General features: G+C 39.5%; 50 protein-coding genes and 3 tRNA genes (1 of these 53 cut by a window edge). 30 read left to right on the top strand and 23 right to left on the bottom strand.

The genetic code is table 11. The features are described from left to right. Positions 1-329: 329 nt before the first annotated feature. Both AABS66_RS04365 and rsuA read right to left on the bottom strand, forming a co-directional pair. Positions 330-1,514, bottom strand: coding sequence for a Bcr/CflA family multidrug efflux MFS transporter (locus AABS66_RS04365; RefSeq protein WP_206082287.1), 1,185 nt, complete (start codon positions 1,512-1,514; stop codon positions 330-332). Between the two features lie 17 nt (positions 1,515-1,531). Further along, positions 1,532-2,239 (bottom strand): 16S rRNA pseudouridine(516) synthase RsuA, encoded by a 708-nt coding sequence (gene rsuA / locus AABS66_RS04360; RefSeq protein WP_206082288.1) that lies wholly within the window; start codon positions 2,237-2,239, stop codon positions 1,532-1,534. A 222-nt stretch (positions 2,240-2,461) separates the two neighbouring features. Between rsuA and AABS66_RS04355 the strand changes: the two genes are divergently transcribed. Then, on the top strand, positions 2,462-4,219 hold the full coding sequence (locus AABS66_RS04355) for a DEAD/DEAH box helicase (protein ID WP_353167205.1): 1,758 nt from the start codon (positions 2,462-2,464) through the stop codon (positions 4,217-4,219). A 167-nt stretch (positions 4,220-4,386) separates the two neighbouring features. Continuing rightward, a complete protein-coding gene (rplY, locus tag AABS66_RS04350) occupies positions 4,387-4,668 on the top strand; it encodes a 50S ribosomal protein L25 (protein ID WP_206082290.1) in 282 nt (93 codons plus the stop codon). Positions 4,669-4,797: 129 nt separating this feature from the next. Here rplY and yejK read toward each other — a convergent pair whose 3' ends face one another. Beyond that, positions 4,798-5,799 carry a nucleoid-associated protein YejK gene (gene yejK / locus AABS66_RS04345; protein WP_206082291.1) on the bottom strand — a complete coding sequence of 334 codons (1,002 nt, stop codon included), beginning with the start codon at positions 5,797-5,799 and terminating at the stop codon, positions 4,798-4,800. A gap of 241 nt (positions 5,800-6,040) precedes the next feature. Here yejK and AABS66_RS04340 point away from each other — a divergent pair, with 241 nt between their 5' ends. The 4 genes from AABS66_RS04340 (at position 6,041) to AABS66_RS04325 (ending at position 8,743) form a co-directional block, all read left to right on the top strand. Next, positions 6,041-6,268, top strand: coding sequence for a YejL family protein (locus tag AABS66_RS04340; protein ID WP_047755730.1), 228 nt, complete (start codon positions 6,041-6,043; stop codon positions 6,266-6,268). A 21-nt stretch (positions 6,269-6,289) separates the two neighbouring features. Beyond that, positions 6,290-8,005 carry an LPS biosynthesis-modulating metalloenzyme YejM gene (yejM, locus tag AABS66_RS04335; protein ID WP_206082292.1) on the top strand — a complete coding sequence of 572 codons (1,716 nt, stop codon included), beginning with the start codon at positions 6,290-6,292 and terminating at the stop codon, positions 8,003-8,005. A 73-nt stretch (positions 8,006-8,078) separates the two neighbouring features. Further along, positions 8,079-8,155: transfer RNA gene (locus AABS66_RS04330), tRNA-Pro, on the top strand. Between the two features lie 459 nt (positions 8,156-8,614). Continuing rightward, the gene (locus AABS66_RS04325) at positions 8,615-8,743 is read left to right on the top strand and encodes a hypothetical protein (RefSeq protein WP_263974613.1); all 129 of its coding nucleotides are present in this window, start codon (positions 8,615-8,617) and stop codon (positions 8,741-8,743) included. A gap of 60 nt (positions 8,744-8,803) precedes the next feature. Here AABS66_RS04325 and AABS66_RS04320 read toward each other — a convergent pair whose 3' ends face one another. Next, complete coding sequence (locus AABS66_RS04320; RefSeq protein ID WP_241016767.1) at positions 8,804-9,400, bottom strand: pentapeptide repeat-containing protein; 597 nt, start codon at positions 9,398-9,400, stop codon at positions 8,804-8,806. A gap of 206 nt (positions 9,401-9,606) precedes the next feature. Here AABS66_RS04320 and AABS66_RS04315 point away from each other — a divergent pair, with 206 nt between their 5' ends. Next, positions 9,607-10,020, top strand: a complete 414-nt coding sequence (locus tag AABS66_RS04315; RefSeq protein WP_272539622.1) for a GNAT family N-acetyltransferase — start codon at positions 9,607-9,609, stop codon at positions 10,018-10,020. A gap of 19 nt (positions 10,021-10,039) precedes the next feature. Here AABS66_RS04315 and AABS66_RS04310 read toward each other — a convergent pair whose 3' ends face one another. Then, positions 10,040-10,573 carry a GNAT family N-acetyltransferase gene (locus AABS66_RS04310; protein WP_206082298.1) on the bottom strand — a complete coding sequence of 178 codons (534 nt, stop codon included), beginning with the start codon at positions 10,571-10,573 and terminating at the stop codon, positions 10,040-10,042. A gap of 260 nt (positions 10,574-10,833) precedes the next feature. On the opposite strand from AABS66_RS04310, the gene AABS66_RS04305 reads away from it, so the two are divergent. After that, positions 10,834-11,094, top strand: coding sequence for a DinI-like family protein (locus tag AABS66_RS04305; protein WP_206082299.1), 261 nt, complete (start codon positions 10,834-10,836; stop codon positions 11,092-11,094). 54 nt (positions 11,095-11,148) lie between these two features. Here the strand turns inward: AABS66_RS04305 and AABS66_RS04300 are convergent, their stop codons facing one another. Together AABS66_RS04300 and AABS66_RS04295 are read right to left on the bottom strand one after the other, a co-directional pair. Continuing rightward, positions 11,149-11,940: a MipA/OmpV family protein gene (locus AABS66_RS04300; protein ID WP_206082300.1), complete on the bottom strand. Its 792-nt coding sequence runs from the start codon at positions 11,938-11,940 to the stop codon at positions 11,149-11,151. Positions 11,941-11,962: 22 nt separating this feature from the next. Beyond that, entirely contained in the window at positions 11,963-12,208 is a 246-nt protein-coding gene (locus AABS66_RS04295; RefSeq protein ID WP_206082301.1) for a hypothetical protein, read from the bottom strand. A 171-nt stretch (positions 12,209-12,379) separates the two neighbouring features. Between AABS66_RS04295 and AABS66_RS04290 the strand changes: the two genes are divergently transcribed. The 3 genes from AABS66_RS04290 (at position 12,380) to AABS66_RS04280 (ending at position 15,076) form a co-directional block, all read left to right on the top strand. Continuing rightward, positions 12,380-13,054: a response regulator gene (locus tag AABS66_RS04290; protein WP_430224606.1), complete on the top strand. Its 675-nt coding sequence runs from the start codon at positions 12,380-12,382 to the stop codon at positions 13,052-13,054. Next, positions 13,044-14,405, top strand: coding sequence for a sensor histidine kinase (locus tag AABS66_RS04285; protein ID WP_272574078.1), 1,362 nt, complete (start codon positions 13,044-13,046; stop codon positions 14,403-14,405). Before AABS66_RS04290 ends, AABS66_RS04285 begins: the two co-directional genes overlap by 11 nt. A 95-nt stretch (positions 14,406-14,500) precedes the next feature. Then, positions 14,501-15,076 (top strand): cysteine hydrolase family protein, encoded by a 576-nt coding sequence (locus AABS66_RS04280; RefSeq protein ID WP_430224605.1) that lies wholly within the window; start codon positions 14,501-14,503, stop codon positions 15,074-15,076. Between the two features lie 14 nt (positions 15,077-15,090). Here AABS66_RS04280 and AABS66_RS04275 read toward each other — a convergent pair whose 3' ends face one another. Next, positions 15,091-15,939: a D-amino-acid transaminase gene (locus AABS66_RS04275; RefSeq protein WP_430224685.1), complete on the bottom strand. Its 849-nt coding sequence runs from the start codon at positions 15,937-15,939 to the stop codon at positions 15,091-15,093. 423 nt (positions 15,940-16,362) lie between these two features. Next, positions 16,363-16,869: an anti-virulence regulator CigR family protein gene (locus tag AABS66_RS04270; protein WP_241016769.1), complete on the bottom strand. Its 507-nt coding sequence runs from the start codon at positions 16,867-16,869 to the stop codon at positions 16,363-16,365. 333 nt (positions 16,870-17,202) lie between these two features. Between AABS66_RS04270 and AABS66_RS04265 the strand changes: the two genes are divergently transcribed. The 5 genes from AABS66_RS04265 (at position 17,203) to AABS66_RS04245 (ending at position 23,335) form a co-directional block, all read left to right on the top strand. After that, a complete protein-coding gene (locus AABS66_RS04265) occupies positions 17,203-18,471 on the top strand; it encodes a mechanosensitive ion channel family protein (RefSeq protein ID WP_206082305.1) in 1,269 nt (422 codons plus the stop codon). A gap of 283 nt (positions 18,472-18,754) precedes the next feature. After that, complete coding sequence (locus AABS66_RS04260; protein WP_206082306.1) at positions 18,755-21,184, top strand: DMSO/selenate family reductase complex A subunit; 2,430 nt, start codon at positions 18,755-18,757, stop codon at positions 21,182-21,184. Between the two features lie 11 nt (positions 21,185-21,195). Next, positions 21,196-21,813 carry a DMSO/selenate family reductase complex B subunit gene (locus AABS66_RS04255; protein WP_206082307.1) on the top strand — a complete coding sequence of 206 codons (618 nt, stop codon included), beginning with the start codon at positions 21,196-21,198 and terminating at the stop codon, positions 21,811-21,813. A 1-nt stretch (position 21,814) separates the two neighbouring features. After that, positions 21,815-22,591, top strand: coding sequence for a dimethyl sulfoxide reductase anchor subunit family protein (locus tag AABS66_RS04250; RefSeq protein ID WP_349422379.1), 777 nt, complete (start codon positions 21,815-21,817; stop codon positions 22,589-22,591). Positions 22,592-22,741: 150 nt separating this feature from the next. Further along, positions 22,742-23,335 (top strand): TorD/DmsD family molecular chaperone, encoded by a 594-nt coding sequence (locus AABS66_RS04245; protein WP_206082309.1) that lies wholly within the window; start codon positions 22,742-22,744, stop codon positions 23,333-23,335. 54 nt (positions 23,336-23,389) lie between these two features. On the opposite strand, the gene AABS66_RS04240 is transcribed toward AABS66_RS04245, so the two are convergent. Beyond that, on the bottom strand, positions 23,390-23,932 hold the full coding sequence (locus tag AABS66_RS04240; protein WP_206082310.1) for a DUF924 family protein: 543 nt from the start codon (positions 23,930-23,932) through the stop codon (positions 23,390-23,392). A 418-nt stretch (positions 23,933-24,350) separates the two neighbouring features. Between AABS66_RS04240 and AABS66_RS04235 the strand changes: the two genes are divergently transcribed. Beyond that, a complete protein-coding gene (locus tag AABS66_RS04235) occupies positions 24,351-24,620 on the top strand; it encodes a hypothetical protein (RefSeq protein ID WP_206082311.1) in 270 nt (89 codons plus the stop codon). Between the two features lie 40 nt (positions 24,621-24,660). Here the strand turns inward: AABS66_RS04235 and AABS66_RS04230 are convergent, their stop codons facing one another. From AABS66_RS04230 to AABS66_RS04210, 5 genes are read right to left on the bottom strand one after another with little or no spacing between them, the layout of a single operon-like run. After that, positions 24,661-26,403, bottom strand: a complete 1,743-nt coding sequence (locus AABS66_RS04230) for an acetyl/propionyl/methylcrotonyl-CoA carboxylase subunit alpha (protein ID WP_375084246.1) — start codon at positions 26,401-26,403, stop codon at positions 24,661-24,663. A 4-nt stretch (positions 26,404-26,407) separates the two neighbouring features. Next, entirely contained in the window at positions 26,408-27,994 is a 1,587-nt protein-coding gene (locus AABS66_RS04225) for a 5-oxoprolinase/urea amidolyase family protein (protein ID WP_272539628.1), read from the bottom strand. Positions 27,995-28,003: 9 nt separating this feature from the next. Next, entirely contained in the window at positions 28,004-28,810 is an 807-nt protein-coding gene (locus AABS66_RS04220; RefSeq protein ID WP_206082314.1) for a putative hydro-lyase, read from the bottom strand. Beyond that, positions 28,807-29,586 (bottom strand): LamB/YcsF family protein, encoded by a 780-nt coding sequence (locus AABS66_RS04215; RefSeq protein WP_349414942.1) that lies wholly within the window; start codon positions 29,584-29,586, stop codon positions 28,807-28,809. Before AABS66_RS04215 ends, AABS66_RS04220 begins: the two co-directional genes overlap by 4 nt. Positions 29,587-29,600: 14 nt before the next feature. Beyond that, positions 29,601-30,842 carry an NRAMP family divalent metal transporter gene (locus AABS66_RS04210; RefSeq protein WP_206082316.1) on the bottom strand — a complete coding sequence of 414 codons (1,242 nt, stop codon included), beginning with the start codon at positions 30,840-30,842 and terminating at the stop codon, positions 29,601-29,603. A gap of 413 nt (positions 30,843-31,255) precedes the next feature. Between AABS66_RS04210 and AABS66_RS04205 the strand changes: the two genes are divergently transcribed. Both AABS66_RS04205 and gltP read left to right on the top strand, forming a co-directional pair. Continuing rightward, positions 31,256-31,918 carry a GntR family transcriptional regulator gene (locus tag AABS66_RS04205; RefSeq protein ID WP_206082317.1) on the top strand — a complete coding sequence of 221 codons (663 nt, stop codon included), beginning with the start codon at positions 31,256-31,258 and terminating at the stop codon, positions 31,916-31,918. A gap of 573 nt (positions 31,919-32,491) precedes the next feature. Then, positions 32,492-33,799, top strand: coding sequence for a glutamate/aspartate:proton symporter GltP (gene gltP, locus AABS66_RS04200; RefSeq protein WP_206082318.1), 1,308 nt, complete (start codon positions 32,492-32,494; stop codon positions 33,797-33,799). Positions 33,800-34,628: 829 nt separating this feature from the next. Here the strand turns inward: gltP and AABS66_RS04195 are convergent. Continuing rightward, positions 34,629-35,132, bottom strand: coding sequence for an AAA family ATPase (locus AABS66_RS04195; RefSeq protein WP_272574085.1), 504 nt, complete (start codon positions 35,130-35,132; stop codon positions 34,629-34,631). Between the two features lie 79 nt (positions 35,133-35,211). Between AABS66_RS04195 and AABS66_RS04190 the strand changes: the two genes are divergently transcribed. Then, entirely contained in the window at positions 35,212-35,562 is a 351-nt protein-coding gene (locus AABS66_RS04190; protein ID WP_272539631.1) for an SH3 domain-containing protein, read from the top strand. A gap of 264 nt (positions 35,563-35,826) precedes the next feature. Here AABS66_RS04190 and AABS66_RS04185 read toward each other — a convergent pair. Together AABS66_RS04185 and AABS66_RS04180 are read right to left on the bottom strand one after the other, a co-directional pair. Then, a tRNA-Thr gene (locus AABS66_RS04185) sits at positions 35,827-35,902 on the bottom strand. Positions 35,903-35,907: 5 nt separating this feature from the next. Continuing rightward, positions 35,908-35,995 (bottom strand) — tRNA-Ser (locus tag AABS66_RS04180). 213 nt (positions 35,996-36,208) lie between these two features. On the opposite strand from AABS66_RS04180, the gene rcsD reads away from it, so the two are divergent. Together rcsD and rcsB are read left to right on the top strand one after the other, a co-directional pair. After that, entirely contained in the window at positions 36,209-38,884 is a 2,676-nt protein-coding gene (gene rcsD, locus AABS66_RS04175) for a phosphotransferase RcsD (protein WP_272539632.1), read from the top strand. A gap of 1 nt (position 38,885) precedes the next feature. Further along, the gene (rcsB, locus tag AABS66_RS04170) at positions 38,886-39,536 is read left to right on the top strand and encodes a response regulator transcription factor RcsB (protein ID WP_206082322.1); all 651 of its coding nucleotides are present in this window, start codon (positions 38,886-38,888) and stop codon (positions 39,534-39,536) included. Between the two features lie 63 nt (positions 39,537-39,599). Here the strand turns inward: rcsB and rcsC are convergent, their stop codons facing one another. Together rcsC and gyrA are read right to left on the bottom strand one after the other, a co-directional pair. Next, on the bottom strand, positions 39,600-42,443 hold the full coding sequence (rcsC, locus tag AABS66_RS04165) for a two-component system sensor histidine kinase RcsC (protein ID WP_272539633.1): 2,844 nt from the start codon (positions 42,441-42,443) through the stop codon (positions 39,600-39,602). A 160-nt stretch (positions 42,444-42,603) separates the two neighbouring features. After that, positions 42,604-45,204 (bottom strand): DNA topoisomerase (ATP-hydrolyzing) subunit A, encoded by a 2,601-nt coding sequence (gene gyrA / locus AABS66_RS04160; protein ID WP_272539634.1) that lies wholly within the window; start codon positions 45,202-45,204, stop codon positions 42,604-42,606. A gap of 286 nt (positions 45,205-45,490) precedes the next feature. Between gyrA and ubiG the strand changes: the two genes are divergently transcribed. The 4 genes from ubiG to yfaE all read left to right on the top strand — a co-directional run bounded on the left by ubiG (position 45,491) and on the right by yfaE (position 50,277). Continuing rightward, the gene (ubiG, locus tag AABS66_RS04155) at positions 45,491-46,213 is read left to right on the top strand and encodes a bifunctional 2-polyprenyl-6-hydroxyphenol methylase/3-demethylubiquinol 3-O-methyltransferase UbiG (RefSeq protein ID WP_206082325.1); all 723 of its coding nucleotides are present in this window, start codon (positions 45,491-45,493) and stop codon (positions 46,211-46,213) included. 358 nt (positions 46,214-46,571) lie between these two features. Further along, positions 46,572-48,863: a class 1a ribonucleoside-diphosphate reductase subunit alpha gene (gene nrdA / locus AABS66_RS04150; RefSeq protein WP_206082326.1), complete on the top strand. Its 2,292-nt coding sequence runs from the start codon at positions 46,572-46,574 to the stop codon at positions 48,861-48,863. An 11-nt stretch (positions 48,864-48,874) separates the two neighbouring features. Continuing rightward, complete coding sequence (gene nrdB, locus AABS66_RS04145) at positions 48,875-50,011, top strand: class Ia ribonucleoside-diphosphate reductase subunit beta (RefSeq protein ID WP_206082327.1); 1,137 nt, start codon at positions 48,875-48,877, stop codon at positions 50,009-50,011. A gap of 2 nt (positions 50,012-50,013) precedes the next feature. Further along, a complete protein-coding gene (gene yfaE, locus AABS66_RS04140) occupies positions 50,014-50,277 on the top strand; it encodes a class I ribonucleotide reductase maintenance protein YfaE (protein ID WP_206082328.1) in 264 nt (87 codons plus the stop codon). Positions 50,278-50,352: 75 nt separating this feature from the next. On the opposite strand, the gene AABS66_RS04135 is transcribed toward yfaE, so the two are convergent. Further along, on the bottom strand, positions 50,353-51,693 hold the full coding sequence (locus tag AABS66_RS04135) for an anaerobic C4-dicarboxylate transporter (protein ID WP_206082329.1): 1,341 nt from the start codon (positions 51,691-51,693) through the stop codon (positions 50,353-50,355). A gap of 481 nt (positions 51,694-52,174) precedes the next feature. Between AABS66_RS04135 and tyrP the strand changes: the two genes are divergently transcribed. Together tyrP and AABS66_RS04125 are read left to right on the top strand one after the other, a co-directional pair. Further along, complete coding sequence (gene tyrP, locus AABS66_RS04130; protein ID WP_272539635.1) at positions 52,175-53,323, top strand: tyrosine transporter TyrP; 1,149 nt, start codon at positions 52,175-52,177, stop codon at positions 53,321-53,323. 342 nt (positions 53,324-53,665) lie between these two features. After that, positions 53,666-53,872 carry a hypothetical protein gene (locus AABS66_RS04125; RefSeq protein WP_349422365.1) on the top strand — a complete coding sequence of 69 codons (207 nt, stop codon included), beginning with the start codon at positions 53,666-53,668 and terminating at the stop codon, positions 53,870-53,872. A gap of 151 nt (positions 53,873-54,023) precedes the next feature. Here AABS66_RS04125 and AABS66_RS04120 read toward each other — a convergent pair whose 3' ends face one another. Then, complete coding sequence (locus tag AABS66_RS04120) at positions 54,024-54,566, bottom strand: YfaZ family outer membrane protein (RefSeq protein WP_206082332.1); 543 nt, start codon at positions 54,564-54,566, stop codon at positions 54,024-54,026. A 327-nt stretch (positions 54,567-54,893) separates the two neighbouring features. On the opposite strand from AABS66_RS04120, the gene AABS66_RS04115 reads away from it, so the two are divergent. Both AABS66_RS04115 and AABS66_RS04110 read left to right on the top strand, forming a co-directional pair. Then, entirely contained in the window at positions 54,894-56,336 is a 1,443-nt protein-coding gene (locus AABS66_RS04115; RefSeq protein ID WP_206082333.1) for a catalase, read from the top strand. A 122-nt stretch (positions 56,337-56,458) separates the two neighbouring features. Then, complete coding sequence (locus tag AABS66_RS04110; protein ID WP_430224604.1) at positions 56,459-56,839, top strand: DUF805 domain-containing protein; 381 nt, start codon at positions 56,459-56,461, stop codon at positions 56,837-56,839. Between the two features lie 85 nt (positions 56,840-56,924). Here AABS66_RS04110 and menE read toward each other — a convergent pair whose 3' ends face one another. Continuing rightward, on the bottom strand, positions 56,925-57,671 hold the 3' portion of the coding sequence (menE, locus tag AABS66_RS04105; protein ID WP_430224603.1) for an o-succinylbenzoate--CoA ligase. 657 nt of this gene lie beyond the right edge of the window; the window shows 747 of its 1,404 coding nt (coding positions 658-1,404); the start codon falls outside the window, past its right edge; the stop codon is at positions 56,925-56,927.

Below are 57,671 nucleotides of genomic sequence, written 5' to 3'. Positions count from 1 at the left end.
TTTTTTACATTTACCAAATAAAAATAGCAACAACCATTCAAATTTTTGATGAATAGTTATTTTTCAATTAGCTCAGTCAATCCCATTTTGGGTGTCATTAAAAACATAAATTTAACAAAAAGCACACTAATGATAATTGATTTAGATCATTTTTCATCACGTAATTTAATACCGATGATAAACTAATCGAAATTACCGAACAGTAACACTGAAAAAACTCAATATAATGTGAATGATAAGAGATTACTTAAGGGAAAATAAGAATATTCGGGGAAATAAAAGGTGAGAACAAATTATCAGTTTCATCCATGAAGCTGATAACTCAGAGATTATTTCGCTTTTTTAGCTAACAAAACAAAAAGCATCGATAAAGCGACACAAGCCACCATCGAACCTACCATCGGCCACGCATTTTTAGCGGGGATCAGTGATAATAACGTTCCTACTAGTGCACCAATTGAAAAACGAATCGTTCCTGCTAAGGAAGAGACCGTTCCTGCAATATGTGGGTAATTATCAAGGATCACAGCCATCGCATTAGATGTAATCATTGCAATTCCACTGACATAAATGGCGACGCCAATAACTAACGTCCAAAAATCAAGACTAAATGCGGTTGTGCCTAATAACCAAATCCCCATAATAAACTGGATAATAATACCAAAATACAGCATCTTCTCTGCGCCAAAGCGCCTAACATAGCGACTGTTAATAGTGGTCATAATAAAGAGAAAAATTATGTTAATACCAAAATAGTAACCGAAATGTTGAGGAGAAACGCCATTTAGGTCGATATAAACAAATGCACCTGCATTTAAGAATGAAAACATCCCTGCAAACGAAAATGAACTCGCGAGTATATAGAACAAAACTTGCTTTGCCCTAAATAAGGTCGCAAACTGGCGTAATGTTGTGCCAATGTGGAATTTTTGCCTTTTCGTAACGGGTAATGTTTCACGCACAAAAAAGCTCACTAAAATCACTGCAATAACTGCCGCAATGGCAATGCTCCAGAAAATCGCATGCCATGAGAACCAACGCATCAATTCGCCACCTAAAATAGGAGCCAATAAAGGTGCGATCGTCATCACCAATACCACAAATGACATACTTCTAGAAAATTCGTCGCGCGTAAACATATCACGCATCAATGCGTTAATTACCACACTGGCGGCTGCGGCGGCAAAACCATGCAAAAAACGTAACCAAATAAGTGAATCAATTGATTCGGTGATTGCACAAGCAGCCGATGCTATAGCAAAAACAATTACTCCACCCAAAATCACGGGTTTACGACCGATGCTGTCCGCCATTGGTCCATAAAAAAGTTGCCCAATCGCAAAACCAAAAATGTAGCTGTTGAGCGTCATTTGAATCCGCCCCTCATCAACATTAAAATATTGCATCATCGTAGGAAAGCTAGGTAGGTACATGTCAATAGCCAACGGCATTAGCATAGACAATAAACCTAATATTAAAATCAGCCCCAAATAGGATGAACGCTGCTGTTGCACGCTATAGACTCCTGCTTTTATTTACGTGGTACATTAATGCTATTAATTTCTTCATCTGTCAGTGGGCGATACTCGCCTTGCTCAAGGGTCTCATCCAAGTAAATGTCCCCTACTCGCTCACGGTGCAGTCCACAAACATGATTTCCTACCGCGGCAAACATTCGTTTAACTTGGTGATAACGGCCTTCACTGATAGTTAAGCGAACATCACGAGGACTGATAATTTCGAGTTGTGCGGGTTTTGTTGGGTACTTTTCACCATTTAACATGATGCCTTGCTCGAATTGTTTGGCAACATCGGAGGCAATATCTTCACTTAATTGAACACGGTACGTTTTCTCACAATGGTGTTTAGGCGATGTAATGCGATGTGACCACTGTCCATCATCGGTGAGCAACACTAACCCTGTCGTATCAATATCTAATCGCCCCGCAGAATGAAGCTTTTGTGCAAGCGGCTCATCAATAAAATAAAGAATGGTAGGATGTGTTGGGTCATCGGTAGAACAGATGTACCCCTGAGGCTTATGTAACATAAAATAACGCGGCCCCGTGACTTGTACTAACACATTTCCATCATAAGCGACTTCATGGTCAAGCGTGACTTGGAATGCTCCTGATTTGACCACTTCATCGTCAATCGTAACAAGACCTGCACGCAATTCACGTGCTACCAAACTCCGGCTTATCCCTAATTGCTGGGACAAAAATTTATCCAGTCGCATAGATTCTCTTAACTTGATGGATTGCCAGCGAAGCGTACAATAACGCTTAACTGTCAGAATAAAGAATGAAAGGTTGCTGTGATTACTATCACATAATTCATTATAACAATAACCCTAGTTAAGGGATAGTTTCCATGAAACAACATACATCTTTAGACAGAGTCATTGTTTTAAATTAAATTTAACCTCATTCACCTGTTTTTTTAACCAATACTGAGCAATATGTCTTTTTCCTTACGCCCATACCAACAAGAAGCCGTCGACGCGACGATCCACTACTTTCGCAAACACACTCAGCCCGCCGTTATTGTGCTACCTACCGGTGCAGGGAAAAGTTTGGTGATTGCTGAATTGGCACGTCTTGCCCGTGGACGAGTACTGGTCTTGGCCCATGTTAAAGAATTGGTCGAGCAAAATCACAGTAAATACCTCGCCTATGGCCTCGAGGCGGATATTTTTGCTGCAGGGCTGAACCGAAAAGAATCACAAAATAAAGTGGTTTTTGGCAGCGTACAGTCTGTCGCTCGTAATCTTGCTGCTTTCAATGGACAGTTTTCATTAGTGATTATTGATGAATGCCATCGCATCAGTTTGAATGATAAAAGCCAATACCAGCAAATCATTCAGCATCTACAAAAAAGCAATTCAGCCTTACGGATTCTGGGCTTAACCGCTACCCCTTACCGTTTAGGTAGCGGGTGGATTTACCAATATCATTATCATGGCATAGTTCGGGGTGATGAAAACTGTTTTTTCCGAGATTGTATTTATGAGCTGCCACTGCATTACATGATTAAAAATAAGTTTTTAGTTCCCCCCGAACGCTTAGATATGCCTGTTTTGCAATATGATTTTAGCCAAGTTTCGTTGACATCTGCAGGTATTTTTAATGAGCAAGAATTAAACCTTTCACTGCAAAAACAACAACGTATTACACCTAAAATTGTTGCACAAATCATTGAATATGCAGCACCACTGCAAGGCTGTATGATTTTTGCGGCTACCGTCGAGCACGCAAAAGAAATTTTGGGTTATTTACCAGTAAAGTCTGCCGCATTAGTCACCGCCGAAACACCTGCGTCTGATAGACAAGCTATTATTAATCAATTTAAAAACAGAGAATTACATTATCTTGTCAACGTTTCTGTTCTAACCACTGGCTTTGATGCCCCCCATGTTGATGTGATTGCAATTTTGCGCCCAACTGAATCAGTTAGTTTATATCAGCAAATTGTTGGTCGTGGGTTACGTCTTTGCCAGGGGAAAACCCAATGCTTGATTTTAGATTATGCGGGTAATCCTCATGATTTATATCGCCCTGAAGTCGGTTGCAGTAAACCAAACTCTGCCAGTGTCCCTGTTCAAGTTTTTTGCCCTCTTTGCCAATTTGCCAATGTGTTTTGGGGAAAATGTACTACTGATGGGCAAATTATTGAGCACTATGGCCGTCGTTGCCAAGGCTGGGAAGAAGATGATAATGGTCAAAAACAACAATGTGAGTTCCGATTTCGTTTTAAGCAATGCCCCCACTGTGGTGCTGAAAATGATATCGCAGCTCGCCGTTGCCAAAAGTGCCAAGAAGTCCTTACTGATCCTGATGACATGCTCAAAGCAGCATTAAAATTAAAAGATGCACTGATTATTCGTTGTGGTGGTATGCAATTTATCTCTGGTAATGATGCAAAAGGTGAATGGATAAAAATAAACTATTATGATGAAGATGGCACTAGCGTCTCAGAACGTTATCGCTTAACAACGCCCTCTCAGCGTCGTGTATTTGAATACCGTTTTTTGCGTGAGCACCAACGAGCGCCAGGCATTCCATTTAAATGGAATAATGCAAATGACATTATTTTGCAGCAATCATTATTACGTTACCCACAATTTATCGTGGCACGGAAAAAAGACCGCTATTGGGAAATTAGAGAGAAAATTTTTGATTATCAAGGGCGGTTTCGCATCGCAAACTCCCTTTCCTGACGCAATAAACGATCTTAAAGATTGCTGGATGGCGGTTTTTTCGATAAAATGCCGCCGCCTTCCAATTTCTCATTTTCCAAAATGCGTTATTCCTAGGCCAAATCTCGAACCTGCTGCTGGGTCGCCTGTAGCAGGAATTTATATTTTCTTTTTATAGAGAAATAGTAATGTTAACTATCAATGCAATTGAACGTAAAGAGCAGGGTAAGGGTGCGAGCCGCCGCCTGCGCAGAGATAATCAGCTTCCAGCTATCGTTTACGGTGGTAACCAAGAGCCTATCTCTATCACTCTGAGCCACGATGAAGTTATTAACCAAGAAAGCAAAGCAGAATTTTACGAAGTTCTGACTCTGGTTATCGATGGTAAAGAAACAAAAGTAAAAGTTCAGGCTGTTCAACGTCACCCATTTAAGCCAAAAGTGACGCACATTGACTTCCTGCGCGCTTAATTAAAGCCCACAGCCGAGCTTTAGAAATTTCGGGACGCCGAGTAAATAACGCCGCAATTGCGGCGTTATTTATTTCTAAAACTTTATTTTTTGCATCAATCAATATTACCAATACGCAAACAAAATATTTTATTTGCTGCCACGACGCTGTAATTGGTCGCGTAAGTTTGGCGGCGTACCACGAATGGTTAGTGTATCTGTCACTGGGTCCCAAAAAATACGTTCGCCCATCAACATAGCATCAAAGCTAATCGTTATACCTCCACCACTACCTGAAAATTTAGTCAATTGTTTAAGTGTTCCCCTATCTGCTGGGAAGCTTTCCTCCAATTGGTAATCATTTTGACGAGCAAAATCATCAAAGCTTTGTTCTTCTACCAGTGGCAACTCTTTCGCCAATTCCTGTAATTCAATTTCTTCGCCAGATTGCAGCTGTTCAGTGCAGTAACTATGCACTTGTTGACGATATGCTTGGCGAGTGTTTTTATCCATCTGAGCATTATCACAAAAATCATCCAACGCTTGGACTAAACCTTTGTTCTGCACTTTCGCATTCAAACCTTCAGATGCAGCTAAAAAATCCATAAAAAAATCAGATACTTTACGCCCTACTCGACCTTTTAAGAATGTTAAGTAGCGTTTCGAGTCTGGATTAGTTTCCCACTCGGTTAAATCAATGCGTGCAACGATATCTGCGTGTGGAATATCTAAATAATGTGTCGTCCCTAAATCTAATGTATCTGTGACAAACATGCTATCGCAGCTATTAAGAACAGAAATCAATAAATATTCAACGGCAAGGTAACGGTATTGGCAGAAAAGAACAATTCCCCCCTCAGCAAATGGGTATTTCGCGAGTTCATCCTTTAAACGAACCGTCATAGCACGGCTAAAACCTAAAAATTCTTCTTCACCCTTGCGTAAGAGCTTTAATGCATCAGCTAATTCACTTTCTTCATTGAATTCACCAAAGGCTTTACTTTTTGCGCTGTAAACACGGTGCAATTCTGCCATCATGTCTTGCACGACATCATCAGCCGTCAATAAAGAATCCCGTAACATCACCTCTAAGGTTTGTTCATCTCGCTTAATCAACTGATGTAAGGCTATCTGGGTAATTTCCAGACTCATTGTTAGCTCCTTCTTCTAGCAGAAATATTATCGCGCGTATTCAAACATTGATATCTATACGCTGCAATAGAAACTATCATTTGCGTCATTTTTCATCAGCAAATGCTGAACTAATACACACTTTTTGAATCTGAATAAGCATTATTATCACTTAAACAAAAATTTGTTGCGAAGAAAGAAGAAAAACATGCGGCTATACGCTATGATATGGAGCTTTCATTAATTTAGGATGTCTCAATTTATGCCACAATCATCTCGCTATAGTGATGAAAAAGTTGAAGGTTTACTCTCTGACCTCGTGAGTGTGTTAGAAAAAAACCATACCCCTGTTGACCTTTCCCTAATGGTGTTAGGTAACATGGTAACGAACCTGCTCAATACGTCAGTTGCCCCCGCACAACGTAAAATGATTGCAGAATCCTTTGCCAATGCGTTACTTTCTTCTGTAAAAGAAGATAAATCACACTAACAGATTAATGAAATAAACAGTATGGTCACCCATCAGCGCTACCGTGACAAAGTCTCTAACATGATTGGTTGGGGACACTGGTTTGCACTATTTAATATACTGCTTAGCCTCGTGTTAAGTAGTAGCTATCTGTTTATTTTTGATTGGCCAGACACCTTAGCTGGCCGTATATACGCCTTCGTCAGTTGGTTAGGTCATTTTAGTTTTGTGGTCTTTGCCGCTTACCTACTCATTATTTTTCCACTGACCTTTATTGTGATGTCTCAGCGGCTGCTGAGGCTAATTTTTGTTGCACTTGCCACTGCAGGTATTACACTCCTAATCTTTGATATCCGTGTTTTTAGCCAATTTGGCCTTCATCTAACACCACAAGTTTGGGATTTAGTCATCAATCCAATCAAAGGAGAAATGGCTCGTGAGTGGCAACTGATGTTTATCAGTATCCCCATTATTTTCTTGGTAGAAATGCTGTTTGCAACTTGGAGTTGGCAAAAACTACGAAGTTTAAACCGCCAAACGTTTGGTAAGCCCCTAGCAGGCATTTTCATTGTGACATTCATTATGTCGCATTTGATGTATGCGTGGGCCGATGCGAATTTTTATCGTCCAATCACGATGCAGCGTTATAACTACCCATTATCACAACCGATGACGGCCCGTAAATTATTAGACCGATATGGTTTATTGGATCTTACCGAGCACCAAAATCGGGTATTCCAACATGGTAGTCCTACCGCTCTGAAGCTTAATTACCCTCTTAAACCTTTGAGTTACTACGACCAAGGTACAGGGTATAATTTACTCTTACTGGTCGTGGACGATCTCGGTAATGAAGCTCAACAAACAACAATGAGCTCCCTTAACAGCTTTAGAGAGATGAGTACGCAGTTTACGAATCACTATACTGCAGGTTTACGCGATGACACTGCCTTGTTTGGTCTCTTCTATGGCATCTCATCTACTTATCTTGATAACATTCTTAATGGTCGTCACCCTTCTGTCTTGGTTGAAGCGCTACAACACCAAGGTTATCAGTTTGGTCTGTTTTCAACAGATGGATTTAACTCACCACTGTTCCGTCAAGCCATTTTATCCGATTACTCATTACCTGCTAAAACAGCAGATAATGATAGCCTAACTATTAATCAATGGATTAGCTGGTTAGATAACCTTAAACATGATGCACCTTGGTTCTCTTTCTTGAATATCAAAGGCGTACCAGGCAGCCCACAAACTAACAAGCAAATTGACCAAGTTATCGCAACATTGAAACGTGATAACCGCCTTGAAAATACCATCGTCATTATTACTGCTAACTATAATAAGCAAGGTAAACAAGAAGAGGATTGGCTAAGCGATAAGAACTTTAATCGCGATCAAATGCGCGTCCCTTTATTTATTTATTGGCCAAATACACCTGCTCAACAAATAGGCAAGTTAACTAGCCATCAAGACATTATGACGACATTGATGCAACGGTTATTGCATGTGAATAATCAAACAGATGATTACAGCCAAGGTGAAGATTTATTCAGTAACCAACGCACATACCCGTGGGTGATTACTGGTGATGACAATGATGTGGTCATTACCACTGACAATGCCACTTTATATATGGATCATAATGGGCAATTTAATATTTATGATAAACAAGGTGTTATTGAAAAAGAAGCAAAACCTAACTTGGCTGAGCTTCTGAAAATTTTCACAGAATTAAAACGATTTAATGAAAATTAGTGCTTAATTATCAATCAGTCTCAACATGAGCCTCTTGATTTTAAGACCAAATTGGGTAGTATAAATCACAGTTCGGCATGTAGCGCAGCTTGGTAGCGCACCGTCATGGGGTGTCGGGGGTCGTAGGTTCAAATCCTATCATGCCGACCAAAATTCCCTAAGAAAACCAACCTATTACGGTTGGTTTTTTTATAGAGTCTTTGATTTTAATGTAGAAAGGTTATTAGGAACCGAAAAATTATGGTCTATGCTCTATTTTTCAGCTCATGGTCTTTCTTTTATTGATAATCAAAAAGATTTGACTCATGGCGATAAACGTAAACAAAATTTTGAACCACCGCTTTTTATTACCTCTTCAGACTAGCAAATGCGAGAATTCATATCAGCTCGAAGGAATGGCCTTAATTTCTTTAACTTAATCGCTGATTGGATGGGCATTAAAGAAGTTTACTCAGATAAAATACCTGATAAATATAAGTAGTTTTAACAATAAACTTTTTAAAAAATGTCCCTTCTCTATTCCCAAATTTAAAAAACTCATTTATTCTTAAATTGAGCGAACATGCTTACGTGCAGTACTGTCACCGCCAAGCATTACGGGAGGTTTTTATGTTTCTCGTATATACCATCATTGTCATTGCTTTTTTCATCTCTTTGGCGACTATTGAAATGCCTGATAGCGACAAAATTAGTATTGAGGTTGAAGATAAGCAAATAGGACTTATGTATGCAATGTAATATTAAATAATCGCCCTTTCAGGCCCCCCTGCAAAGGGCATTTTTATGACTTGTTATATCTCAATCAATAAGTTGAATATCTAGCCCATATAACAACTCTAACGCTTCAAAACGCGAAAATTTAGCCTGTTTTAAGGTATTTTGTCGAATATCAATCGTAAAAGAATGAGTACCTGTAAGATCAGCCGAAGTTAAATTAGTTTGCATAAACAGACTGTTTGATAAGTCACAATCTGTTATCACAGACTTATTGAGTTCCACATTTCTAAAATCAATATCGTGTAAACGACAATCATCAAAATGAGTTTCATGAAGTTTAAGCGCAAAAAAATTGCTACCGCTTAAAATACAACTTTTAAAACTCAGCTGTGAATAAAAATCAAAACGAGGCCAATGCGCTTTTGTCCAATCTACCCCCACTAATTTACACCCATTAAATTCACAAATAGAAAAACGGGAATTAGGGATGGAGATTAGGCTCAAATTGCATTTTAGAAATGTACATTCGACAAATCGGCAATCTGTAAAACAGCTTCCAGTAAAGTTACAATTGATGAATTCACACTGCTCAAAAAGTACATGCTCTAGTCTTTCGTTTTCAAGCTCTAAGTTACAAAATTTTTGTTCTAAATATTCACCATGGTTCTCTATTTCCACTTTCCACCTCATAATGCATGTCATCACACACCTAAAAGCTGACATTTACTGTATATAATACCATGTATTTTTTATAGTAACCTGGCCCTTTGCACATAAATACCTATTTTATGTTCTGCTTACCAACAAACACATCTAATCTATTGAAAATAAAGATTATTTAGCTCCATACCACTACCCCCTAATAAATTAGAAGATACCTTCACATGAATTGCCGTTTAGCAACAATTGATGACATAGACAATATCTACAAAATAGACACTGTAGCGACAGATGTTCGATTAAACGAAATCACACATTGGGTAAAACAGAATGACTGTTTTATATTGGAAAAAAATCAAGAAATATTAGCGTACGGTGTTATAAACACACATTTTTTTGGCTATGGGTTTATTGAACTATTAATGGTCAATAACCAATATCGTCGGCAAGGTCTTGGGCTTATACTAATCAATCAATTGATAAAGAAAAGCCCGACAGCCAAAGTTTTCACGTCAACTAATAAATCAAATACAGCCACTCAACAGCTATTGATAAAAACTGGCTTTATTCCTAGTGGCTGTATTGAAAACATAGATGATAATGATCCAGAGCTTATTTACTGCTACATCGCTAGGTAAAATGACCTAATAATCAGGTCTATAGTAGTGATTTTTCCATCACAACAGTTTGTAGCATCTGGTTAAATTGCTGATACGTTTCTTTATCTATTGTCTGTGGAAAACTTAATACTTCTAACTTATGGGGCTTATTTTCAGGATAATAACTTGGGTGAGCATGGTTGTATTCGTTTTGTTGAAAACCACAGTGCTGATAAAACGAAAGCCGCTTTTGACTGATTTCATCAATTACAGGATCAATTTCAAGGATAACTAGCCCTACATCGTGGCAGAATTGCTTTAGTACTTTCTGACCATACCCTTGCCCCCGGAGAGAATCTGAAATGGCGAGATGTTCAATGTAAAAGTATTCATTAATTTTCCAGCAACCAATAAAACCAACAAATACGTTATTATCTGTAAAATAATAGAGATAATAGTCGTCATGACTCAAAATTGACTTACGACCTTGATAACTTCTCTGCTCATAAAGCGGAAATGCCTGATCATATAGCTGATTAACAACATTATTCTCGTTTATGTTTTCCCTAGAAATTCTGATTGAATGTAGCATTTGATTTTAGACTCATCGTTATATGAACATAATTACACTTTTAGAATACGTTTTTTTTAAAATCTGACAATCATTTTATCCACTGCAAACCTATTTTTATAAAAAAATAACTATTTGTTTTAATTGTTTATTATTTTCTAATATAAAAATATTGGTTTTTAACTCAGATTAATTTAAAAAATATTTTTGTGATCATATTGACTTTTTTCTATATACGCCCAAAATACTGTATATTAACACAGTAATTGGCCGAGGCTATTATGTTAAGAATTGAAGTTTTATTTGATAAAAATGCACCACAAAAACCAAGCACAAACGTTTTACACGCGCTTGAATCTGAGATTTTACGTAAATTGCAAAATCAATACCCTGATATGGTAACCCGTGTTGGTTTTAGCTCGCAGCAGCGCGTAAACATTTCAGGAACCAAAATGTCTGAAGATAAAATCCGCATTGAAGAAATATTGGAAGAAATTTGGTTAGATGACGGGTGGATCCCCGAAGAAAATACTGCTGAATAGACTTCATTAACGAAAGGAATGTTAGTAATCAATAAGCATTCCTTTTTTGGATACTTAAAATTTGTAGCGGAAGCCAGTTAACCCCACAAAACCTAATTTTTGTTCTGTTAATGAACTCTTTCCTGCGTCACCAATTAAATAATACGCAGCGATACCAGTATATAGCGTGAAATTATCATCCATATTGTAATTTAATATGGCTGAGCCATGTATATCTTTAAAACCACTACTTGCATCATATTCTGCGAATTTAGTTTTGCTGGCTTGTTGTTTGGAAACACCAAAATAAGCTTGGTTATAGGCTTTATTTCCCCAAACCGCCGCTAAATTATATTCCATTTCCCATGAGCTATTAATGTCATAGTCTGTATTCATACCTAATTCTATAGTAACAGTTCGACCTATATGGCGACCGCCATAGCGTCTATCTTTTGTTGCTATATCACCCATGATGTAAAACTCATAATTATTTAGTGTATAAGACAGATCAGCGCCAACTAACAAGGAGCCATCTAAGTCCCCCATTCCTTTTAGGTCTTTATTTTTATTACCCAAAAATCCAACTTTTTCATCACGCCCATAGTCATAGCCCAATGAACTGACAAAAGTGAGATTGTCAGTTAAGCCTATTCCCCATGCTGCACCTTCAATACCTAAGCTAAATACGCCATAATCATCAGAAAGATATGCATACGTTGCTTCTAAGCTTGGTCCAAGCTGGTACTTTTTTGAACCTTCATAAACGGGTGCTATATTGATCCCCGCCCCTGCAATAAATGTACTTTCCCCTGCAAACACATAGCTACAAGGTAAAATGCCAACCATTAATGCTACAATTTTTTTCATGTTCAAATTACGCTCATCGTAGTTAATAAATCTTTTGTCTTAAAAACGTTTTAATTTCTTTTAATAGGTTTGATTTGTTTTTTCTTTCATCAGAAAGATGCGACTGCGAAATACATTTATTAACATCAATACATGTTGATATTTCATTGATTGTTATGCTAGAAGGATAAATGCCTGATGTCTTATTGAAATCTTTTCCCATGATGATCAAAGCGATGAGAATAACTGCAATAAACATTGGTACTTCATAGAAAGCTTGTTTCATCATCAATGCTCTTATTCTTAGGAGGGTGTAAGAATAATAATCTGTCTATATTTTTGTACCTTAAAACTGGGTTAAACCAACCTTAAGATAAACTTAAATCTAAGCTGAACTTGAGACGGCGAGATATTGTCTGGTTTCCATTGACTACTTATACTGACGGTCAGAGGTGATAATATGAATATCCTATTAGTAGAAGATGATCTCCAGTTGGGAAAAGCACTTTGTCGTGGACTTGAATTAGCTGGTTTTAACCCCTGTTGGGTACGGTTGCTTACAGATGCAAAGTCACAGCTCGCTTCTCGTAATTTTGATTTAATGCTATTAGATTTAGGACTACCTGATGGTGATGGTCAGGAAGAATTAATTGCATGGCGTCAATCTGGGGAGTCAATTCCAATCATTATATTAACAGCTCGAAATCAGATGGATAATTTGGTTTCTAGCTTAGACTCAGGTGCAGATGATTTTTTGACTAAGCCCTTTGCTATGCCAGAACTTATATCTCGCGTCAAAGCTGTAAGCCGTAGAATAGCGGGGTTTTCTTCTGAGATTTGGCAATTAGATAATCTGCAATTAAACCCGTTAAATCATCAAGTCACACTTAATGAGCAACTGCTTCTGCTTTCTGGAAAAGAATATTTATTACTGTATGAATTAATTAAGAATGCCGATAATGTTGTTCGAAAAACAGACTTAGAACAACGTCTCTTTGGTATTGATGATGTAGAAAGTAACTCTTTAGAGGTTCATATCCATAATTTGCGCCGCAAGATAGGTAAAGAACGCATTATTACTATCCGTGGTATCGGTTATTTATTAAAAAAAGAAGCTCAACCAAGTGAAAGTTAAGTCCTTTTTTATTTATATCTTCGGATTACAAATTAGCTCTGTAATTTTTCTCTGGCTAATATTAGTTGGCTGGCTACAGTTTTTCTATTGGCCTTCAATTCATGAAGAGCTTGATAAACAGCAAGAGATTATTACTCAAGGATTTGCTAAAACATTAAGTGTGGTTTCAAATAACCCTGAATATTTCAAAGAAATTGCAGATAACCTACAAAATCTATATGCAGACGCAATGGAGAGTGGTGATGAAATAACCTATCGTCCTTTTATGGTTGTCAGGGACCAACAAGGCAATGTTTTTTACCGCAATAATGAAAAATTAAAGGTTCCTTCACTAAAATCTGTTTCTGAATTAGCTAACCTACATAAAGATTGGCATTTCACCTCTGCTTGGGATAAAACAAACACATTCGAAATTGTTATTGCAGAGTCCTATAGTGATAGAAAATCATTATTAGGAAACCCTGCTGAAGGCACTGCAATTCCTCTCGCCTTTATTTTAGGAATAATGTTACTTGCTATTTTAATTACCGCCTATTTTAGTCTAAGACCATTAAGACAAGCGGCAAAAATTATCTCCAGCCGCCAACCTGGAAACTTAACGCCTATCGAAGTTAAGGAACAATATAAAGAGATTCGGCCGATTATTGCCGCAATCAATAATTTAATGGCTCGTGTTGATGCGGCTAATCAGCGTGAAAAGCGTTTTATGGCAGATGCCGCACATGAGCTTCGCACCCCGATTGCTGCCGTTATCGCCCAACTACACTTATTAATGCAAATCGATAATCCAAAAGAAAAAGAAGAAATTATTAATGACATGCAGGAGACACTAAACCGTGCAGCTTCTTTATCTCATCAGCTTATTGATTTAGCCCGTTTAGAAGCCGAGGATTTCGTCTTAAATAAAGAGCAAGTCGATATACCCACTTTAATCAGCACCATTATTTCATCCCATGTTCCTTATGCAATTAATAAGAATATTGATGTTGAACTGCAAAGCCCAGAATCATTCTATGTGCTCACAGATAAACTAGCTCTGACAAATATCTTTACCAACTTAATTGAAAATGCGATCAAATATTGCCCTGAAAAAGGAAATATCAAAGTTTCAATTAAAGATTTAACCCCCTTTGGTGCCACTATTTCATTACAAGATAATGGGCGAGGCATTCCTGAACAAAGTCGCCAACTCATTTTCTCTCGCTTTTACCGTGTTCCTGGCACAATGGAAACAGGGAGTGGATTAGGTTTATCCATCGCCCATAATTTAGCAATGAAAATTAATGCGTCAATTAGAGTTACTGATGGGTTAGATAATAGAGGGATTGGTTTCATTATTGATTTGCCATAAATCTAATTCTGTAATTGAGTTAACAACACAGTCCCTATTTTAGGGTTAAAATAGCCGCCTTTAAGTTAATTTACTTACAGCAAAAAGAGGCAATAATGTCCAAGGCATTAGTAATTATTGATCTCATTGAAGAGATAATTGGTAAAAATGGCTTATCAAATTCCAGCTACCAACAAACTTATGAGCGCAAAATTATTGAAACAACGAATCAAGCAGCCAATCACGCGAGGAACCTTCATATTCCTGTTATTTGGGTAAAAGTCGGTTTTTCTGATAATTACCATGATGTTCCCGCTGGCTCCCCCATGTTTCAACATGCCAAAGAAATCGGCGCATTAAAGTTAAGTGATAATGGCTGCAATTGGGTAAATGACCTTGATGTGGGTTTTCGTGACCCAATCATGATTAAAAAAGGTGTCTCTGCATTTGCAGGAAACCATTTTAATAAATGGCTGACTAATAATGGAATTACGCAATTATTTATCGGTGGTGTAAGCACCGTAAAAGCCATTCAGAGCACAGCACGGGAAGCGCATGATTTAGGCTATTTTGTCACCATTTTAGATGACTTATGCGCCGCGCCAACACTTGAACTTCATGAACAAAGTCTCCAAGCATTAGAGGGTATGGTCACCGTTTCTTCCGTTAAGGAATTTCTGCAATTAAAATAGCAAAGCCTAATTTATTATTTTGTATTTTCTAGGTAAATCTCACGTAGCCGGATGGCAATATTCCCCGGCTTACCTTCTCCAATCTTCTGATGGTTAATCTTGATCACAGGGCAAACTAATGTTGTAGCTGATGTCATAAAGACCTCGTTCGCCGTTAGCATTTCTTCAAGACTAAACGCTTTTTCGATAATTGCGATACCCTGCTCTTTAGCCAGTGAAAGAACGGCTTTTCGTGTAATGCCCGGTAATATTTCATGACTCAATCCTCGGGTTTGTAATTGACCATGTTGATTCACAATAAAACAATTACTGGAGCTCCCTTCTGTTACAATTCCATCTTTGACGAAAATTGCATCATCAGCACCTTGTTGTTTAGCATACTCTTTCGCTAAAGAAGCCGCTAATAAAGCCACTGTCTTAATATCACACCGCGCCCATCGAATATCGTCTACTGTGACAGCCCTAATGCCATTTTTTACTTTTAGGTTATCAACAATGTTCGTCTTTTGTGCAAACAAGACTAATGTTGGCTGAATATCTTTATCAGGGAATAAAAAGTTACGCTGCTTTGCATTTCCTCGAGTGAATTGAAGATAAATAAGTCCTTCATTGATATTGTTACGCTCAATTAATTGCGTATGAATTTGTTTAATTTCTTCTGAGCTATAAGGTAAAGCAAGTTGCAATTCATGACATGAGCGTTGTAAGCGTGCAATATGATGTTCAAAATCGACCAATTTACCGTTAATAATGGCTGTCACTTCATACACCGCATCGGCAAACAAAAAACCCCGGTCAAAAACGGAGACTGTTGCCTGTTCTTCAGGTAGGTATTGACCATTCACGTAACTTATCATTGAGATACATCCCTTTAATCTGCCATTTTATTCTCTTTTATATCATTAACCATACACCATATTTATCTATCTGCGTTTAAATTCATCTCTTTTTTCTTATAAAGCGTCTAGAGGATGCACCAATAACCGTGATGAATATCCACATTAAAATTATGTTTAATTTTTAAAATATATTTTAGGATTAACTTGACATTAACAATCCAAAGATTAAAATGCTCTCACGTGATCAAGATCACACTTTAATAATCGGAGTTAACCATGAGCAGCATTAAAGAATTTATCAGTAGTGTTCAAGAAGTCGTTGAATTACTGTCAAAACGTTTTATGTAAGTTAGTTGTTTTCTAGTCAATCAAACCTTTCATTTACCTTATCATTAGCGTTAATTTGCAAACATTTTGCACAGCGGCTTTGAATTCAAAGCCGCTTTTTTATTCAAAAACATTTTCAATAATCTCTGCAATAATCGCAGTTCCAACTGCAACAAGCAGTAAATCCCGCCCACTTACCTGCCATTCATAACCAACATACACTGGAAGTTGCGATACAAATTCCCTAGGGAGTACCTTTTTGGCAATACCAGGTGGTAATGGTTTACCTCGACCAATTTGTTTCGCTATACCTGGTGGTAAGCCTTTATACCCAGTTAAGCCATATTCGATAGCGAGTGGACGAGCATAACCAAAACTGACATTAAAATTTGCCAGCGTATGTTTCTGCTTATTCGTATCTTGATGCCATTTAGCATTACTTCTTTCGTTTCGCTGAGTTTGCTTATCCTTTCCATTATGAACTTGGTGATGCCCTTTACCCTTTCCTTGCTCATTATTTTCATATGGTGAAGACATTGATGATAGTGGCATTACCATCGCAAAGAAAAATAGTAGATGACGAGAACGTACCCCCCTCCCAACATTACTTAACTTAAATATATTCATGATTACCCCCTGAATACGCAGATCTGTGAGAAAACTCGCTTTTAATATTCAGTAAACATTATTCTGCGCCATATTCATTCGCAATCGGAAAATACTTATCATCTGTCATGTTATGTAAATGTTATTTCTCTACTGGGCTGTGTCTTTTGAAATCTGCTATTTTAATGATAGTCTTAGTCGTCATTAATGTGATGAAATTATTAACTAATTAAAACATTTAAGGCAGTGTTTAATATCACCCTTAATGAGTTTTTATCGCATATATGATATGCTATTCAGGCTTTGCTCACTTTTTTGAGATTTTCTACAAAACCTTTGATAGAAGGAGAACACATGCAGCAGCAACTGCTCGACTGGGTACACCAGTTTAATCAAGACTATGCCAACCTCGCCTCTTTGCTCATTGTGCTTGGGCTCATACTGATTGTCGCCCTTGTCTTACACCTTTTTTTACACAAAATATTGCTACCCTCATTAGAGAAACGGGGGCAAAAATCAGTAGGTAGCTGGCCGCATTTGCTTACCCAACATAATCTTTTCAACCGAATTGCATTTGTAATTCAAGGTATTGTTGTTAACATTCAAGCATCACTTTGGCTATCTACTGGGTCAACAGCCCAGATAGTGCTTAAAGTCGGTTCACAAGCATGGTGCCTGTTATTTGGCTTATTAACGATTTACTCCATACTCGATATCGTGTTAGGCATCTTACAACGTGCTGCTAAAACCGCTCACCTTCCTTTGCGAGGAATTTTCCAAAGTATTAAGCTCATCGCATCCATACTGATTGCAATCATGATCATTGCGCTACTAATTGGTAAGTCTCCACTGATTATTTTAAGTGGACTCGGTGCCATGACAGCAGTGATGATGTTGGTATTCAAAGACCCAATAATGGGCTTAGTTGCTGGTATACAATTATCTGCCAATAATATGGTCAATATTGGCGATTGGTTAGAAATGCCTAAATACGGTGCGGACGGTGCTGTTATTGATATCGGTTTAACCACCGTTAAAGTCCGTAATTGGGATAATACTGTTACAACTATTCCAACTTATGCATTAATTTCAGATTCTTTTAAAAACTGGAAAGGCATGACCGAATCTGGCGGGCGCCGGATAAAACGTAGCTTTCGTATTGATGCCACCAGCGTACATTTTTTGACACCAGAAGAAATTTCGCATTGCGAAAAAGCAAATTTACTTGAGCCATATATCGGCCAAAAAGTGTCTGAAATCCAAGTTTTTAATTCCGCAATACCTGATGATAAAGCAATCCCATTAAATCAGCGACGTTTGACTAATATTGGGACATTTCGCGCATATATTGATGCCTATTTAAAAGCACACCCCAATATTCATAAAAAAATGACGATTATGGTGAGGCAATTGGAATCTGACTCAAATGGTATTCCAATTGAGATTTACGCCTTCACTAACACAACGGTTTGGGTTGAATATGAGAGGATTCAATCGGATATCTTTGACCATATTTTCTCCATTTTGCCACAGTTTAATTTAATGCCGCATCAATCACCTACCGGAAATGACGTTAGGTTAATTAACCAATCGGCAGTAAAACCGTTAACCCAAAGTAATTAGTTAAAGTTTCTTATTTTTCTACATCTAAAGTAGTATTTTAAAAGAGGGTTTACCCCCTCTTTTTCCTCGCTTCATACCCCACCATTATATAAAAAAAAACATAACGATTGTTAATAAAAATCGGATTAAAATCAGTTCTAGTTCAAAAAAAAACCTTATAAATTATATGAATACATCTAATTTATCCGCAGTAACATTGATGTACGTCATGTCACTTAACAGAGACTTTTTTTAACATATAAAACAAGAAAGTCGTGTTGTTATTTACATATAGGCAATGTCAATGCATAAAATTAAAAATAATACTCAATTTGGAGAACTGAGCAGGAGGGAGTTTATACAAACCTCCGCAACTGTTGCGGGTGTCGCCGCAGTAGCAGGCTCAATCACTCTCCCCTTTTCTGCTCAAGCAAAAGCACCAGCAATCATGCCTGACGAAGTCAGCGAAAAAATCAGTTATAGCGCATGCTTAGTTAACTGTGGAAGTCGTTGCCCTCTGAAGGTTCACGTTAAAGACGGTGTTATCAGCCGTATTTCTAACGAAACAATGTACGATGACTCCACATTAGGCGAGCACCAAATCCGTCCATGTTTGCGTGGACGTTCTGTACGTTGGAAAACCTACAACCCAGACCGCTTAAAATACCCAATGGTGCGTGTGGGTAAACGAGGCGAAGGTAAATTCAAGAAAATCACTTGGGATGAAGCCACCACCATCATCGCTGAAAAACTGAAATATACCATTGATAAATATGGCAGTGATGCTATTTACTACCAATACGGTTCAGGTTCTACAGGCGCCAATTTGCATGGTCGCGCAGCGTGTAAACGCTTACTTAGCTTAACGGGTGGTTTTTTAGGTGACTACGGTACTTATTCGTACGCTCAATTAATGGAAATTACACCATACGTATATGGTAGCGTTGAAGAGTCTTATTTATCTGAAATCCAAAATTCTGATTTAGTCGTCATGTTTGGGCATAACCTCGCCGAAACACGGATGTCTGGTGGTGGCCAATTCTATGAAACACTCAATGCCTTAGACAAAAGTAAAGCGAAAGTCATTATTATTGACCCTCGCCGCACGGATAGCGTCACAACTTTGGGCGCTGAATGGATCCCTATTTACCCAGGCACGGATGCTGCATTAGTCGCTGCATTGGGTTATGTGATGATCCAAGAAGAGTTAACTGACGAAGAATTCCTGAAAAATTATTGCATCGGTTGGGATGAGTCTACACTTCCTGCTTCTGCACCGCGTAATGGATCATACAAAGATTATATCTTAGGTAATGGTCCTGATGGTATTGTTAAAACCCCTGAATGGGCAAGTAAACTGACAGGCATCTCTGTTGCACGTATTACCCAATTAGCACGTGAAATTGGCAATGCAAACCGCGCTTGGATCTCACAGGGCTGGGGCTTACAACGCACTGAAAATGGCGAACAAGCATGTCGTTCTATCATGATGCTGCCATTGATGTCAGGTAACATTGGCCGAGCAGGAACTAACACTGGTTTATGGGGTAATAGCTACGCTTATCCCGTTGCAGGTTTTGCACTACCTAACCCTGTGAAAGCGTTGATCCCAACCTACATGTGGTCTGAAGCCATTGTACGAGGTAAAGAACTGACTGCAGAAAATGCTGGTATTAAAGGCGTCGATAAACTGGAAAATGACATCAAATTTATGTGGTGCTATTCCAGTAACGTCATTGGCAACCAGCACGGTGATTTGAATAAAACGCATGAAATTCTCTCGGATGAGTCTAAGTGTGAGTTTATTTTGGTGTGGGATAACCATGATACCCCATCCGCTAAATATGCTGATCTGCTGTTACCTGATGTCACTACGGTTGAAACTAACGACCTGATTAATAACTCCTATGCAAGCGGTGCGTATCATTATCTTGTACGCTTACAAAACGCGATTGAGCCGTTATGGGAAAACCGTCCTAACTATGATGTGTTAGCCGAAATCGCTGAAAAAATGGGTGTTAAAGAACAGTTCACGGAAGGCCGTACTTACGCTGAGTGGATTGAGTTCTGTTACAACAAGACTCGTGAAAAAATGCCACATCTACCTGAATTTAGTGAAACAGACGGTGCGGGTATCATTGACCGTAAGTTCCTAAATAGTAGCGAAAATATTGCACTGAAAAAATTCCGTGATGACCCGATTAACAATCCGTTAAAAACACCATCTGGAAAAATTGAAATTTACTCGGAAAAATTAGCTGAAAGAGTCAAAAACTGGGAGTTGCCAGAAGGCCAGCGCATCCCTGCTCTTCCTGAATATTGTGTGAATAAAGAAGGGGTTGAAGCACAAGCTAAAGACCAAAAGCACACTTTATTAATGACAGGCTTCCATGATAAAGGCCACGTACACTCCTCTTATTATAATGTTGCGATGCTGCGTGAAGCCATCCCACACCAATTTTGGCTCAATCCAATTGATGCACAGCAACGTGGTTTAAGTAATGGTGATCTGGCTGAAATTTTCAATGACCGTGGCCGTATCCAAATTAAAGTCAAAGTCACTGAGCGTGTCTTACCTGGTGTTATTGCTGTTCCACAGGGTGCATGGCGTACTCTAAATAGTGAAGGTTTAGATGTTGGTGGTTGTATCAATACATTAACTTCTCACGTGCCTTCTCCGTTGGCAAAAGGAACACCACAGCATACTAACCTTGTTGAAGTTAAACGCGCTTAAGGAGTTAAATCATGAAACAGTATGGCTTTTATTTTGACTCCACAAAATGCACTGGCTGTAAAACCTGTCAGGTCAGTTGTAAGGACGAAAAAGATTTAGATTTAGGCCCTAAATTCCGTCGTGTGTACGAATTTGGCGGCGGTAGTTGGCAAAAACAAGATGGCATTTGGCAGCAGAATGTCTTTAATTATTATCTGTCAATTTCCTGTAACCACTGCTCAAACCCAACATGTGTCGCGGGTTGCCCAACAGGTGCAATGCATAAGCGAGAAGAAGATGGCCTAGTAGTTGTTGATCAGTCTATTTGTGTAGGTTGTCGTTATTGTGAATTGCGTTGCCCATATGGTGCCCCGCAATTTGATGAGAAGAAAAAACTGATGAGCAAATGCGATGGCTGTTATGAGCGTGTCGCAAAAGGTATGAAGCCCGTGTGTGTTGAGTCCTGCCCACAACGCGCTTTAGACTTTGATGATATTAATGTTCTGCGTGAGTTACATGGCACAGAGTGTGGGATTGCACCAATGCCAGACCCAAGCTTCACTAATCCGAACATTGTCATCAAACCCCATAAAGACGCGAAGCCATTTGGTGATAAAAGTGGCGAACTAAAAAACCCTGCGGAGGTGTAAAATGCATGAATTACCATTAGTTTTTTTCACCGTCTTAGGGCAATCCGCTGCGGGGCTGTTTTTGTTGGCCTATTTAAGCCGCAAAATGGGTTCCATCGATGACAAACAGTTAAAAACGGCGAATATCGTTGCGTTTATTATTATGCTCATTGGTTTAGTTATCGGTGGATTGCACGTAGGTCAACCACTACGCTTCTTTAATATGCTGTTAGGTGTTGGTCGTTCTCCAATGAGTAACGAAGCCTTCTTAAGTGGTGTATTTGTTGGATGTGCAGCAGCAACCTTGTTTTTCACATTGTTCTTCAAAAATACCGTCTTGCGTGAATTGGCGAATATCGCGGCTGTGGTATCTGGATTAGCCTTTGTCTGGTCAATCCCACAGGTATATAACATTGCAACAATCGCAAACTGGAATACGGGCTATACCACACTGCAAATGTGGATGACCATGCTCGTTGGGGGTGGTGCACTTGCCATTGCCATTGGTGCTCGCGGATTAGGCATTGCTGCATTTCTTATCGGTACGTTCGCTATTTTTGCCAGCCGAGCGGGATATCAAGCGTTCCTAACAGAAACAGGCCCTGTTCTCAGTAGCGAGCAAACAGGTTTCTGGGGCTTCCAAGTGGTTGTTTTAGCTATTGCCTTAGCTGCATTTGTTGGTATCGCACTGAAACAACGCGCACCGAAAGCGACCTTAGCTACCTGTGCGGCAGCGGTTTTACTGGCTGAACTTGCGGGTCGCATTGCTTTCTATAATTTATGGCAAATCACCATGTAACCCTTTGTTGTTACTGTGTTAAAATGACCTATCAAAGGACGCCTTTTGGCGTTCTTTGATTAAATGCCAAAATTACTCTGCAACAATATCATTGAACGTAATCAGATTAAAATGCCATGCTGCAGCGCGAAATAAGATGGATAAAATACGATGCTAGACACCACTATACTGCGCATTTTAGGTGCGTTTTTTTACTATTCCCCACAATCAGATACCTTACAGAACGTCTATTCCGCCTTAGGTGAATTACCACAATTACACTCATGGAAAGACTCAGAACAAATTCAGGCTATTTGTGCTTCATTGGCACAAACTGCCCCTAATGATATTGCTTATGATTACTCTGTCCTATTTGAAGGGCAAGGTAGCATGCCTGCTCCACCTTGGGGATCAGTGTACTTTGAGCATGATAATACCGTCATGGGAGAGTCAACTGCGGCTTATCGCAACTTACTGCAATCAAAAGGGTTAGTTACTGATACTGGCATTCGAGAACCTGAAGACCAGTTTGGCTTGATGTTGATGGCAATTTCAGCGCTCGCAGAACATGGGGAAGATGACGCTATCGTTGAATTGTTGGAGCAGCATTTATTACCGTGGGCATACCGCTACTTAACCTTAGTTCAACAAACGCAAACAGAAAACGCCTTCTACCCAAATATCGCCAAGGTCACTGAAGTCTACTTAACTGACTTACAAAAACAACTTGAACTTACACCAATTCAGGTTGAGTTATTCCGCTAATTTTATTATACCCAAGAGTAAGCTCAAGCTACCTGCTCTTTGGTTATTTAAACGTTAAAATGAGGAGCCTGGCTCTTGCAAAAAAGCCAGCTCTTGTTGGGTCGATGGGCGGCCTAAAACCGTATTACGATGCGGATAACGACCAAATTTATCAATAATCGCTTTATGGCGCATTTCATAATCTAACGTATTGTCATCCCCTAACATACGGAAGAGTTCCACTGCTTGTAAATGAATGAAACTGGACTCTGAGTGCATATAAGGCATTAAGACAAATTTACGTTGCGATAGCGTCAATAAATTATAATCATGCTGCTTGATGGCTTCTTGCGCTAACGCCAACGCCATCGCATCTTGAGCAAAAGCGCGCGGAGTATCACGCCATAAATTACGAGAGAACTGATCAAGCACGATAATTTCCGCTAAACGACCACGAATTGACGCACGCCAATAAGCGAGTTCTCCTTTCGCTGCACGCTCACAAATCGCTGAAAAACGGCGGGCAATCGTCGAATCAAATTTTGTACTTTTTTCAAACCACTGTTTTGGTGTTGATTCTTCAAACCAAAATGAAAGCACTTCTTCCATGGCATTCATCGTATATTCCTATCGATTTTCTTATTAGACGTTATCGTAATCCTAGTTAATAATCGTATTAATTAACAGAGTTAAACTCTAAAAACAGCAATTCACAGCAAATTATTTTGTTTTTTTGCGACCTAACGCTAAAAAATTGCACAACATTTTTTGTCACAATTTAACAAATTAGCTTGTTTATACCTGAGGTAAATTATTGTATCTATCACTATAATAGGTTTAAACTTTTTCAATTTTCATGTTTTGTTATTTAATGTGAGGACATCTGTTTATCAAGAGGAAATAGATACATTTGGTTAAGCTAATGTTAGAATTTCACTGATAAGATAATTGTATAGCTAACGCGTTTAAGTACACGACGCCACATTAATAATTCTTCAGCGTTTAATATTGGCTCTCATTAAGGATGGCAATGTAAATGGCAGGACATATGGTACTTATTGGTTGGGCATTATGGGTCAGCCCTTGCGGGACAGATTCATGTGATGCACTCCCTGTCACTGACACCATTTTTACTCAAGAACAATGTGTTAGCAGAAAAAGCTACCTCGAGTCAAAACGCCCTAATCTGTATTTCCTCTGCGGGGAGGTCTATCGTGACAGCGAAGAAATGACTGCGGAAGAAAAACATGCTGTTCCAGCACCGCATCCCCCTCTACGTTCACTGCCAGAACGCCATTCACGCTAACTTGAGCCCCTATTTGAACCCAAGTTAGCTAAAGGATTAACTAATTTATTTGTGCAATTTGGCAATCTGCTTCGATAAAATCGCCTTTATTGACACTATGTTCTAAGGTTCCTGTTTGATGAGCAAGCACCTGAACTTCCATTTTCATTGCTTCCATTACCCCAATAATATCCCCTTCGTTCACTTTTTCACCTTGTGGGATTAACCAGTTAAATAACACACCTGAGATCGGAGCATTAACAGCATCTGGATTACTCTCCTTTTTAGAAGTCACTTTTGTTACTGGTGCATTGTTAACGGATAAACCAGAAAGGAGCTCAGCTGGCAAGCCCAATTCACAGCGTTTGCCATCAATTTCAATAAACGTACGCGTTAATACATTGCTATCTTGTGGAATTTGACGTGGCGCAGGAGGAATATCCACATTAAACTCCGTTTCAATCCAGCGAGTGTGCACTTTAAAATCGCCACAAAAATCAGCCTGTTCCATCACGGCCTGGTGGAAAGGTAAAACAGAAGCCACCCCCTCAATAGTAAACTCAGCCAAAGCACGACGAGCACGTGAAATAGCTTGTTCACGGGTATTTCCAACCACGATCAGTTTTGCCATTAAAGAGTCAAAAGTTCGCGGGATTGTTGTGCCTGCTTCTACCCCACTGTCCACTCGTACACCTGGCCCTGATGGTGCATCAAAAACGGTAATCGTCCCTGGCGTCGGTAAGAAACCATTTCCTGCGTCTTCTGCATTTATACGAAACTCAAAAGCATGCCCCCGCGGTTTAGGCATTTCATTGATACTTAACGGCAGGCCTTGTGCAATACGCAACTGTTCAATAACCAGATCAATTCCTGCCGTTTCTTCTGTCACAGGATGCTCAACTTGTAATCTTGTATTGACCTCAAGGAAAGATAACGTTCCATCTTGGCTAAGCAAAAACTCAACCGTACCCGCGCCGACATACCCCGCCTTACGACAAATATCGGTCGATGAAGTGATAATTTGCTGTAATTGCTTTTCTGATAAATATGGAGCAGGAGATTCTTCGACTAATTTTTGATTACGACGTTGCAATGAGCAATCGCGGGTTCCCACGACCAGTACATTGCCATGCGTATCTGCGATAACCTGTGCTTCAATATGGCGTGGATTATGCAAAAATTGCTCAACAAAGCATTCACCTCGACCAAATGCAGCGGTCGCTTCGCGCACAGCGGAATGATAAAGCTCTTCGACCTCATGCATTTGCCATGCAACCTTTAAGCCACGTCCACCACCGCCAAACGCCGCTTTTATTGCAATCGGCAAGCCATGTTGATGGGCAAACTCCACCACTTCTCGCGCGTCTTTAACAGGGTCTTTTGTCCCGACAACCAAAGGGGCTCCGACCTGCATTGCGATATGACGAGCTTGCACTTTATCCCCTAAGATATCAATGCTTTCAGCACTCGGGCCAATCCAAATTAACCCTGCCTCGTTAACCGCGCGAGCAAACTCTGCTCGTTCGGATAAAAAACCGTATCCTGGGTGAACCATTGTTACCCCTGATTTCTTGGCAATACTTATCAGCTTTTCAATATTTAAGTAACTTTCAGCTGGGGTGCTCCCCCCTAAAGCATAAGCTTCATCAGCCATTTTGACGTGTAACGCAGCTATATCGCTATCTGCATACACGGCAACAGATTGAAAACCATAATCACGACATGCACGGATAATGCGTACAGCAATTTCGCCACGATTGGCAATCAATACTTTATGGTCTTTGTTATTGTTGTTCGTATTCATAAGCTCAATCACTCCCTTGTAATTCTTTAAACTCGCCTAATGGGTTAAAACGTATTAAGGCATTCACTGGAATTTGCCCTGCGAGATCCAAATGATACTCACAGACAGTACCGATAACGGGGTATCCGCCCGTCAATGGGTGGTCGTTTAAAAATAAAACAGGTTGTCCATTTGCAGGGACTTGGATCGCCCCAATACAGGTCCCTTCACTCGGTAATTCCTGTTGGATTTTTCGCTCAAACGGTTGTTCACCCAGAAGTCGCAAACCAATACGGTTCGATGCAGCAGTCACTTGCCATAATTGGTGAGTGAGTCGCTCAATAGCCTCCTGAGTAAACCAATCTGTTCTTGGCCCCAAAATAACATCTAAAACCACAACATCATCTGCTGATGGGTAATCAAAAGCAGGCATTTCGTTAACGGAGATAGCTTGCGAAGTTGTTTGATTATTTATTGCGAGCTCTTGACCAACCGCTAAGGGTAATGGCCCAACTTGGGCTAGGGTATCAAACGAACGACTCGATAAAATCGGGGCAACATTAAAACCACCACGAATGGCCAAATAACTGCGAACACCTTTCGTTGGGCGCCCCAGTTTAATCTCATCGCCTTTAGCAAGATGAAGAGTTTCATACACATTCGCTTCGTAGTATTCGTTGTTGTTTGTCGTTATTTCAATTGCACAAGGCGCCCCTGTGACAGCAACGATTAAATTTTTATTTGCCCGTGCCTTAAAACCACCTTGCGTGATTTCTAACACGGTTTCATCGGAACGATTACCCACAAGGCGGTTAGCACTACGCAGAGCCGTTTTATCCATAGCCCCTGATTCTGAGATACCCAGCGCTGATTGGCCAACACGGCCTAAATCTTGGAATAATGTTTGTAACCCTGTCGCTAATACGGTGAAATCATTCGTTAAATTCTGAGAGATTGCTGTTTGCTTGACCTTTTCAGGCAGGCTATAGCTCAGCGTACTTTTCGCTGCATTGGTAAAATTCACCCGTGAGCCCGCTTGGACTAAAGCAGGCTCGGGACGATTGATATCCCACATAGCAAGATCTGTCACACCAATCAGTTGCCATCCGCCTGGACTTGCTTGTGGGTACACGCTGCTAAACTCCCCTGCAAGCGCGACAGAACCCGCGGGGATACGAACGCGTGGTGATTGGCGTCTAGGGACATGCAACTGTGCATCTTTCGACACCATGTAACCAAAACCAGGTGCAAAACCACTGAATGCAACATGGTATTCATTTTCCGTATGACGACGGATCACTTCACTGATAGAAACACCTAATATTTCAGCAACTTCTATTAAATCTTCCCCTGTATAATGCACTGGGATGACCACTAATTTGCTCGATTTAGACGTCACTTTCGAAATATCTCTGACAGAAATCTGGCTAACCAAATTTTTCGCATTAACAATGATAGGGTTATAGCGAACTAAAATCGTCCTTGCTGCAGGTGTGATTTCTTCAATCCCCTTAATTGGCGTTTCATACAATGAATCTGTGAGCGCCATTGTCTGCTCAAGGCTTTGAAGCTCTACCATCAGCGCACTTAAATTGACAGGTAAAAATCTCAATGGGCACCTCTATATATGATAAGCCGCATCAGGCACATCAGTGATGAACATATATCCAGGCGCATGGCTTAACGCAAATGGCACCCCCGATTTCATCACTGCCGCTTGTGGCGTCACACCACAGGCCCAAAATACGGGAATTTCCCCCTCTTCGATACGTACCGCATCGCCAAAATCGGGTTGCATTATATCGGCAATGCCAAGCTGCTCAGGAGCACCAATGTGCACAGGTGTACCGTGAACGGCGGGGAATCGCCCTGTTATACTGACAGCATCAGCAACGCGGTTTGCAGGAATTGGTCGCATCGAAACCACTAACTCCCCTTGTAAGCGCCCTGCAGGGCGACACAAGCGATTGGTTTTATACATTGGGACATTCGATTTATCGGTGATATGGCGCACATCAATACCTGCCTCAATCATAGGTGTCTCGAATGTGAAACTACAGCCAATCAAAAATGTAACTAAATCAGGATATTGTCGATAAATTGCGGTCGCATCCGTGATTTCATCGGCTAATTGCCCATGTTCCCATACGCGATAACGCGGGATATCAGTTCGTAAATCTGCACCTTCAGCTAACATGGTTTGCCAACTTCCCGATTCACACACATCTAAGACTGGGCAACTTTTCGGATTACGTTGTGCGTACAATAAAAAATCAAACGCCCAATCACGAGGAAGTGCAATCATGTTGGCCTGCGTCATACCTGGAGCAAGACCTGCAGTCGGTTTATCATAGCCATTACGTATCGCTTCGCGGGCAATTCGTGCGGCCTCAATCGCTTGCGTAGAGGCTTTCATTAATTGTGTCATTCGCGCTCTCCTTTATGGGCAAAGCCATAAATTTCAATCCCTTGTTTTTCAAGGATAGAGCGAACTTGTTGTGCCATTTCAAGCGCACCTGGACTATCCCCGTGAACACAAATGGAGCCAGCATCAATTGGGGTAAATTTACCATCAATAGATACAACACCGCCTTCCTGCACTAATTGCAACATACGCTCAGCCACAATTTTCGGGTCATGTAATACAGAGCCTGCGAGTTTACGGGAAACCAATGTACCATCGCTGTTGTAAGCTCTATCTGCAAAGGCTTCTGCCACAACTTGCAAACCACTGTCTTGTGCCCAACCAATCAGCGGAGATCCCGCTAATGCAACAAGAATTAATTGATTATCAATCGCTTTGATTGCATCAATCACTGCGATAGCTTGGCGTTTATCATGTGCAATCGTGTTATAAAGTGCACCATGGGGCTTCACATATAACACATCAGTACCCGCAGCAGTGGCTAAACCTTTTAGTGCGCCAATTTGGTAAATCACATCCGCAATCAATTCACTGGAAGCAATATCCATATTTCGACGTCCAAATCCCACTAAATCGGGATACCCTACATGAGCGCCTACTGCCACACCATTTTCTTTGGCCGCTTTTAAGGTTTTTAAGATCCCTTCAGGTGAACCCGCATGAAAGCCACAAGCCACATTTGCACTGCTGACTACAGATAAGATAGCCTCATCATTTCCCATCTGCCATTGACCAAAACTTTCCCCAAGGTCGCTATTTAAATCGATTTGTTTTTTCATCATCACTCCAAGGGTTATTTCAGATAATTAAAGATGGCGCTGACTGACATCGCCCCCATGTACCAAGTCAGTGCGCAAGTCACCACACCTGACCATAATAACCAACGTGGATAGTGATAACCTGACATCAAATCTGCACGTTTCCAGCCAATATAGACAAAAAGAGTCAAACCAATTGGCAGGATTAATCCATTGAATCCCCCCGCAAAAACTAGCAATGCAGCAGGTGCCGTTCCCATCAGCAAATACACTATCAGAGAAACTGCAATAAAAATGATCGTTGCGATATTACGTTGTCTTTCAGAAATAGTGTGTTTGAAAGCAGTTAAAAAACTCATCGACGTATAAGCCGCACCAATCACACTTGTTAGTGCCGCAGCCCATAAGATCAATCCAAAAATACGTAAGCCAAAATTACCCGCAGCAGCCTGAAAAGCTTGAGATGCGGGGTTAGCTGCATGACCAGAGATATCAATTGTTACGCCACTTGCAACAACTCCTAGAATGGCAAGGAATAAGACATAGCGCATTAAACCAACAACCAATATTCCTTTTGTTGCCGCACTGGATACCACATGAATGTTTTCAATCCCTACCGTGCCTTTATCGAGTAAGCGATGAGCCCCCGCATAACAGATATAGCCGCCAACCGTACCGCCCACAATTGTCGTAATCATCGCAAAGTCGACGGTATCGGGTAAAACACTTTGACGTAGCGCTTCCCCAACGGGTGGATTCGATGCAATTGCGACAAACACGGTTAAACCAATCATGACAATCCCGAGGCCAATAATTAACCTATCAATAAATGTACTGGCTTTGCGTGATGAGAAAATATAAATGGCAAGTAAGGCGCTAATTAATCCTCCCCATTTTGGGTCAAGGCCAACAAGTGCATTTAACCCTAGTCCTGCCCCTGCAATATTACCGATATTAAAAATTAAGCCGCCAAAAATCACCAATATTGCCAGTAAATAACCACTCCCAGGGATAGTCGCATTCGCTATTTGTGATGAGTGCATTTTGGTTAATGTCACGACTCGCCAGATATTTTGCTGCACAACAAAATCAATCACGATGGAGGCTAAAATACCAAAAGCAAATGCCGCGCCCAACGTTACAGTAAATGTTGCAGTTTGGGTAATAAACCCAGGACCTATCGCAGACGTCGCCATCAAAAATATGGCACCAATTAGTGACGAGCGGCGACTTTTCACATACTCAGCAGTGCTTGGTGCGCTTTCTTGAGCTGCCATATACATACTCCTCTATGTGTTATTGTTTTAATTATTTGTGTCGTTGTAGATGTTGTTATTGCGATTATCACTCAGGCAATTATCGTGCCATTGTTCTACTTGTTATGTTAATTGTTAATTCATCTTTAATGGATTGTTGAACAATTAGTATGAGATGACGAATAAACAATCAATAAAAATCGTTATCCATGATTTAAAAATCAAGGCGTGATCACTTTTTTAACAATGAAAGCAAAAAATAGGTTATGGATCTCATTGGAATGCACTAATTCAGTGCGACTTAGGCTATTTTTCACCATATAGGTGCAAATCAGGGGATGCACCCTGATGTTTTTGAAAGGAAACTTGCCGCTTAAACTTGAATATGTGAATATAGCCGCTTCATCATCCACCAAATTCAAGTTTGCATTTTTATGAAAAAAACGCCTGTTGCTCAAACCTTGTCAGTCACGATTGCGGAAGTCATCCGTGCTAAAATCACCGTAGGGGAAATCACGCCAGGGCAGCGGCTGTCTGAAGCAACATTGAGTGATGAACTCGCTATTTCACGTAATACGCTTCGCGAAGTCTTTCGTGTATTAACACAAGAAGGATTACTGACCTATGCACCAAATAAGGGCGTTTTTGTGTCAGTCCCTGATATGTCTGCGATTATTGATATTTACCATGTGAGACGACTCATTGAATGTAATGCACTAGAACACGCTTATGCGTTACATCCTGCCGTGCAAAAAATGAAAGATGCAGTTGTTGATGCGCGTCAACATGAAAAAATCGAGAATTGGATTGGTGTGGGCACAGCCAATATGAAATTCCATACTGCTATTGTCGAATTAACCGATAGCGAGCGGCTTATCAAACTTTATCGTAATATATCTGCTGAATTACGTCTCGCTTTTGGGCACCTAAATGACCCCAAAATTTTATATGCACCCTATATTGATAAAAACCAATTTATTCTTGAGCTACTCGATAAAGGCCACAACCTTGAAGCTGCAAATACCTTACGCAGCTACCTTGATTTATCTGAACGAACACTATTGGCAGCTTATAAACGCAGCCAAACTTCATTTTAATTTTCTTGTTTTACCAAATTAACGCTGTTCCTCCCCTCTTTGAATTACCCCCAGATTAAATTTTTTACATTACAAAAATTTGAGTGAATCATCTTATTCCCACAATAAAAATTTTTACGAATATTACAGCAAAATAAGTTTAAATTTATCGAGTAGAAAACTCTGCATTGTTAATTAATCACATTCATATCTTTAATTTTAATATTCTATTTATATCGGTATGTAATAAAAAAAGTACTTTTGTTTGTTTTTTCATCCAATCTAGTTTCCCCCCTTACGCATTTAACTTATTTTTAACGTAAAAAAAACCAGAATAAAACACTTTCATTTTTTTAATGTAACTCGAAAATTAACTTTCTCACGCCACAAGAATTTACATCAAACACAATATTATCACAATTAATTGACTTTAATGCCGCTTATTTAACAAAAGTAACGAATTGATATAAATTACCTACTGAAATTACTCAAATAAATCGAGTTAATAGTTGTAGTTTTCTCGAATATTCGTTATAAAATTTACGATAATAAAAAAGCATACATAAAAATTATTAATATAAATGAGATTTCATTATGACATTAAACCAAGTGACTAATAAGAAGCCCTTTAAATTTGGCCTAGGATGGCAAATACTGATTGCTCTTATTTTAGGTGTTATTGCTGGTGCACTTTTGCATGACAATACAGAGTACAAAGATTGGCTTATTTTAAATATCCTTTCTCCCGCGGGTAAAATATTTATTCAGTTAATTAAAATGATCGTTGTGCCCATTGTTATCTCAACGCTCATCGTGGGTATCGCTGGTGTCGGAAATACAAAACAATTAGGTTCTCTCGGTTTCAAAACCATTCTCTATTTTGAAGTGATTACCACAATCGCCATTATTGTTGGTATCTCCTTCGCAAATATATTTCAACCGGGTGTTGGTATTGATATGTCTCAACTCACCCAAGTCGATATTTCTCAATACGAAAAAACGACACAAGAAGTCGAAAGTCATCCATCAGGGATTATCAATACCATTCTCACTTTAGTCCCTAGCAATATTTTTGCTGCGATGGCAAGTGGTGACATGCTCCCTGTCATCTTTTTTGCAGTTATCTTCGGTTTAGGGCTGTCATCTTTACCCGCTGAGAAAAAACAACCACTGCTTGATGTGTTACAAACATTTTCTGAAACCATGTTCCGCGTGACTAATATGATCATGATGTATGCACCAATCGGGGTATTCGCATTGATCTCAGTCACCGTTGCAAACTTTGGGTTCTCATCATTAGTCCCATTACTTAAATTGGTTATTCTTGTGCACTGTGCAATTATTTTCTTTGCTGTGGTGGTATTAGGAATTGTTGCGCGTTATTGCAAAATTAATATCTTCACGTTAATGAAAATATTAAAAGATGAGCTCCTATTGGCCTATTCCACAGCAAGCTCTGAAACTGTACTTCCACGCATTATGGATAAAATGGAGAAGTACGGCGCACCAAAATCTGTAACCAGTTTTGTTATTCCTATCGGTTATTCATTTAATCTCGATGGCTCCACTTTATATCAAAGTATTGCAGCAATATTTATCGCCCAACTCTATGGTATTGAATTATCCATAGGCCAAGAGCTGATACTCGTATTTACCCTGATGATCACGTCAAAAGGTATTGCAGGCGTTCCTGGTGTATCATTCGTTGTACTACTTGCGACATTAGGCAGTGTTGGGATCCCATTGGAAGGCCTTGCATTCATTGCAGGTGTTGACCGTATTTTAGATATGGCACGTACTGCTCTTAACGTTGTTGGCAATGCATTGGCCGCTCTCGTTATTGCTAAATGGGAACATAATTACGACATCAAAAAAGCACGTGAGTATGAAAGTACCTTTTAATTCAAAATATAAATAAGCTATTACAATGATGCCCTCTCTGACAATTAGATAGGGCATCATTTTCTAAAAAAATACAAGTCTAGAGTATTTTCCCTTACGCATTCATTATAACAATATTTTCTATATATATTTAAGATATCTTTAACACTAGTTACATATACCTATTTCTTTCTTTTATTTTATTTTTTTAAATAATTTACCTTTAGTCATTGGAACTTTATTGATATCTTAACTACGCTATAAATCTTGCACTAAGTATTTCGTATATTTGTTAGTCTGAGCAGGAAAAAATGAATCAAATAAGAAGATTTCTTTTATTTTTAAAGGTGCTTCAACACCTAATGGTAATTTTTGTATTTTCATTATCCTATTTTATGCTACACAGCTGGTTCTAACAAAAAAAGCCTCGTCATCTAACGAGGCTTTTCTTTATTAAAAATAAAATAGGTAATTTAACTTATTATTGAAAATTAATTTTTAACTAAAAATATCTATTTTCAATACGCAATGAAATTTATATTTCCACTGCACCAATATCTTAATACCTCATCCCCTTTCGACCATAACTATAAGCAAGACCATTGCCATCACCGATACCACCTCTGAGCCTAACGTAATTTCCTTTACCTTTAATTACTTTACAAAACTTAATTTAATTTTAACTATCACTTGCAAAAAATGACGCTCATTCGCGTATAACTAATTCTATGAGTTAATCCTAGTAGTACCATCCCTTTTAAGCCCCAACACCAGGGGCTATTTTTTTAACCAATATTGATAACTTGTTTTCTCTTCCTCAGAGCCAGTCAATACTAAGAAGTGATATTAATTAGGTACCTTTGAAAGACTTAACAATGTCAATCACACATAAATTATTGCGATTTATAATGACTTTCTTTGCATGAAATTCAGGGTGTAAGGCAAAAAAGGCCTCTAATCGAGATTCAAATTCTTTAGTAAAGTGCAATAACTCGCAAGTGTTTTTCCACGTTTCTTTTGGTTGTGTCCTCGCTATACGTGCCAATAAGAAACGTTTTATAATCCGAGTGGCGCAAACATGATGTGGCTTTTTTAAATGTATGATTAACATGGAGTCATTAAAAAATGGCAAAAGTCGTTTGTCATATGCCCCCTCAACTATCCATTTATCCTGTGACAATACATTTGAAACCAAAGAATTAATAATAATTTGGGTATTTTTGTGGTATTCCCCTCCGCTTTTATCCCAATAAATATCATCATAACTGTATAGTGAAATATTAAATTCCTTAGACAGTTTTTTTGCTAACGTTGTTTTACCAACTCCCGATGTACCTACAATACAAATTTTCATTCTTATTCTTTTAGTTACGTTTAAATTAGACTATAAATGGTTAGTACCACGCTATGTTCAAAATTTGAGACTACAAATAATGCGTAAATTTACTGTCGTTAAATCACATATTTCAGAATTCCCTAACCCTATACATTTTTGCAAAGGGGATATTCTGTCTGTCGGTGATGAATATATCGGAGATGAAGGGTGGGAGAATTGGTTAGAATGCCGTTTTAATAACCTACAAGGCTTTGTTCCTAAGCAAATCATCCAGCTTATTGATTCCAAGTCTGCCATTGCAATTGAAGATTACACTGCATTAGAGCTTAATGTAGTTACTGGTGAAACACTCACATCCACACGGGAAATCAATCAATGGATTTGGGCTAAAAATAGTAAAAACCAAGAAGGTTGGGTTCCGCTTTGCCATCTGCAAGAAGAACTTTAAGCATTAAAGCATCTCTTGATTTTTTTATGCTTTATAACAACAGAAATTCGCTCATTTTATTGCATTTCTTAAATTAAATCCCACTTCCCTACAGGTTTTAATGGTGAAAGACATGCTTAGTACTAAATCATCTTGCTGAGCATGTAAAATGGAGTAATAAACTGATGTTATACGATGGCACAACTACTACTTAGCGTATTGTAATTATACAGAGAACTAAAAAGAAAAAACCCGCTAACTTTTTCAAGTTAACGGGTTCTTATTTGGTGCCGGCTACCGGAGTCGAACTGGTGACCTACTGATTACAAGTCAGTTGCTCTACCAACTGAGCTAAGCCGGCTAATTTGGCGGAGAGATAGAGATTCGAACTCTAGGATGGTTACCCATCGGCGGTTTTCAAGACCGCTGCCTTCGACCGCTCGGCCATCTCTCCATGGGGCGCGATTATGGAGGAATCTGACCTCCTTGTCTACCCCCGAAAGTAAAAAAATTGCTTTTTTTAATTCATTTGGCTAATCTTCACTCAATTGTTCTCATTTTACCAAGAAAAATGGTAATATCTGTGCAAAATCGGAGTCTACTAGTACTCTAGGCGTATGATTTTTAATCTAATAATAAATTTGCCGATGGGATCGCGTGCTCGAGTATGTACAGACAAACATTATTAAAACCAAATGCCCTTTCACGCATTTTTGCGACATTTATTTTACTGTTAGTTGTGATACTTTCGTTATCACTTTTTAACTACTATCAAGAATGGGTAAAAAGCCGCCAAACTGCACTTCATAGCATGGCAACTAGGTTAGCCTACCAAATTGAAGACTACCGTTATCAAGCAAGTCATATTTATAAACTTGCTAACGATAAATCACACGTCTCTGCAAATACCCCACTTTCCGCGATGGAAATACGCCATGATATTTATTGGTTGACTAGCACCAACCAAACCTTAGATGCCATTGTATTCGGGCCAAATAAAGCCACCAATAATGAACTCGCAACTAAACTAGCTAACTACATGGAGATCGTTTGGGGGGCAAGAAATGAATATAACTCCATGTATTACCTAAATGGGTTAGATAACACTTTAGTTCTTGTGACCACTCATTCCGTTCTAAAACCTGAATTGCGTTTCAAAGAAAGCTATCTAACACTCACGGCGGAAGAAAAACGCGCCGACATGCTAGCTCAATCCACATTACTTGACCGACGGGAAATCATCTCTAACGTACAAAAATACTCCCCTGAAAATGTATATTACTATACATACCGGCTGATGTTTAATTCACCAGGGCAATTAACCAGTGTTATATCATTTGATATTTCGATGAATTCATTGATTCCTTCTTCATTAGATGGCGACTTCTTCACAATAAACTCTCGCCCAACTAGCACACTGGGCCCTGAAACCAATACCACATTAATGGGAACAAACCTTATATTTTCACAACCAATAGACGGCACTCCCTATCAGCTTTATTATCATATTTCGTTAAAAACGATTATCTTTCATCTTATTAGCTATAACTTTTGGCTAATTGCTTGCATGATAGCCATGATTTTTTTAGCGGTATTAACGCTACTTTTCCTACGTAAGCGTTTGATTTCACCGAACACATCCATGCTGCAGGAGCTCCAGTTTAAAGAGTCACTGAATAACGATATCATCAATCATATATCTTATGGGATCTTGGTTTACGATTTTAATACCAACACGAAAATCCTCAGTAATAATCTTGCTAATCAGCTATTACCTTCAATGGATCTCGCTCACATAAAAGAAATGGCCATAGATAACCATGATTTTATTCAAGTCTCCATAGAAAATAATATCTTCGAAGTTGTACTCGTAGAAAATGACGCAATGCCTAATGCCGCACTCTTTATTATTATGGATAAAGATAAAGAGGTTTTGACGCAAAAACGCCAAGAACTCGCAATGCGTGAATATCAAAAAAATATTCAAATGCGCAAAGTTGTACTTGAAAATATGTGCCATGAAATTTTACCCGCACTGTCAGCGCTGGAATTACAATTCTCTCAGTTAACACAACCTACTGACCCTAGTGAACTATCCATACTACAAGAGATTGAAAATCAATTAATTACAATTCATTCTTGGTTTAATAATATTGAACTTCTTAACCAATTAGAGTCACAGAAAACCTCTCTCAAACCTGAGGCAATTTCAATCAGTCAATTGATCAACCAGTTTCTCAAGAACAATCTATCGAAAATCAATAATAAAGGTCTATCGCTCTATTTCCATAACAATGTAAATCCAGAGTCCCTAATTGAAGTAAACCCTATATACCTACAAAACCTTTTACAACTAATTTGGGAATATTCTCTTGTCACAACCTCTTTTGGAAAGATCTCATTCACGCTATCTTATGATACAGAGAAACATATTATTTCTCTCAATATTAGAGACAGCGGTACAGGCTTGAGTAATCAAGAGCTGAGTAATCTGCAAAATCCGTTTAGTGCGCAAACTGTTAAACCAGCACAATTTACGCGCTCAGGAATGGCACTCTATTTATGCAAATTGTTGGCAAAAAAGATGAACAGCACGCTTTCTATTCGCTCAAGTACTGCGATTGGAACACATTATGAACTTTCACTGCCTGCCATTAATGAATCTATCGAGCATGAATACCCTGCACTATTAGAAGATGTGTACATTCGTTTAAATATCCATAATGCAGACATCTCTCGTATAGTAAGAAGTACACTGTCAAACTACGGTGCTGAATTTCTTGATTTAAGCGAAAGCTCAGCCCAATCAGATTGGGATTTACTCATCACGGATAACAATGAAGAAGCGTTTGAATATACACTTAAAGTTGACGGAAGTATCACTTCAATAAATGAAGTTAATCATAATTATATTGAAGCTAACTACAATTTTGCAGATGAACTGATTGATGCGATTTCTTTATTAATAGAAAATGCCAATACCGATAGCAGTAATATTAATGAAATAGCTCTACCTGATGAACCTTTAGCCACTACAGAAAAAGCGATTGCGGCATATCAATTTGCTTTGGCACAAAGCGGTTATCGAGATTTGTTCATCACAACAGTACCGATAGATATTAATAAACTGTATAATAGTGAAAGTGTTGAGGATTTAGCCGAATTGAAAAACACTGCACATCGTTTAAAAGGAGTTTTTGCTATGCTCGAATTTACAGTTCTTCATAAACTTTGCGAGGACTTAGAACACTACATAGCAGATAAAAACGGAATTGAAATAAGAAATTGCATTAGAGACCTGGATAATTCAGTCAAAAAACTAATGCCAGAAGGTAACCAATAATATGAATAACCTAAATGTCATTGTTGCCGATGATCATCCTATTGTTCTTTTCGGTATTCGAAAGTCACTTGAGCAGATCGAATGGGTGAATATCGTAGGTGAGTTTGAAGATTCAACCTCTTTGATTAATAACTTAGCGCGCTTAAATGCTGACGTTCTAGTTACTGATTTATCTATGCCAGGTGATAAATATGGCGATGGTATTACACTAATTAAATACATTAAACGCCACTATCCTGACCTTTCCGTTATTGTTCTGACCATGAATAATAACCCAGCTATCTTAAGTGCTATTCTTGAGCTGGATATTGAAGGCATTGTTTTAAAACAAGGTGCGCCTGCAGACTTACCAAAAGCGCTTGCGGCTTTACAAAAAGGTAAAAAATTCACACCTGAAAGCGTCAGCAAATTACTCGAGAAAGTTAATGCAAGTGGCTATGGTGACAAGCGTTTATCACCAAAAGAAAGTGAAGTTTTACGCTTATTTGCAGAAGGTTTTTTAGTCACGGAAATTGCTAAGAAATTGAATCGCAGTATTAAAACAATCAGTAGCCAGAAAAAATCTGCGATGCTGAAGTTGGGTGTAGAAAATGATATTGCACTACTCAATTATCTCTCATCGGTGAGTATTGATAATTCTCCTTCCGAATAAGGCTTATCAGCCCATCTAAACGATAAAAACCCGATTGCGGGTTTTTATTTTTTATTCATTACGTTAACAAAATTGAATAAGTGTTTCACGCAAAATTGCAATAGTTGTTGGCTTAGATAAACACTCGTTCATCCCTGCATCAATACAGCGTTGTTTTTCTTCTGCCATTGCATTGGCGGTTAATGCAATAATCGGTAATGTTTCCCCTAAAAGTCGTAATTCCTGAGCCAACTGGTATCCATCCATATTGGGCATATTCACATCTGATAAAACGATATCTGCACGGTTATTTTTCAAATACTTAAGCGCATCAATACCATCAACTGCAGTGCTTGTACTAAAACCAATACTGGCAAGTTGCTCACTCAATAACATTCGATTAATTGGATGATCATCAACAATTAAAACATGATACCCACTCAATCGACAATCCGCTTCAATAGGCTCATGAATATTCTGGTTCTTTATATTTTCTTCTGCAACTTTAACTAACCACTTATCAATAAGTAGCGGTAGCTTATCTAATTGATAAGTATTATAAATCCACTCATTTGGCTGAGCCTCATAAAACTCTCCTGCATAGCAACTTAAAAGCCTGATTTGGTAACGGCTCTGTACTGAAATTGTGTCAGTAAAATCAGTGATGAGTAGGTCATAAGCCTTCTGTGTATCAATATCATTCCCAGTGACTACGGAAAATTCAGCATGTTTGAGTAGGCGTGACAGAAAACTCATCAAAAATTCATTTTTACACGAGACGGCGATTTTATAATTTGCGCGATATTCAGGTATATTTTTTTGAATATATTCTTGCCCATATAATGGAATACGTATAATAAAGGAACTTCCGAGACCATGCTGAGAACTCACCTCCATATCCCCATCCATCAAGTTTATCAATTTTTCACAGATAGCCAATCCTAACCCTGTACCTTTATGACCCGTGTTATTTTGATCATAAACTTGAAAGAATGGATCAAACAACTGCATAACAACCGCATTAGTCATACCAATTCCTGAATCACGGATTTCAATTTTTAAATAATTATTATCTTTCCAAACATGGAGCAAGACGAAACCTGAATGGGTAAATTTAATACTGTTGTTCACAATATTAGAGACCACTTGTTGTAACCGCACTGAGTCATTCAATATCAAATCAGGGATATCAGGCTCAATATATGAATACAGTGAAATTCTTTTTTTCGATACCAATGGCAGGTAATTCGCTAATACAAAGGCAAAAACGTCTCGACAATTGAATAGTTTATTTTCAATTTTAAGTTGTTTAGATTCAATTTTAGAAAAGTCTAAAATATCACTGATAATTTGCAATAATAATGCAGAGGAATTATCCATTGTAGAAACTAAGCGAGTTGCTTTCTCTGATAACTCATAACGTTGTAATAATTCAATATTTCCAATGATCCCATACAGCGGCGTTCTTAATTCATGGCTCACTGTTGCCAAAAACATCGATTTAGCATGGTTCGCCTGTTCTGCTGCATCCGCAACATCTTGCAGTGATTTTTCCATTTGTACACGGATGCTAATATCTATCAACACACAGATCGCCACATCTTCGTTTTGATATCGAGAATTTACGAAGCTAATTTGTAAGTGAGTTCCGTTGGTGGTCACAACATCAATATAATTACTCGTTTTTTGGCGAATGATCGTCAAAACTCGCTGCTTGTCATCATCATTAAGCAGTCTAAAATAATCGTGTGCAAGTTCATTACTCAGTATGTTCCCGCCATCCGTTAACCTTAAAATAATAATCCCAACAGGTGCTGACGCAACAATTTTATGATTAAACTGTTCATGTTCTTCTAAGCGAATAGCGGTGTTCGCTGCAGGTTCTAACATTTTTCTTTCAAGCAGCCAAATCAAAAAAAATAGCAAAACCGCAGTAAAAATATTTAGCATCGCGCCATAAAATATAGTGCTTTCAAGGTTGGATAAAATCTCGGACGTCGGAATTGAAAAGAAAACAGTGAGTTGTGCAGGTAATAACCGTTTTTTAAAAATGAGTTTTGAGTAATCAGAATTAAAACCAAAGAATGAGGGCTCCGCAATCGCCAACAATGCTGAATTTTTCGGGTTGACCTCTGCTGACGAGTATAAAACAGGTTGATTATGGGAATTTACCACCATGATTTCGATGGATTTATCTTTGCTGATATTAAATTGATTTAAATTTATCGCACGCTCAATACCGATAAACCCTGTCACAGCTCCCTGGTTTTGAATCGGTTGGATCAAATAAACTTGGCCATTATCAGGTTGTGCACCATGTACGATAGTATATATATTACGCTCTTTACCTTGTGATTTTAGACTTTGGTAAGAGTGCGCACTTTCATAACCAACCTTTTTGAGCGTCTCAATATCAGAAACCGTCGAACGAATTGGATAGTCCACTAAGCAATAACTTTGGGAGCCAATGACAAAAACGTGATTCAATCCTTGAGGTACTGCAATACTCTCTTTCCAAAAATAATTTAGTTGTTCAAAAGCCAGTAAATACCCCTGAGAACGGTATTGAAAATAATCACAATCAGAGTTTAGCGTTAACTTATAGTAAGAGTAATTTACTGAGCCAGGTAATGTCATAAATTCAGGCTCATTTTCATTTAAATTTTTATACCTATCCAATTTAATCCGATGCTGTTCTGTCATGGATTGGATAGCTTGTAGCGTTTCACCTGTTTGTTGAATATACGATTGTAAGCTTTCAAAACCTGAATGGAATTGCTGACGAATATCCGATTTATATTCATTAAATTGAGAATAGAGAAAAAATAATGTAATAAAGGCACCCATGCCCCATAACATCAATCCAAGGATACGAAAAAGATCCCGGGATAATCTTAATGATGTTTTAAATGAGGGTAAGTATCTCAAGTGTCTTCCTAATTATGCGTTATCACAACAGCGAATTATACTCGATTACAATATTAAAAAACGATAAACATGAAAAGGAATAAAATAGATGGTTCTATGGAAGATAAATAAAACGGGCAGCCATTTCCGTGCTGCCCGTTATATCGCTTAAAGGCGTTGTTTATTCTTGATCGTTGATATTTGCATCATCAGCACCATTTTCGTCGGTGCTTTCATCTGCATTCTCATCATCTTCAGTCTCAGCAACACGCTGTAATCCAACAACCTTTTCGTTTTCAGCCGTTCTAATCAAGGTAACACCTTGTGTATTACGGCCCACAATGCTCACTTCAGAAACACGAGTACGAACTAAGGTTCCCGCATCCGTGATCATCATGATTTGGTCAGTATCATCAACTTGAATCGCACCCACAACGTTCCCGTTACGCTCACTCACTTTAATGGAGATAACACCTTGAGTTGCACGAGATTTTGTTGGATATTCCGCTTCTTCAGTACGCTTACCATAACCATTCTCTGTTACGGTTAAGATATGCCCTTCACCACGTGGAATAATTAAAGAAACAACTTTATCGTCGTCCATTAATTTAATACCACGAACGCCCGTTGCGGTACGACCCATCGCACGCACTGCATCTTCAGAGAAACGAACGACTTTACCTTGAGCAGAGAACAACATGACTTCATTAGAACCATTAGTTAAATCTACACCAATGAGTTCATCCCCTTCATTGAGGTTCACGGCAATAATACCTGCACTTCTTGGACGACTAAAGTCTTGCAGAGGGGTTTTCTTCACAGTACCGCTTGCGGTTGCCATAAAGACAGTATAACCCTCTTCGTACTCCCGTACAGGTAAGATAGCTGTAATACGCTCATCTTGCTCCAGTGGCAATAAGTTAACAATAGGACGACCACGCGCACCACGGCTAGCTTCAGGTAATTGATACACTTTCATCCAATACAAACGACCACGGCTTGAGAAACACAAAATGGTATCGTGAGTATTCGCGACTAATAAGCGCTCAATAAAATCTTCATCTTTCGTTCTTGCAGCTGATTTACCTTTACCACCACGACGCTGTGCTTCGTAATCAGACAATGGCTGATATTTCACATAACCTTGGTGAGACAAAGTAACAACGACATCTTCTTGATTGATAAGATCTTCGATGTTGATGTCAGCGGTGTTTTCGGTAATTTCAGTACGGCGCGGATCATTGTAAGTATCGCGAATAATTTCTAATTCTTCGCGGATCACTTCCATTAAACGCTCAGGGCTTCTTAAGATAAACAGTAGTGCCTCAATTTGCACTAACAGCTCACGGTACTCTTCCAGTAATTTCTCGTGCTCAAGACCCGTTAATTTTTGCAGACGTAAATCAAGAATCGCTTGTGCTTGTTGTTCAGTCAGGAAGTATTGACCATCATGAACACCAAATTGCTCTTCAAGCCACTCTGGACGCGCTGCATCATCACCTGCACGTTCAAGCATAGCGGCCACATTGCCTAAATCCCAAGAGCGTGCAATCAGCCCCGCTTTTGCTTCAGCTGGCGTTGGTGCTTTACGGATTAACTCAATAATTGGGTCAATGTTAGCTAATGCAATAGCCAATGCTTCAAGGATATGTGCGCGATCACGCGCTTTGCGCAATTCGAAGATCGTACGGCGTGTCACCACTTCACGGCGGTGGCGAACGAAGGCAGCGATGATATCTTTCAGGTTTAGAATTTTTGGTTGGCCTTGGTGTAAAGCCACCATATTAATACCGAAAGACACTTGTAATTGAGTCAATGAATACAAGTTGTTCAGAACAACTTCACCCACTGCATCGCGTTTTATTTCAATCACAATACGCATACCGTCTTTGTCCGACTCGTCACGTAATGCGCTGATACCTTCAACACGTTTTTCTTTGACTAATTCAGCGATTTTTTCAATCAGGCGTGCTTTATTCACCTGATAAGGAATTTCGCTAACAATAATGGTTTCGCGGCCATTTTTTTCGTCAACCTCAACTTCGGCACTGGCACGGATATACACCTTACCACGACCCGTTTTATAAGCGTCGATAATACCGCGACGACCATTAATAATGGCCGCAGTTGGGAAGTCTGGCCCTGGAATATGTTCCATTAAGCCTTCAATACTAATATCTTCGTCTTCTATATAGGCAAGACAACCATTAATTACTTCGCCTAAGTTGTGAGGCGGAATATTGGTTGCCATTCCGACAGCAATACCTGACGACCCATTAACCAGTAGGTTAGGGATTCTCGTTGGCATGACTTCAGGAATTTGCTCTGTACCATCATAGTTTGGAACGAAATCTACGGTTTCTTTTTCAAGATCCGCCAGTAACTCATGGGCAATTTTCGCCATACGGATTTCCGTATAACGCATTGCGGCTGCGGAGTCCCCGTCAACCGAACCAAAGTTCCCCTGACCATCTACCAGCATGTAACGCATAGAGAAAGGCTGAGCAAGACGAACAATTGTCTCGTAAACAGCGCTATCACCATGTGGATGGTATTTACCGATAACGTCCCCGACTATACGGGCAGATTTTTTATAGGGTTTATTCCAATCATTTCCCAATACATTCATCGCAAAGAGGACTCTACGGTGTACTGGCTTCAGTCCATCTCGAACATCTGGAAGTGCACGGCCGACAATAACGGACATTGCATAATCCAAATACGAGCTTTTCAGCTCTTCTTCAATATTGACTGGGGTGATTTCTCTGGCAATCTCGCTCATGGAACCACTGTCCCTCATAACTTCGGATTCAAAGAGTAGAACTATACCACAATTCGCCAATTTAATAAAAATAAGAGACGGGTATTTGTCTTTCAAGCTATGTATAATAGCGGAAAATTAAGTTTGTGTGTCCGAAACTTGTGGGATTATTCATTAATAACTGCCTTAAGTGCATTATTGTCTAGATTATGACCATCAATGATTGACGGACACCTATCACTGCGCCTAATTCGTCTCATCATAAAAGGCAATATGCAGTCATAGGGTTAAAATAGGAGTTTTATCAATGAGCGATACCCAAGCACCGACATACTTAAATGTCGATAAACAAGAAATCGAAAAATTTGAGTCTATTGCATCCCGTTGGTGGGATTTAGAAGGGGAATTTGCCCCGTTACACCGTATTAACCCATTGCGTCTTGGTTATATTATGCAACGTGTAGATGGCATTTTCGGTAAAAAAATTCTTGATGTCGGTTGTGGCGGCGGTATTTTATCTGAAAGTATGGCGCGTGAAGGTGCGGATGTTACAGGACTTGATATGGGCGCAGATCCGTTAATGGTCGCTCGCTTACATTCTCTCGAATCGGGTATTCCCGTTGAATATGTTCAAGAAACCGTTGAACAGCATGCCGATAAACATCCACAAGCTTATGACATCGTCACTTGCATGGAAATGTTAGAACATGTTCCTGACCCACAATCTGTCGTGAGAGCTTGCGCTAAATTGGTTAAACCTGGTGGTCATGTTATTTTTTCAACCATCAACCGCAACAAAAAAGCGTGGCTGATGGCAGTCGTTGCCGCCGAATACGTTATGAAGATGGTTCCAAAAGGCACCCATGATGTGAATAAGTTTATTCGCCCTTCTGAACTCATCGGTTGGATTGACGGAACACAGTTAAAAGATAAGCATATCACGGGGTTACACTACAACCCTATCACTGACAAGTTCTGGCTGGGGCCAAATGTAGATGTGAATTATATGCTTCATACAATTAGTGAGTAGCTAACTAATCACGAAAAGAATAAATCGCAATCAGTACGTTTAAGAAATCAGCAAACGGTCTACGTTTACAAAATTTATTTTAGTCATCATGTCGGAAGCCTTTTTTTTATTAGTCCCTTTTACCATGCAGCTTACCGACATGATCATTTTTCTTATCCAACCAGTTATCCACAAGATCCCTCGAATTTGTTCACTTGATAAAATCGCATATTAACATTATCTTGTTATTGTCTACTCAACAAACTACTACATATAGTAGTGAAGCTAAACTAAACAGCACTAGACTCATGGTATTCAACCATGAGCTTTTTTATGTTTGTGGCACACTATTTGTAGTTCAACCAAGGTGTACTTACTCATGAACCAGAGTCTGTTAGTCACAAAACGTGACGGACATAAAGAACGCATTGATCTCGATAAAATCCACAAGGTAATCACCTGGGCTGCGGAAGGCCTAAGTAACGTATCTGTTTCACAGGTGGAGTTACGTTCTCAGATTCAGTTTTATGATGGGATCAGAACATCTGATATTCACGAAACGATGATCAAAGCAGCTGCCGACTTGATTACTGGTGAAACACCAGACTATCAATACCTTGCTGCACGTCTAGCTATCTTTAACTTGCGTAAAAAAGCCTATGGCCAGTTTGAGCCGCCTGCACTCTATACGCACGTAAAACGCCTTGTTGAAATGGGCAAGTATGATAAGCATTTGCTGGAAGACTACACGCAAGCAGAGTTCGAGCAAATGGACGGTTTTATTGACCATTGGCGTGATATGAATTTCTCCTATGCAGCCGTTAAACAGCTCGAAGGAAAATATTTAGTTCAAAACCGTGTAACGGGTGAAATCTACGAAAGCGCACAGTTTTTATATATTTTAGTGGCGGCGTGTTTATTCTCCCATTACCCAAAAGAAACGCGTTTAGACTACATTCGTCGTTTCTATGATGCGGTTTCAACATTTAAAATTTCTTTGCCAACGCCAATCATGGCGGGGGTACGCACACCAACTCGTCAGTTCAGCTCTTGTGTCCTGATTGAGTGCGGTGACAGCCTTGATTCCATCAATGCGACATCAAGTGCAATTGTTAAATACGTTTCTCAACGCGCTGGAATTGGCGTAAATGCGGGCAGAATTCGCGCATTAGGTAGCCCAATACGCGGCGGTGAAGCATTCCACACAGGTTGTATCCCATTCTACAAACACTTCCAGACAGCGGTTAAATCATGCTCTCAAGGCGGTGTGCGTGGTGGTGCAGCAACATTATTCTACCCAATTTGGCATCTTGAAGTTGAAAGCCTGTTAGTCCTGAAAAATAACCGTGGTGTTGAAGGTAACCGTGTTCGTCATATGGATTACGGTGTGCAATTGAATAAATTAATGTACGAACGTTTAATTAAAAACCAAGACATTACCTTATTCAGCCCTTCTGATGTACCAGGTCTGTACGATGCATTCTTTGCTGACCAAGATGAATTCGAACGTTTGTATGTTCAATATGAACAAGATGAAACTATTCGTAAGTCCAGCGTAAAAGCCGTCGAATTGTTCTCATTAATGATGCAGGAACGTGCATCAACAGGCCGTATCTATATTCAAAACGTTGACCACTGTAATACACATAGTCCGTTTGACCCACAGGTTGCTCCCGTTCGTCAATCTAACCTATGTTTAGAAATTGCACTGCCAACTAAGCCGTTGAATAACATCAACGATGAAGAAGGCGAAATTGCATTATGTACGCTGTCTGCATTTAACTTAGGTGCAATTGATAGCCTTGATGAATTAGAAGAGTTAGCCATCTTAGCGGTGCGTGCTTTAGATGCCCTACTCGACTACCAAGACTACCCAATTATTGCGGCAAAACAAGGCTCTATGGGTCGCCGTACATTAGGTATTGGTGTGATTAACTATGCCTATTACTTAGCGAAACACGGTGTACGTTACTCCGACGGTAGCGCAAATAATTTAACGCACAAAACTTTTGAAGCTATTCAATATTATCTGTTAAAAGCATCAAACGATTTGGCGAAAGAACAAGGTGCATGCCCGTGGTTCAATGAAACGACCTATTCGCAAGGTGTATTACCTATCGACACCTATAAAAAAGAGCTCGATAAGTTAACCAATGAACCACTGCATTATGATTGGGAAGCACTGCGTAAAGATATTCAGACTTATGGCCTGCGTAACTCAACGCTGTCTGCTTTGATGCCTTCAGAGACATCTTCGCAAATTTCTAATGCAACCAATGGTATTGAGCCACCACGTGGCTACATCAGTATTAAAGCGTCGAAAGACGGTATCTTGCGCCAAGTGGTGCCAGATTATGAAAACTTGAAAGGGGCTTATGAACTGTTGTGGCAAATGCCATCTATCAGCGGCTACCTACAACTCGTTGGTATTATGCAGAAGTTTATCGACCAGTCGATTTCTGCTAACACAAACTATGACCCTACTCGTTTCGAGAGTGGTAAAGTACCAATGAATCAATTACTAAAAGATTTATTGCTCGCCTATAAGTTTGGTGTAAAAACACTTTACTACCATAACACCCGCGATGGTGCGGAAGATGTTCAGGGCGATCTGGAAGAAGTTGTTGAGTCAGCGGATTCCGATTGCGAAGGCGGCGCGTGTAAAATTTAATAGGAATTGTTATGTCACATACATATACAACGTTTTCACAGAAGAAAAATGACCAAATGCAGGAGCCGATGTTTTTCGGCCAACCTGTTAATGTGGCACGCTATGATCAGCAAAAATACCCGATTTTCGAAAAGCTGATTGAAAAACAGTTATCGTTTTTCTGGCGTCCTGAAGAAGTGGATGTATCACGCGACCGTATTGACTACAATGCGCTGCCAGATCACGAAAAACACATTTTTATCAGTAATTTGAAATACCAAACGCTGCTTGACTCTATTCAGGGTCGCAGCCCTAATGTGGCATTACTGCCGCTGATTTCAATTCCTGAGTTGGAAACATGGGTAGAAACGTGGGCGTTCTCTGAAACTATTCACTCACGTTCATACACGCATATTATTCGTAATATTGTGAATGACCCAGCGATTATTTTTGACGATATCGTTGAAAATGAAGAAATTTTAAAACGTGCGAAAGATATTTCGGGTTTTTACGATGACCTCATCGAAATGACCAACTACTATCACATGTTTGGTGAAGGCACGCATACTTGTAATGGCAAACAAATAACCGTTTCATTACGTCAGCTTAAGAAGCAGCTGTACCTGTGCTTAATGAGTGTTAACGCACTGGAAGCTATCCGCTTTTATGTGAGCTTTGCCTGTTCATTTGCGTTCGCAGAACGTGAACTCATGGAAGGCAACGCAAAAATCATCAAACTGATTGCACGTGATGAAGCGCTGCACTTAACAGGTACCCAACATATGTTGAACTTGTTACGTTCAGGCCAAGATGACCCTGAAATGGCAGAAATTGCAGCAGAGTGCGAACAAGAATGTTATGACTTGTTTGTGCAGGCAGCAGAGCAAGAAAAAGAGTGGGCCGATTACCTGTTCAGTGAAGGTTCAATGATTGGTCTGAATAAAGATATTCTGTGCCAATATGTTGAGTACATCACCAATATCCGTATGCAAGCTGTTGGTCTGAAGCTGCCTTTTGAGGCACGTTCTAACCCAATTCCATGGATCAATGCATGGCTGGTGTCAGATAACGTTCAAGTGGCACCACAAGAAGTTGAAGTAAGCTCTTACTTAGTTGGTCAAATTGACTCTGAAGTCAATACTGACGACCTGAGCGACTTCGAACTGTAATTATGGCTAGCCACAAAATCACCCTGCGACTCACGCAGGGTGTTCAAGTCCCCTACCATACAGAAGTTCATTCTTGCTTATTGGAAGCGCTAGAAGATAGCCGAGTACCTGTCGAGTATCAATGCCGTGAAGGTTACTGTGGCTCATGCCGTGTAACATTGTTGCGAGGAAAAGTAGGCTATAAGCGTAAGCCTCTAGCCTTTGTACAAGAAGGTGAAATTTTACCTTGTTGTTGCCATCCGCTTTCTGATATCGAGATTGGTTAGCATTATCAGCGATTGCACAGCTCTTCTATGCAATCGCTTTTAATCTATTTGTTCTTTATTAATTCGCCCTCGCTATTATAAATAGCCATAAAGCGCTGCAAATACCCAACCAAACACACAGGATACACCGACCCCAATTAACCCTGGTAAGATAAAGCTATGGTTGATGACGAATTTACCGATACGCGTCGTTCCTGAACGGTCGAATTGAATCGCCGCAAGGTCGCTTGGGTAAGTTGGTAAAATATAGTAACCATAACACGCGGGTGCTGATGCAATAATATACGCGGGGTCAACACCAATACCTAACGCGATAGGCACAACCGCGGCCAATGCCGCTGCTTGAGAATTAACAAACTTAGATACCAGTAATAAGATGACCGCATACGCCCATGGGAAGTCTTTCACTAAAGACCCCAGTGTACTTTTAATTTCATCCATATGGGCGCCGAACATGGTTTCTGCCATCCACGCAATACCATACACCGCCACAATCGCAATCATCCCCGAGCGGAATACTTCATTTTTCGAAATTTGCCCTGGATTGGTTTTACAGATAATGATGATGAGCGCACCCGCCAGCAACATAAACATCTGAATAACTAAAACCATCGATAACGGCTTGCCATTGACTAACGGCCTTAACTCAGAAAATGCGCCGAGTAATGCCACAACCACAATTGATGCTAAGAAAATCCACATCGCGACCCAGTTGATTTTCGGTAATTTTTTATCCAGCAATGTCACACTGCCACCATACACGTAATCATGGTTTTCAGGGACCGAAATAAATTCTTGGAATACAGGGTCTTTATCGAGATCTTTCCCTCTGAACCAACTAAAAATACCGATGGCTAAGATACCAATTAAGGTTGAAGGAATAGTAATTGCCAGTAAATCAAGGAATTCAAGAGACTTGCCATTAATAGTCACACCGTTAAGCATGGCAACTAGGGACACAACTGCAACAGAAACAGGGCTGGCGATGATCCCCATTTGTGCGCCAATACTACTTGCTGCCATTGGTCTTTCAGGACGGATATTATTTTTAATCGCCGCATCATAGATAATAGGTAAGATAGTATAAACAACATGCCCTGTACCACACAAAATGGTTAAGATACAAGTCACAAAAGGTGCCACAATAGAGATGTACTTTGGATTTTTCCGTAGTAATCGTTCTGCAATTTGTAGCATAACATCCAAACCACCTGATGCTTGTAACGTAGCTGATGCGGCAACAACAGCAATAATTACAAGCATAACATCAACAGGTGGTTTTCCTGGTGGTAATCCAAAACCAAATACTAAGATAACAAGACCTACCCCACCAAGAAGCCCTAATGCCATTCCCCCCTTTTTTGCCCCATAAAACAAGCAAACAAGGATAATGGCGAGTTGAATCATAAAGTCCATAGTTCCATCCTTTTATATGTATTTGCCTCCTATTATTGAGATGATTTTCAAGCATTAATTTGATTTATGATAATTTTAAAACCAATATAGTTTTATTTTTGTTGTGTTTATTTTGACCGCATCACACTATTTATCTTAAGTAACTGCGATACTAGCCAGTTCAAACAATAATTATGTAAAATCAATAAATTACATAACATTTCTTAACAAATAAGCCAAAATTAATTTACCTTTAGGTATCTTTATTCATCATTTTTCCTTTAGCTAACTAACCTTGATATTGGTCGGTTATTTATTATTATTTTGCCTCTAATTAGTGTACAAATAAATTTACACCAACTGTAATTTACATTTGACACAATTCGCACAATCGCATAATCTGCATCACTTATTAATTATTCAGATTCAATTAGAGGAACTTGTGAAGAATCGTACTCTTGGCAGTGTGTTAATCGTTGCAGGAACAACAATAGGTGCAGGGATGTTGGCAATGCCACTTGCCGCTGCAGGCGTCGGTTTTACAGGCATCGTCTGTTTGCTTGTTGGGTTATGGATGTTAATGAGCTATACCTCATTATTATTAGTCGAGGTCTACCAACATAACCCTGCAAATATGGGGTTAGGTACCGTAGCAAAAAAATACCTTGGTCCAGCAGGACAAATCGTCACGGGTTTAAGCATGTTGCTACTGATGTATGCGCTAACAACCGCTTATATTGGTGGGGCTGGCGTATTGATTTCTGACAGTCTTTCATCTTGGTGGGGGATTACCATCAGTACCGAAGCGGCCATTATCGCCTTCACAATTATTGGTGGAGCTGTTGTATGTATTGGTACCCATTCGGTTGATTTTATTAACCGAATTTTATTTACCGCCAAAACAATTTTCTTAATCATCATGTTAGTTGTTATGATGCCACATGCTGAAGCGGTGAACTTAAGCACCATGCCTATTGAAAAAGGTTTAATTCTCGCCGCTGTTCCCGTTATATTCACCTCATTTGGCTTCCACGGTAGTGTTCCTAGCTTAGTTAACTATATGAATGGTGATGTGCGTAAACTGCGTATGATTTTCATTACAGGTAGCGCAATTCCATTGGTTGCATATATCCTTTGGCAGGTAGCAACACTTGGCTCAATCCCCTCAACAACATTTTTAGGTATTTTAGCACAAGAGTCTGGCTTAAATGGCTTGCTAACTGCCATTCGTGATGTGGTAGCAACACCACGGGTCAATATTGCTGTTAGCCTATTTATGGACTTAGCACTTGCGACTTCTTTCTTAGGTGTTGCTTTAGGATTATTTGACTACCTTGCTGACTTATTTAAACGCAGTAATAGCTTATTTGGTCGTATTCAAACGGGCTTATTAACCTTCGCTCCGCCATTACTTGCGGCACTGTTCTTTAGTAGCTTCGTGCAAGCCTTAACATACGCAGCTGTGGCATTATCTGTCCTTGCTTTAATTATCCCCGCCCTGCTCACTATGCGTGTTCGCAAGGTAGAAGATAAAGGTGAATACCAAGTTAAAGGTGGCATGCCTGTTTTAGCGATAGTATTACTCTGTGGTATTACTGTTATTGCTATTCAGTTCTCGATTGTTGCGGGTTTTCTACCTAACGTCGGCTAATAAATTGGTAAATTAAGCCGTAATTTGGATAACTTCAAATTGCGGTTTTTCTTTTATTTGTCATCCCCATATTTCCAATAGCTTCCCTTCACTCTTTTATAGATCATATCAATCACGACGCCTCGAATATTGGCATTTAATATTTCAGTTCTCATTAAATGCTTATTATTGAAATTTATTTCTTTAATTACGTCATATACCGTAAATAATACTGAAAAGACAACCAAGCTACCTTGATTTACTGTTAACCAGAGGTTAATAAGGAAACTGTTAGACTCAACTAACTTTGAAGAAATCGTTCAAATTTTAGAGGAACAAACGGAACAACATAAGGAAACGATCATGAATATTGCACAACGCCTACAAAATAAAGGCCGCCAAGAAGGTATTCAGCAAGGAAGAGAAGAAGGTATTCAGCAAGGAAGAGAGGAAGGTATCGCTGAAGCCAAGATCACCATGGCAATCCAGTTGCTAAAAAATGGTGTTAGCCCTGAAATCATCATGAAAAGTACAGGGCTAAGTCATGATGTTTTGGCTTCATTACAATAACGCAATGAAAATCAACATGAATATCTAAGAAATCATAAACAAAAAGATAATAATTTGATTTAAAAGTATTTAATTGCAGCAAAATCAAGACCTATGCCCCTAGATGCAAATTACACAAGCAACTAAGGGCAATATAAACTAGATTACAACGCTAGAATGAAAGACCAGCCCCTAAATAAAGACCATCTGCAATTTTTTCATTCGACTTGTTGTGTGAGCCTTTCATTTCAATTATACGATAGCCCGCATCAATAGATAACGGTTTAAATACCGTATAACGTGCGCCCGCTTTTGCTTCAACATAAGACTTGCTACCTGAAGTTAGTGACTCTGGTGCACCATAGGCTTCACCATAAATATTCAGTGAAGGTAGAGCCTGCCAGTTTAAACCACCACCCACAGCTAATGCTGCACCACTGCTGTTATTATCAGGGGATAAATATAAACCTTTACCGCCAACATAAGCAGAAAAAGGCCCAATAGGGAGACCAAATGTAGCGCCTAAACTGCCCATTTGACCATCATGGTCACTACGCGCCCAAGAACCATTAAACGCGAGGCCTGCATTTTGATTGCCTAAACCCGCTGATAATTCAGTATAGTGTTTGCCAGCTTGTGCGCTCACAGAAACAGCTTGAGCAGAATTCATAAAAAATGGGGACATCGCCGCCACTAATAACACCACTTTGCGCATTATTTTATCCTCTTTAAATTATTACCTACGGATATTACGCGATTTACACACGTTTCTCAGCCTTAATTACTCAGATTTACGCAACCTATTCAGCCAAAAGATAATTTCATCGCACCTAAGTCAGATTTAAATTTTAAATCTGTATCTTAAAAATCCAGCTTATCTCACATTCAATCACAGTAATTGGTTATATTAATTAGATAATCATATCAATAATTACTATACTGAATCACAAGTTTATTGTAGTGGTATTTTTGTTTTATTACAAAATAATAACTTTTTAGTTAGGTTTATGTAGTCATTAAATTCAAAATCAGGAGCATTGTGATGAAGAAAAAAGGCCTTACGACTGCCTCTGGCGCACCCGTCGCCAATAATAATAATGTCATGACCGCAGGTAAACGCGGCCCAATGTTGTTACAAGATGTCTGGTTCTTAGAAAAATTAGCCCATTTTGACCGCGAAGTGATCCCTGAAAGACGTATGCACGCCAAAGGATCTGGTGCATTTGGTACATTTACCGTCACCCACGATATTACGCCTTATACCCGCGCTAAAATTTTCTCTGAAGTAGGCAAAAAAACAGAAATGTTTGCCCGTTTTTCAACAGTAGCTGGCGAGCGTGGTGCTGCTGATGCAGAGCGTGATATTCGTGGTTTTGCACTCAAGTTTTACACTGAAGAAGGCAACTGGGACATGGTGGGTAACAACACACCTGTGTTCTACTTTCGGGACCCATTAAAATTCCCTGATTTAAACCACGTCGTAAAACGCGATCCTCGCTCCAACTTACGAACAATGGAACATAAATGGGCATTTTTCTCCCAATTACCCGAGTCTTTACACCAATTAACGATCGATGCTAGTGACCGTGGTATTCCACAAAGCTACCGCCATATGCACGGTTTTGGTAGCCACACTTACAGCTTTATCAATGCCAATAATGAACGTTTCTGGGTGAAATTCCACTTCCGCTGCCAACAAGGTATCGAAAACCTTTCCGATGAACAGGCTGAACAACTCGTGGGGAAAGATAGAGAAAGTTCACAGCGCGATTTATTTGAATCGATTGAAAAAGGGGATTTCCCTCGCTGGAATTTGCAAGTACAAATAATGCCTGAAAAAGAAGCTTCAAAGGTCCCTTATAACCCATTTGACCTGACTAAGGTTTGGCCACACAAAGACTATCCATTAATTGATGTAGGATATTTTGAACTAAACCGTAATCCAGATAATTACTTTGCTGATGTTGAGCAAGCTGCATTTAGCCCTGCTAACGTAGTGCCTGGTATTGGTTTCTCACCAGACAGAATGCTTCAAGGGCGTCTCTTCTCTTACGGTGATGCTCATCGTTACCGTCTTGGTGTTAACCATCATCAAATTCCTGTGAATGCGCCACGTTGCCCATTCCATAATTATCACCGTGATGGTGCAATGCGTGTTGATGGTAATAGCGGAAATCATGTTACCTATGAGCCAAACGAAGCGGGTTTATTCCAAGAACAACCTGATTTTAGTGAACCACCATTATCTATTGAAGGTGCCGCTGACCACTGGGATCATCGTGAAGACCAAGACTATTTCAGCCAACCACGCGCATTATATGAATTATTAGATGATGCCGAACACCAACGTATGTTTAAACGTATTGCTGGTGAGCTAATTGATGCCACAGAAGCCACGCAAGTGCGCCAAATTGCGTTATTCAAACAAGTTCACCCAGAATACGGTGCAGGTGTTGAGAAAGCGTTGAATGAATTAAAGAAATAAAAATATACCACGACGGGTAATCTGCCCGTCGTATTTCGTTCCCTACCTCCCTTCTGTATTTACATTCATTAATTCAAGCGATCTACTCTCCCTACTTTAAATTTAGGTTAAGTAAAGACAAAGTGAATTGGTATTTGGATGTATTAAGAAATAACTATGCAAATTTTGAAGGGCGCGCTAAACGTAAAAAGTATTGGATGTTTACATTATTCAACCCGATTATCTTTTTGGTATTGATTATATTAATCAGTATTTCAATGGATAGCTATACAGTTGAAATTGGTAGTATCGGCTATATTGCCTCCATTATATTAGTTATCTATAGCTTAGGGATTATTGTGCCAAGCATCGCCGTCACCATTAAACACTTGCACGATATAGACAAATCAGGCTGGTGGTATCTTATCTCATTTGTTCCTTTCGGTGGGATTGTCTTATTTGTTTTTAGCATTCTTGATGGTACTCCGAGTAATAATCGATTTGGTCCAGATCCAAAGGCCTAATTTTTTACTTATCAAGCCGATTCCTCGGCTTGATACTCTCAGTACAAGCAATATTGCCTACCCACAAACATTTTTATTCAGCTCATCAACCTTGAGCTAAAACCCAGCTTTTCACTTGCTGGCGAGACACTTTAATTCCCCCACTCTTTAAGCTAGGCTCTAACTGATAAAAGCTTTTCGGGTATTGATAGGGAGCAAGTTTGTCTTTTAACCAAACGGATAATTCACTGAGTGGTAAATCTGAGTCGCACTCCACCACGGCAACAGGGCGTTGACCAAATTCGGTATCATCAATGGGAATAATAAAACTTTGCGATACATTAGGGTGAGAATTAATGACTGCTTCAATATCTTCGGGTTGAACGCACTCCCCACCACTAATAAAGAGATTATCGAGGCGACCGAGTATTTGATACTCACCATCAATAAATGCGCCTTTATCATTCGTTTTAAACCAGCCATCAATACAATTTAAAGGCTTAATTTTACCGTCAAACCAATAGCCTAGAGCCTGACTCGTTGACTTAACTTGAACTTCATCAGCAACAACACGAATTTGTTTCCCTTTTAACGGTAGGCCTACACCACGTTTACCATCTGCACGCTTAGCACACACTGTCGAGGCCATTTCAGTCATACCATAGCCGCTCCAACATGCGATACCTCGACTTTCAGCTAAATCTGTTAATGCAACAGGAATAGAGGCTCCCCCCAACAACACTTCTTTAAGGGACAGTTGGCTGTCAAACTCACCATTAAGTAAACGCCATAATTGTGTTGGCACCAATGAAGCGTGAGTCACTCCTTGCAAAGCATCTATTAGTGGCGCACT

The sequence above is a fragment of the Providencia sp. SP181 genome (assembly GCF_050446505.1).
Classification (GTDB): Bacteria; Pseudomonadota; Gammaproteobacteria; order Enterobacterales; family Enterobacteriaceae; genus Providencia; species Providencia vermicola.
The sequence above is the reverse complement of the archived record's forward strand: the minus strand, read 5'-3'. Positions and strand labels throughout refer to the sequence as shown.

Excerpts from the sequence above, each read along its gene's own strand:
- AABS66_RS04220 (WP_206082314.1), bottom strand. The coding sequence starts at position 28,810 with ATGACACAATTAATGAAAGCCTCTACGCAAGCGATTGAGGCCGCACGA.
- AABS66_RS04210 (WP_206082316.1), bottom strand. The coding sequence starts at position 30,842 with ATGGCAGCTCAAGAAAGCGCACCAAGCACTGCTGAGTATGTGAAAAGT.
- tyrP (WP_272539635.1), top strand. The coding sequence starts at position 52,175 with ATGTTGGCAATGCCACTTGCCGCTGCAGGCGTCGGTTTTACAGGCATC.
- AABS66_RS04230 (WP_375084246.1), bottom strand. The coding sequence starts at position 26,403 with ATGAATACGAACAACAATAACAAAGACCATAAAGTATTGATTGCCAAT.
- AABS66_RS04355 (WP_353167205.1), top strand. The coding sequence starts at position 2,462 with ATGTCTTTTTCCTTACGCCCATACCAACAAGAAGCCGTCGACGCGACG.
- AABS66_RS04270 (WP_241016769.1), bottom strand. The coding sequence starts at position 16,869 with ATGAATATATTTAAGTTAAGTAATGTTGGGAGGGGGGTACGTTCTCGT.
- AABS66_RS04250 (WP_349422379.1), top strand. The coding sequence starts at position 21,815 with ATGCATGAATTACCATTAGTTTTTTTCACCGTCTTAGGGCAATCCGCT.
- AABS66_RS04245 (WP_206082309.1), top strand. The coding sequence starts at position 22,742 with ATGCTAGACACCACTATACTGCGCATTTTAGGTGCGTTTTTTTACTAT.
- yejM (WP_206082292.1), top strand. The coding sequence starts at position 6,290 with ATGGTCACCCATCAGCGCTACCGTGACAAAGTCTCTAACATGATTGGT.
- AABS66_RS04135 (WP_206082329.1), bottom strand. The coding sequence starts at position 51,693 with ATGGACTTTATGATTCAACTCGCCATTATCCTTGTTTGCTTGTTTTAT.
- yfaE (WP_206082328.1), top strand. The coding sequence starts at position 50,014 with ATGGCTAGCCACAAAATCACCCTGCGACTCACGCAGGGTGTTCAAGTC.
- AABS66_RS04115 (WP_206082333.1), top strand. The coding sequence starts at position 54,894 with ATGAAGAAAAAAGGCCTTACGACTGCCTCTGGCGCACCCGTCGCCAAT.
- AABS66_RS04265 (WP_206082305.1), top strand. The coding sequence starts at position 17,203 with ATGCAGCAGCAACTGCTCGACTGGGTACACCAGTTTAATCAAGACTAT.
- AABS66_RS04125 (WP_349422365.1), top strand. The coding sequence starts at position 53,666 with ATGAATATTGCACAACGCCTACAAAATAAAGGCCGCCAAGAAGGTATT.
- rcsD (WP_272539632.1), top strand. The coding sequence starts at position 36,209 with ATGTACAGACAAACATTATTAAAACCAAATGCCCTTTCACGCATTTTT.
- AABS66_RS04325 (WP_263974613.1), top strand. The coding sequence starts at position 8,615 with ATGTTTCTCGTATATACCATCATTGTCATTGCTTTTTTCATCTCTTTG.
- AABS66_RS04310 (WP_206082298.1), bottom strand. The coding sequence starts at position 10,573 with ATGCTACATTCAATCAGAATTTCTAGGGAAAACATAAACGAGAATAAT.
- AABS66_RS04255 (WP_206082307.1), top strand. The coding sequence starts at position 21,196 with ATGAAACAGTATGGCTTTTATTTTGACTCCACAAAATGCACTGGCTGT.
- AABS66_RS04295 (WP_206082301.1), bottom strand. The coding sequence starts at position 12,208 with ATGATGAAACAAGCTTTCTATGAAGTACCAATGTTTATTGCAGTTATT.
- rsuA (WP_206082288.1), bottom strand. The coding sequence starts at position 2,239 with ATGCGACTGGATAAATTTTTGTCCCAGCAATTAGGGATAAGCCGGAGT.
- AABS66_RS04190 (WP_272539631.1), top strand. The coding sequence starts at position 35,212 with ATGCGTAAATTTACTGTCGTTAAATCACATATTTCAGAATTCCCTAAC.
- AABS66_RS04235 (WP_206082311.1), top strand. The coding sequence starts at position 24,351 with ATGGCAGGACATATGGTACTTATTGGTTGGGCATTATGGGTCAGCCCT.
- AABS66_RS04315 (WP_272539622.1), top strand. The coding sequence starts at position 9,607 with ATGAATTGCCGTTTAGCAACAATTGATGACATAGACAATATCTACAAA.
- gyrA (WP_272539634.1), bottom strand. The coding sequence starts at position 45,204 with ATGAGCGAGATTGCCAGAGAAATCACCCCAGTCAATATTGAAGAAGAG.
- AABS66_RS04290 (WP_430224606.1), top strand. The coding sequence starts at position 12,380 with ATGAATATCCTATTAGTAGAAGATGATCTCCAGTTGGGAAAAGCACTT.
- AABS66_RS04305 (WP_206082299.1), top strand. The coding sequence starts at position 10,834 with ATGTTAAGAATTGAAGTTTTATTTGATAAAAATGCACCACAAAAACCA.
- rcsB (WP_206082322.1), top strand. The coding sequence starts at position 38,886 with ATGAATAACCTAAATGTCATTGTTGCCGATGATCATCCTATTGTTCTT.
- AABS66_RS04195 (WP_272574085.1), bottom strand. The coding sequence starts at position 35,132 with ATGAAAATTTGTATTGTAGGTACATCGGGAGTTGGTAAAACAACGTTA.
- nrdA (WP_206082326.1), top strand. The coding sequence starts at position 46,572 with ATGAACCAGAGTCTGTTAGTCACAAAACGTGACGGACATAAAGAACGC.
- AABS66_RS04205 (WP_206082317.1), top strand. The coding sequence starts at position 31,256 with ATGAAAAAAACGCCTGTTGCTCAAACCTTGTCAGTCACGATTGCGGAA.
- AABS66_RS04280 (WP_430224605.1), top strand. The coding sequence starts at position 14,501 with ATGTCCAAGGCATTAGTAATTATTGATCTCATTGAAGAGATAATTGGT.
- nrdB (WP_206082327.1), top strand. The coding sequence starts at position 48,875 with ATGTCACATACATATACAACGTTTTCACAGAAGAAAAATGACCAAATG.
- AABS66_RS04215 (WP_349414942.1), bottom strand. The coding sequence starts at position 29,586 with ATGAAAAAACAAATCGATTTAAATAGCGACCTTGGGGAAAGTTTTGGT.
- ubiG (WP_206082325.1), top strand. The coding sequence starts at position 45,491 with ATGAGCGATACCCAAGCACCGACATACTTAAATGTCGATAAACAAGAA.
- AABS66_RS04240 (WP_206082310.1), bottom strand. The coding sequence starts at position 23,932 with ATGAATGCCATGGAAGAAGTGCTTTCATTTTGGTTTGAAGAATCAACA.
- AABS66_RS04120 (WP_206082332.1), bottom strand. The coding sequence starts at position 54,566 with ATGCGCAAAGTGGTGTTATTAGTGGCGGCGATGTCCCCATTTTTTATG.
- AABS66_RS04340 (WP_047755730.1), top strand. The coding sequence starts at position 6,041 with ATGCCACAATCATCTCGCTATAGTGATGAAAAAGTTGAAGGTTTACTC.
- yejK (WP_206082291.1), bottom strand. The coding sequence starts at position 5,799 with ATGAGTCTGGAAATTACCCAGATAGCCTTACATCAGTTGATTAAGCGA.
- rplY (WP_206082290.1), top strand. The coding sequence starts at position 4,387 with ATGTTAACTATCAATGCAATTGAACGTAAAGAGCAGGGTAAGGGTGCG.
- AABS66_RS04260 (WP_206082306.1), top strand. The coding sequence starts at position 18,755 with ATGCATAAAATTAAAAATAATACTCAATTTGGAGAACTGAGCAGGAGG.
- AABS66_RS04300 (WP_206082300.1), bottom strand. The coding sequence starts at position 11,940 with ATGAAAAAAATTGTAGCATTAATGGTTGGCATTTTACCTTGTAGCTAT.
- gltP (WP_206082318.1), top strand. The coding sequence starts at position 32,492 with ATGACATTAAACCAAGTGACTAATAAGAAGCCCTTTAAATTTGGCCTA.